This window comes from Pseudomonas sp. IT-P218, from assembly GCF_949767605.1.
GTDB lineage: Bacteria > Pseudomonadota > Gammaproteobacteria > Pseudomonadales > Pseudomonadaceae > Aquipseudomonas > Aquipseudomonas putida_AE.
This window is the reverse complement of record NZ_CATKQQ010000044.1, coordinates 285,613-342,315: the sequence shown is the minus strand read 5'-3', so window position 1 is coordinate 342,315 and position 56,703 is coordinate 285,613. Positions and strand designations below refer to the sequence as shown.

Annotated in this window: 51 protein-coding genes and 2 pseudogenes (2 of these 53 cut by a window edge); 27 read left to right on the top strand and 26 right to left on the bottom strand. The window is 60.5% G+C overall.

Annotated features, from left to right (window positions below):
- The 4 genes from ACM6I6_RS21925 to ACM6I6_RS21910 form a co-directional block, all read left to right on the top strand.
- Positions 1 to 166, top strand: partial view of a DUF2339 domain-containing protein gene (locus tag ACM6I6_RS21925; protein ID WP_414920703.1) — the final stretch only. Its footprint begins 2,996 nt before the window's first position; only the last 166 of its 3,162 coding nucleotides appear in the window; its start codon lies beyond the left edge, outside the window; its stop codon occupies positions 164 to 166.
- On the top strand, positions 163 to 1,524 hold the full coding sequence (locus ACM6I6_RS21920) for a DUF3999 domain-containing protein (RefSeq protein ID WP_406592341.1): 1,362 nt from the start codon (positions 163 to 165) through the stop codon (positions 1,522 to 1,524). Before ACM6I6_RS21925 ends, ACM6I6_RS21920 begins: the two co-directional genes overlap by 4 nt.
- A 307-nt stretch (positions 1,525 to 1,831) precedes the next feature.
- Positions 1,832 to 2,842 (top strand): class 1 fructose-bisphosphatase, encoded by a 1,011-nt coding sequence (locus tag ACM6I6_RS21915; protein WP_015093094.1) that lies wholly within the window; start codon positions 1,832 to 1,834, stop codon positions 2,840 to 2,842.
- 3 nt (positions 2,843 to 2,845) lie between these two features.
- On the top strand, positions 2,846 to 3,448 hold the full coding sequence (locus tag ACM6I6_RS21910) for a DUF924 family protein (protein ID WP_414920702.1): 603 nt from the start codon (positions 2,846 to 2,848) through the stop codon (positions 3,446 to 3,448).
- 7 nt (positions 3,449 to 3,455) lie between these two features.
- Here the strand turns inward: ACM6I6_RS21910 and ACM6I6_RS21905 are convergent.
- Both ACM6I6_RS21905 and ACM6I6_RS21900 read right to left on the bottom strand, forming a co-directional pair.
- Positions 3,456 to 3,632 (bottom strand): annotated as a pseudogene (locus tag ACM6I6_RS21905) (type II toxin-antitoxin system RelE/ParE family toxin); the annotation flags it as partial.
- Between the two features lie 100 nt (positions 3,633 to 3,732).
- Positions 3,733 to 5,625, bottom strand: coding sequence for a methyl-accepting chemotaxis protein (locus tag ACM6I6_RS21900; protein ID WP_414920701.1), 1,893 nt, complete (start codon positions 5,623 to 5,625; stop codon positions 3,733 to 3,735).
- 279 nt (positions 5,626 to 5,904) lie between these two features.
- Here ACM6I6_RS21900 and ACM6I6_RS21895 point away from each other — a divergent pair, with 279 nt between their 5' ends.
- Positions 5,905 to 6,159 (top strand): lipoprotein, encoded by a 255-nt coding sequence (locus ACM6I6_RS21895; RefSeq protein ID WP_046815262.1) that lies wholly within the window; start codon positions 5,905 to 5,907, stop codon positions 6,157 to 6,159.
- A gap of 31 nt (positions 6,160 to 6,190) precedes the next feature.
- A complete protein-coding gene (locus ACM6I6_RS21890; protein WP_274075170.1) occupies positions 6,191 to 6,760 on the top strand; it encodes a lipocalin family protein in 570 nt (189 codons plus the stop codon).
- Positions 6,761 to 6,841: 81 nt separating this feature from the next.
- Here ACM6I6_RS21890 and ACM6I6_RS21885 read toward each other — a convergent pair whose 3' ends face one another.
- Positions 6,842 to 8,206: a formimidoylglutamate deiminase gene (locus ACM6I6_RS21885; protein ID WP_274075171.1), complete on the bottom strand. Its 1,365-nt coding sequence runs from the start codon at positions 8,204 to 8,206 to the stop codon at positions 6,842 to 6,844.
- A gap of 146 nt (positions 8,207 to 8,352) precedes the next feature.
- Here ACM6I6_RS21885 and hutC point away from each other — a divergent pair, with 146 nt between their 5' ends.
- From hutC to mdoH, 15 genes are all read left to right on the top strand, one after another.
- Positions 8,353 to 9,063 carry a histidine utilization repressor gene (gene hutC, locus ACM6I6_RS21880; RefSeq protein ID WP_170948611.1) on the top strand — a complete coding sequence of 237 codons (711 nt, stop codon included), beginning with the start codon at positions 8,353 to 8,355 and terminating at the stop codon, positions 9,061 to 9,063.
- A complete protein-coding gene (locus ACM6I6_RS21875; RefSeq protein WP_414920700.1) occupies positions 9,060 to 9,629 on the top strand; it encodes a HutD family protein in 570 nt (189 codons plus the stop codon). The genes hutC and ACM6I6_RS21875 overlap by 4 nt, the downstream gene beginning before the upstream one ends.
- Before the next feature lie 495 nt (positions 9,630 to 10,124).
- Positions 10,125 to 11,792 (top strand): urocanate hydratase, encoded by a 1,668-nt coding sequence (hutU, locus tag ACM6I6_RS21870; protein WP_414920699.1) that lies wholly within the window; start codon positions 10,125 to 10,127, stop codon positions 11,790 to 11,792.
- A 145-nt stretch (positions 11,793 to 11,937) separates the two neighbouring features.
- On the top strand, positions 11,938 to 13,407 hold the full coding sequence (locus tag ACM6I6_RS21865) for a purine-cytosine permease family protein (protein ID WP_414920698.1): 1,470 nt from the start codon (positions 11,938 to 11,940) through the stop codon (positions 13,405 to 13,407).
- 69 nt (positions 13,408 to 13,476) lie between these two features.
- Positions 13,477 to 14,445, top strand: coding sequence for an ABC transporter substrate-binding protein (locus tag ACM6I6_RS21860; protein ID WP_274076129.1), 969 nt, complete (start codon positions 13,477 to 13,479; stop codon positions 14,443 to 14,445).
- Between the two features lie 70 nt (positions 14,446 to 14,515).
- Positions 14,516 to 15,367, top strand: a complete 852-nt coding sequence (locus ACM6I6_RS21855) for an ABC transporter permease (protein WP_007989253.1) — start codon at positions 14,516 to 14,518, stop codon at positions 15,365 to 15,367.
- On the top strand, positions 15,364 to 16,194 hold the full coding sequence (locus ACM6I6_RS21850; protein WP_052760638.1) for a quaternary amine ABC transporter ATP-binding protein: 831 nt from the start codon (positions 15,364 to 15,366) through the stop codon (positions 16,192 to 16,194). Before ACM6I6_RS21855 ends, ACM6I6_RS21850 begins: the two co-directional genes overlap by 4 nt.
- 132 nt (positions 16,195 to 16,326) lie before the next feature.
- Positions 16,327 to 17,850, top strand: coding sequence for a histidine ammonia-lyase (gene hutH, locus ACM6I6_RS21845; protein ID WP_323606500.1), 1,524 nt, complete (start codon positions 16,327 to 16,329; stop codon positions 17,848 to 17,850).
- A 111-nt stretch (positions 17,851 to 17,961) separates the two neighbouring features.
- Positions 17,962 to 19,500, top strand: coding sequence for a histidine ammonia-lyase (gene hutH, locus ACM6I6_RS21840; RefSeq protein WP_414920697.1), 1,539 nt, complete (start codon positions 17,962 to 17,964; stop codon positions 19,498 to 19,500).
- 88 nt (positions 19,501 to 19,588) lie between these two features.
- Positions 19,589 to 20,794 (top strand): imidazolonepropionase, encoded by a 1,206-nt coding sequence (gene hutI, locus ACM6I6_RS21835; protein ID WP_274076126.1) that lies wholly within the window; start codon positions 19,589 to 19,591, stop codon positions 20,792 to 20,794.
- Between the two features lie 10 nt (positions 20,795 to 20,804).
- Positions 20,805 to 21,608 (top strand): N-formylglutamate deformylase, encoded by an 804-nt coding sequence (hutG, locus tag ACM6I6_RS21830; RefSeq protein ID WP_274076125.1) that lies wholly within the window; start codon positions 20,805 to 20,807, stop codon positions 21,606 to 21,608.
- 197 nt (positions 21,609 to 21,805) lie between these two features.
- The gene (gene pip / locus ACM6I6_RS21825) at positions 21,806 to 22,777 is read left to right on the top strand and encodes a prolyl aminopeptidase (RefSeq protein WP_274076124.1); all 972 of its coding nucleotides are present in this window, start codon (positions 21,806 to 21,808) and stop codon (positions 22,775 to 22,777) included.
- Positions 22,774 to 23,211 carry a D-aminoacyl-tRNA deacylase gene (dtd, locus tag ACM6I6_RS21820; RefSeq protein WP_323606498.1) on the top strand — a complete coding sequence of 146 codons (438 nt, stop codon included), beginning with the start codon at positions 22,774 to 22,776 and terminating at the stop codon, positions 23,209 to 23,211. The genes pip and dtd overlap by 4 nt, the downstream gene beginning before the upstream one ends.
- A 320-nt stretch (positions 23,212 to 23,531) precedes the next feature.
- A complete protein-coding gene (locus tag ACM6I6_RS21815) occupies positions 23,532 to 25,346 on the top strand; it encodes a glucan biosynthesis protein G (RefSeq protein ID WP_274076123.1) in 1,815 nt (604 codons plus the stop codon).
- Positions 25,339 to 27,909: a glucans biosynthesis glucosyltransferase MdoH gene (gene mdoH, locus ACM6I6_RS21810; protein WP_414920696.1), complete on the top strand. Its 2,571-nt coding sequence runs from the start codon at positions 25,339 to 25,341 to the stop codon at positions 27,907 to 27,909. Before ACM6I6_RS21815 ends, mdoH begins: the two co-directional genes overlap by 8 nt.
- A 258-nt stretch (positions 27,910 to 28,167) precedes the next feature.
- Here the strand turns inward: mdoH and ACM6I6_RS21805 are convergent, their stop codons facing one another.
- On the bottom strand, positions 28,168 to 30,504 hold the full coding sequence (locus ACM6I6_RS21805; protein WP_414920695.1) for a phosphatidylinositol-specific phospholipase C domain-containing protein: 2,337 nt from the start codon (positions 30,502 to 30,504) through the stop codon (positions 28,168 to 28,170).
- A gap of 130 nt (positions 30,505 to 30,634) precedes the next feature.
- Here ACM6I6_RS21805 and ACM6I6_RS21800 point away from each other — a divergent pair, with 130 nt between their 5' ends.
- On the top strand, positions 30,635 to 30,784 hold the full coding sequence (locus tag ACM6I6_RS21800; RefSeq protein WP_406592835.1) for a hypothetical protein: 150 nt from the start codon (positions 30,635 to 30,637) through the stop codon (positions 30,782 to 30,784).
- Positions 30,785 to 30,907: 123 nt separating this feature from the next.
- Here ACM6I6_RS21800 and ACM6I6_RS21795 read toward each other — a convergent pair whose 3' ends face one another.
- From ACM6I6_RS21795 to ubiE, 11 genes and pseudogenes are all read right to left on the bottom strand, one after another.
- The gene (locus ACM6I6_RS21795) at positions 30,908 to 31,621 is read right to left on the bottom strand and encodes a methyl-accepting chemotaxis protein (RefSeq protein ID WP_414920731.1); all 714 of its coding nucleotides are present in this window, start codon (positions 31,619 to 31,621) and stop codon (positions 30,908 to 30,910) included.
- Positions 31,622 to 31,762: 141 nt separating this feature from the next.
- Positions 31,763 to 32,737, bottom strand: a pseudogene (locus ACM6I6_RS21790) (methyl-accepting chemotaxis protein); the annotation flags it as partial.
- A gap of 205 nt (positions 32,738 to 32,942) precedes the next feature.
- The gene (locus ACM6I6_RS21785) at positions 32,943 to 33,650 is read right to left on the bottom strand and encodes a 16S rRNA (uracil(1498)-N(3))-methyltransferase (protein WP_274076118.1); all 708 of its coding nucleotides are present in this window, start codon (positions 33,648 to 33,650) and stop codon (positions 32,943 to 32,945) included.
- Positions 33,647 to 34,441, bottom strand: a complete 795-nt coding sequence (gene tatC, locus ACM6I6_RS21780) for a twin-arginine translocase subunit TatC (RefSeq protein WP_274076117.1) — start codon at positions 34,439 to 34,441, stop codon at positions 33,647 to 33,649. Before tatC ends, ACM6I6_RS21785 begins: the two co-directional genes overlap by 4 nt.
- Positions 34,438 to 34,863 carry a Sec-independent protein translocase protein TatB gene (gene tatB / locus ACM6I6_RS21775; protein WP_274076116.1) on the bottom strand — a complete coding sequence of 142 codons (426 nt, stop codon included), beginning with the start codon at positions 34,861 to 34,863 and terminating at the stop codon, positions 34,438 to 34,440. The genes tatC and tatB overlap by 4 nt, the downstream gene beginning before the upstream one ends.
- Positions 34,864 to 34,873: 10 nt before the next feature.
- A complete protein-coding gene (locus ACM6I6_RS21770) occupies positions 34,874 to 35,146 on the bottom strand; it encodes a twin-arginine translocase TatA/TatE family subunit (protein ID WP_046816938.1) in 273 nt (90 codons plus the stop codon).
- A gap of 25 nt (positions 35,147 to 35,171) precedes the next feature.
- Positions 35,172 to 35,504 carry a phosphoribosyl-ATP diphosphatase gene (locus ACM6I6_RS21765; protein WP_007899279.1) on the bottom strand — a complete coding sequence of 111 codons (333 nt, stop codon included), beginning with the start codon at positions 35,502 to 35,504 and terminating at the stop codon, positions 35,172 to 35,174.
- The gene (gene hisI / locus ACM6I6_RS21760) at positions 35,497 to 35,898 is read right to left on the bottom strand and encodes a phosphoribosyl-AMP cyclohydrolase (protein ID WP_406592837.1); all 402 of its coding nucleotides are present in this window, start codon (positions 35,896 to 35,898) and stop codon (positions 35,497 to 35,499) included. The genes ACM6I6_RS21765 and hisI overlap by 8 nt, the downstream gene beginning before the upstream one ends.
- A gap of 167 nt (positions 35,899 to 36,065) precedes the next feature.
- A complete protein-coding gene (gene ubiB / locus ACM6I6_RS21755) occupies positions 36,066 to 37,670 on the bottom strand; it encodes a ubiquinone biosynthesis regulatory protein kinase UbiB (protein WP_414920694.1) in 1,605 nt (534 codons plus the stop codon).
- A complete protein-coding gene (locus ACM6I6_RS21750; protein WP_323606491.1) occupies positions 37,667 to 38,290 on the bottom strand; it encodes an SCP2 domain-containing protein in 624 nt (207 codons plus the stop codon). The genes ubiB and ACM6I6_RS21750 overlap by 4 nt, the downstream gene beginning before the upstream one ends.
- Positions 38,290 to 39,060 carry a bifunctional demethylmenaquinone methyltransferase/2-methoxy-6-polyprenyl-1,4-benzoquinol methylase UbiE gene (ubiE, locus tag ACM6I6_RS21745; protein WP_414920693.1) on the bottom strand — a complete coding sequence of 257 codons (771 nt, stop codon included), beginning with the start codon at positions 39,058 to 39,060 and terminating at the stop codon, positions 38,290 to 38,292. Before ubiE ends, ACM6I6_RS21750 begins: the two co-directional genes overlap by 1 nt.
- 155 nt (positions 39,061 to 39,215) lie before the next feature.
- Here ubiE and ACM6I6_RS21740 point away from each other — a divergent pair, with 155 nt between their 5' ends.
- From ACM6I6_RS21740 to ACM6I6_RS21730, 3 genes are all read left to right on the top strand, one after another.
- Complete coding sequence (locus ACM6I6_RS21740; protein WP_274076111.1) at positions 39,216 to 39,491, top strand: polyhydroxyalkanoic acid system family protein; 276 nt, start codon at positions 39,216 to 39,218, stop codon at positions 39,489 to 39,491.
- Positions 39,492 to 39,735: 244 nt separating this feature from the next.
- The gene (locus tag ACM6I6_RS21735) at positions 39,736 to 40,158 is read left to right on the top strand and encodes a phasin family protein (RefSeq protein ID WP_274076110.1); all 423 of its coding nucleotides are present in this window, start codon (positions 39,736 to 39,738) and stop codon (positions 40,156 to 40,158) included.
- Positions 40,159 to 40,168: 10 nt separating this feature from the next.
- Complete coding sequence (locus ACM6I6_RS21730) at positions 40,169 to 41,008, top strand: phasin family protein (protein ID WP_274076109.1); 840 nt, start codon at positions 40,169 to 40,171, stop codon at positions 41,006 to 41,008.
- An 87-nt stretch (positions 41,009 to 41,095) separates the two neighbouring features.
- Here ACM6I6_RS21730 and ACM6I6_RS21725 read toward each other — a convergent pair whose 3' ends face one another.
- The 10 genes from ACM6I6_RS21725 to ACM6I6_RS21680 all read right to left on the bottom strand — a co-directional run bounded on the left by ACM6I6_RS21725 (position 41,096) and on the right by ACM6I6_RS21680 (position 54,088).
- Positions 41,096 to 41,716 carry a TetR/AcrR family transcriptional regulator gene (locus ACM6I6_RS21725; RefSeq protein ID WP_274076108.1) on the bottom strand — a complete coding sequence of 207 codons (621 nt, stop codon included), beginning with the start codon at positions 41,714 to 41,716 and terminating at the stop codon, positions 41,096 to 41,098.
- Positions 41,717 to 41,773: 57 nt separating this feature from the next.
- On the bottom strand, positions 41,774 to 43,456 hold the full coding sequence (gene phaC / locus ACM6I6_RS21720; RefSeq protein ID WP_414920692.1) for a class II poly(R)-hydroxyalkanoic acid synthase: 1,683 nt from the start codon (positions 43,454 to 43,456) through the stop codon (positions 41,774 to 41,776).
- 129 nt (positions 43,457 to 43,585) lie between these two features.
- Entirely contained in the window at positions 43,586 to 44,437 is an 852-nt protein-coding gene (gene phaZ, locus ACM6I6_RS21715) for a poly(3-hydroxyalkanoate) depolymerase (protein ID WP_274076106.1), read from the bottom strand.
- Between the two features lie 141 nt (positions 44,438 to 44,578).
- Positions 44,579 to 46,258: a class II poly(R)-hydroxyalkanoic acid synthase gene (phaC, locus tag ACM6I6_RS21710; protein ID WP_274076105.1), complete on the bottom strand. Its 1,680-nt coding sequence runs from the start codon at positions 46,256 to 46,258 to the stop codon at positions 44,579 to 44,581.
- A gap of 256 nt (positions 46,259 to 46,514) precedes the next feature.
- Positions 46,515 to 46,892 carry a gamma-butyrobetaine hydroxylase-like domain-containing protein gene (locus ACM6I6_RS21705; RefSeq protein ID WP_046816950.1) on the bottom strand — a complete coding sequence of 126 codons (378 nt, stop codon included), beginning with the start codon at positions 46,890 to 46,892 and terminating at the stop codon, positions 46,515 to 46,517.
- A gap of 136 nt (positions 46,893 to 47,028) precedes the next feature.
- Complete coding sequence (gene hslU / locus ACM6I6_RS21700) at positions 47,029 to 48,366, bottom strand: HslU--HslV peptidase ATPase subunit (protein ID WP_274076104.1); 1,338 nt, start codon at positions 48,364 to 48,366, stop codon at positions 47,029 to 47,031.
- Between the two features lie 48 nt (positions 48,367 to 48,414).
- Positions 48,415 to 48,951, bottom strand: a complete 537-nt coding sequence (gene hslV / locus ACM6I6_RS21695) for an ATP-dependent protease subunit HslV (protein WP_274076103.1) — start codon at positions 48,949 to 48,951, stop codon at positions 48,415 to 48,417.
- A 233-nt stretch (positions 48,952 to 49,184) separates the two neighbouring features.
- A complete protein-coding gene (locus ACM6I6_RS21690; protein WP_046816952.1) occupies positions 49,185 to 49,892 on the bottom strand; it encodes an SPOR domain-containing protein in 708 nt (235 codons plus the stop codon).
- A gap of 1 nt (position 49,893) precedes the next feature.
- On the bottom strand, positions 49,894 to 51,630 hold the full coding sequence (gene argS, locus ACM6I6_RS21685; RefSeq protein WP_414920691.1) for an arginine--tRNA ligase: 1,737 nt from the start codon (positions 51,628 to 51,630) through the stop codon (positions 49,894 to 49,896).
- A gap of 238 nt (positions 51,631 to 51,868) precedes the next feature.
- Complete coding sequence (locus ACM6I6_RS21680; protein WP_414920690.1) at positions 51,869 to 54,088, bottom strand: primosomal protein N'; 2,220 nt, start codon at positions 54,086 to 54,088, stop codon at positions 51,869 to 51,871.
- A gap of 200 nt (positions 54,089 to 54,288) precedes the next feature.
- Here ACM6I6_RS21680 and rpmE point away from each other — a divergent pair, with 200 nt between their 5' ends.
- Together rpmE and ACM6I6_RS21670 are read left to right on the top strand one after the other, a co-directional pair.
- Complete coding sequence (rpmE, locus tag ACM6I6_RS21675; RefSeq protein WP_008047849.1) at positions 54,289 to 54,507, top strand: 50S ribosomal protein L31; 219 nt, start codon at positions 54,289 to 54,291, stop codon at positions 54,505 to 54,507.
- 286 nt (positions 54,508 to 54,793) lie between these two features.
- A complete protein-coding gene (locus tag ACM6I6_RS21670; RefSeq protein WP_323606487.1) occupies positions 54,794 to 56,062 on the top strand; it encodes a malic enzyme-like NAD(P)-binding protein in 1,269 nt (422 codons plus the stop codon).
- Positions 56,063 to 56,285: 223 nt separating this feature from the next.
- On the opposite strand, the gene ACM6I6_RS21665 is transcribed toward ACM6I6_RS21670, so the two are convergent.
- Positions 56,286 to 56,703: the end of a penicillin-binding protein 1A gene (locus ACM6I6_RS21665; RefSeq protein ID WP_406592755.1), read on the bottom strand. Its footprint extends 2,024 nt past the window's final position; 418 of the gene's 2,442 nt are visible here — the last part of the coding sequence; its start codon lies off the right edge, out of view — the gene reads right to left on this strand; its stop codon occupies positions 56,286 to 56,288.

Below are 56,703 nucleotides of genomic sequence, written 5' to 3'. Positions count from 1 at the left end.
TGTGGAATTGAGCAACCGTGGCGGGCTGGCGCGGATCGTGTCGTTTATCGGAGTTGGCGTGTTGCTGCTGGTGGTGGGCTATTTCGCCCCGTTGCCGCCCAGGCGCGTCGAAACCGTGGCGGACACCGAGAAACCGGCACCGCAAACCGAAGGAGTGTCGTCTTGAGTCAGAAGTTGAGCCTGGTCTGGTTGGGCGTCGTTGCAATGGGCGTGGTACTGACGGCTACTGCTCAGGAAACACCGGCGGACTTCGCCACGCAAGTGTCGTTGTCCGTGAGTGGTGAAGGTCCATGGTATCGCCTTGAGCTGCCCCTGGCCGTGCAACTGAGTGCTCGGCAGACCGACCTCAGTGATGTGCGCGTGTTCAACGCCGCTGGCGAACCGCAAGCCTATGCCCTGTCACGGGCAACCGCGCAAGCTGACGACGATCCCATGCTGACCGACGTCAAATGGTTCCCGCTGTACGACTCGGCGGACGCCACCGGGCATGCCCCGAGCGTTAAGGTGCAATCGAGCGCCAATGGCACTTTGGTCCAGGTGCAGCCCTCCACTGAGCTGGAGGTGGGCGAAGAAGCTTTGCGTGGCTGGCTTCTGGACGCCAGCGCCATCAAGGCCCCGTTGCAGCAGCTGATTCTCGACTGGACCAGTGAGCGTGATGGCTTCCAGCGGTTCAGCATCGAAGCCAGCGACGATTTGCAGCATTGGCAGTCGTGGGGCGAGGGGCAACTGGCGCGATTGACGTTTGCCGATGAGCGGGTCGAGCAGCATGAGGTCAGCCTCCCGGGGCAGTCGGCACGCTATCTGCGTTTGCTGTGGGATATGCCGCAATCGGCGCCGATACTGACATCGGCGCAACTGCAAAGTGTGCGCAACTTGCCGCTGCCGTTGGTCTGGTCATACGCGTTGGCCGGCAGCAGCGTGAAAGCGGGCGAATACACCTGGCAACTGCCGAGGGTGCTGAACGTCGAGCGTTTGCAGATCGAACTGAGCCAACCCAACAGCCTGGCGCCGGTCATCCTTTCCGGGCGTCGCGACAGCACCTTGCCGTGGCAACCGTTGAGCAGTGGCCTGCTTTATCGCCTGAACCAGAGTGGCGAGGACGTGGTGCAAAACGAATTGCAGTTGCCGGGGCAGGCCGTGCAGCTGTTGAAACTGACGGTGGACGAGCGCGGCGGTGGCCTCGGCGCGCAGGCGCCAACGGTGAAGTTCGCCGTGCGCGCGACGCAATTGGTGTTTCTGGCGCGCGGACCTGGGCCCTATACGCTGGTGCTGGGCAATGCGACGGTGAAGGCGGCGAGTCTGCCGTTGTCGACGTTGATCCCCGATTACAGCCCGGCAAAGCTGGCGACGTTGGGCCGGGCGTCGGTGGATGGCGGGGTGTCGGTTACCCCGGTGTCTACAGGGCCGGTATCGACGGGCTCCGACTGGAAGAAATTCGGCCTGTGGGCGGTGCTGCTGCTCAGTGTTTTGTTTCTGGCGACGATGGCCTTCAGTCTGCTGCGCAAGCCGCCCGCCAATCCCTGAGAATGGCTGGCGCTGCGCGCCAGTTCGCGAGCAAGCCCGCTCCCACACGGGATCTGCTTCATGACATAGATAATGAGTACGCTACAGATCAAATGTGGGAGCGGGCTTGCTCGCGAATGCGGTCTGCCAGCAGCCAAAAAATAGCGAAACCTGTGACCCATCAAAGGCTCACATTCATCCCATTTCCTACTACGCTGAACCCCGCGCATGAACTCTCTTCGGCCGATCACGTCTGATAGGAGGAAATGCGCCCCGACTCGCGTTAAACTGCGCGGGTTTTTAGTCCCCCATTCCACCGGAGCCTTCCATGTCCCGCGTTACCTTGAGTCGCTATTTGATTGAGCAGACCCGCAGCAACAACACTCCTGCCGATCTGCGCTTCCTGATCGAAGTGGTGGCGCGTGCCTGCAAGGAGATCAACCACGCCGTGTCCAAAGGCGCCCTGGGTGGCGTTCTGGGCAGCATGGGCACCGAAAACGTCCAGGGCGAAGTGCAGAAGAAGCTCGACGTGATCTCCAACGAGATCCTGCTCGAAGCCAACGAATGGGGCGGTCACCTGGCCGGCATGGCGTCCGAAGAAATGGACAATGCCTACCAGATCCCGGGCAAATACCCGAAAGGCGCCTACCTGCTGGTATTCGACCCGCTGGACGGTTCGTCGAACATCGACATCAACGCCCCGGTCGGCACCATCTTCTCGGTACTGCGTTGCCCGAACGAATACCTGAGCCAGAACGAGCCCTTGAATGAAAAGGCTTTCCTGCAGCCAGGCACCCAGCAAGTGGCCGCCGGTTACGCGATCTACGGTCCACAGACCATGTTGATCCTGACCCTGGGCGACGGCGTGAAAGGTTTCACCCTGGACCGTGAAATGGGCAGTTTCGTCCTGACCCACGAGAACATCACCATTCCTGAAGCCACCCAGGAATTCGCCATCAACGCCTCCAACCAGCGTCACTGGGAAGCCCCGGTTCAGCGCTATGTCGGCGAATTGCTGGCAGGCGATGAAGGCCCGCTGAAAAAGAACTACAACATGCGCTGGGTCGCCGCGATGGTGGCCGACGTGCACCGTATCCTGACCCGTGGCGGTCTGTTCATGTACCCACGCGACAGCCGCGAGCCCTCCAAGCCGGGCAAACTGCGCCTGATGTACGAGGCTAACCCGATGTCGTTCCTGGTGGAACAAGCGGGCGGCGCGTCCACCGACGGCCACCAGCGCATTCTCGACATCCAGCCTGAAGGCCTGCACCAGCGCGTAGCGGTGTTCCTCGGCTCGAAAGAAGAAGTCGCACGCGTGACGGCCTACCACAAGGAATAAACCATGGACGCGCCCTGGCAGCCGTTGCTCGATTGGTGGTTCGGTACAGCCGAAACAGCCAGGGCAATCGCGGCTGACAAGGGCAAGTTGTGGTTCGGCAAGCGTGACAGCCAGGACCTCGAGGCGCGTGAGCGTTTCGGGGCCCAGGTCGAGCAGGCACTGACCGGCGGATTGACCGAGTGGATGCAACGTCCCGAAGGTTGGCTGGCACTGGTGCTGTTGCTCGATCAACTCCCGCGCATGATCTTTCGCGACTCCCCCAAAGCCTTTTCCGGTGACCTGCAGGCCCAGAAACTGGTCGCCCAAGGCATTGCCGCGGATTTTGATCGGCAGTTAACACCCATTCAGCGAGTGTTCATCTACTTGGTGTTCGAGCACAGCGAGAACCTCGCGGTGCAGAACGAAGGCGTCTCGCGCTACATCGAACTGGTGGCGCAGCAGCCTGAGACTGATCGGGCCTTGTTTGCCGATTACCTGGATTTTGCCGAGCGGCATCAGAAGGTGATTGCGCAGTTTGGACGGTTTCCCCATCGCAATGCGGTGTTGGGGCGCGAGAGTTCGGCTGAGGAATTGGTGTTTCTTTCGAAACCCGGGTCGCGCTTCTAAACGCTGCCTACGGATTGTCTTGAAGCAGCCGCTTCATCAGTAATGCTGACAGACTTTTTCGCCTATCGGCAATGATATGGAAGAAGACTGTCTGTTCGCGAACCTCATAAATGACTCTTTTCATTCCTGAGAGGATCTGTCGATACTGGCTGAGATTCAGCTTCTCGATTTCTTCCGGTATCGACTGTTGCCTTCGCTGGCAAGCCAGCTCCTACAGGGATCTTTGTTGCACCGCCGATCACTGTAGGAGCTGGCTTGCCAGCGAAGGGGCCGGTGATAGTGACTTAGATCCTGAAACTACCCACCAACTGTTTAAGCCGCGCCGCCTGCTGCTCAAGATCGGCACACGCGCGCAAGGTCGACTGCAGGTTCTCCACGCCTTCCTGGTTCAGCGTATTGATCTCGGTAATGTCGACGTTGATCGACTCCACCACGGCCGTCTGCTCTTCCGTCGCCGTCGCCACGGATTGGTTCATGCCATCGATCTCGCCGATGCGCTGGGTCACGCTGCCCAGGCGCTCGCCAGCCTGGTTGGCGATGCCGACGCTGTTTTCGCTCTGGCGCTGGCTGTCGGTCATGATGATGACCGCTTCCCGGGCGCCGACTTGCAGTTCCTCGATCATCTTCTGCACTTGCTGTGCCGAGTCCTGGGTGCGGTGGGCGAGGTTGCGCACTTCGTCGGCAACCACCGCAAATCCACGTCCGGCCTCACCGGCACGAGCGGCTTCGATCGCCGCATTGAGCGCCAGCAGGTTGGTCTGCTGGGAGATGCTGGTGATTACTTCCAGAATCTGCCCGATGTTGACGGTGTTGCTGTTGAGCGTCTCGATGTTGCCGCACGAGTCGCTGATCTTGGCCGACAGCTGGTGCATGGCCGAAATGGTTTTATCCACAACCTGCTGACCCTCTTCGGCCAACGCGCGCGCATCGCTCGAATGCTGCGAGGCGAGGGCGGCGTTCTGGGCGATTTCCTGGGCGGCGGCACCGAGCTCGTTGATCGCCGCAGCCACACTACTGGTGCGCGAGGCTTGCTGGTCGGAGTTGAACATCGACGAGTTGGAGGCGGCGACAACGCGCAGGGCCACTTCGTTGACCTGGCCCGTGGCCGAAGACACTTCGCTGATCGAGGTGTGGATGCGTTCGACGAAACGGTTGAACGACAGCCCCAGTGCGCCGAATTCGTCATGGCCATGGATGGCCAGGCGTTTGGTCAGGTCGCCTTCGCCTTCGGCGATGTCGTGCATGGCACGGCCCATGGTCAGCAGCGGCTGCATCAGGAAGCTGATCAGCATGCCCAGCAAGGTGATGATGAACAGCACCGCAATCACCATGGCGATGATCGCCGAGGTGCGGAATTCGCTCAGCATCGAGAACGCGGTGTTTTGATCCAGCACCAGTGCCACGTACCAGTCTGCCGACGGCACACCGTTGACGTGGGTGAAGGAGATGAACTGGCTTTTGCCGTCGATCTCGACCTCTTTCATGCCCGGGCTGACTTTTGGCGCACCGTTGGGGTAAGCATCGCTCAGGTTCTTGAGCACCCATTTGCTGTCCGGGTGAATCAGGATCTTGCCGTCGGCGCCCACGATGAAGGCATGGCCGTGGCCGCCGAAGTTCAGCGAGTTGATGATTGCACTGACGCTGGACAGGTCGATGTCGGCGCCAGCAACGCCGATCATCTGGCCCTGGCGCTGGACCGGCGTTGCCACCGTGATCACCAGTTTGCCGGAGGAGGCGGCGATGTAGGGTTCAGTGACGATGGTCTGTTGCGCGGTGTTGGCCGCTTTGTACCAGCCGCGGGTGCGCGGGTCGTAGTCTGACGCGCGATTGCCCGCAGGGACGGAGAACATCACGCCGTCGGCGCCACCGAAGTAGCTCAGCTGGAAGTTGCCGGTGTAGGCGGGCAGGTCGATGACCCGTTTCAGGCTGGCGGGGGCATTGCCGTCGGCGCTGACCTGCTGGGCCATTGATTGCAGCAACTGCATGCGGCTTTCCAGCCAGGTCTGGATGTTGCTGGTGGTCAGGCTGCCCAGTTCCTGCATCGAAGCTTCGGTGCTGCTACGCAAGGTCTGGCGCTGGCGATAGTCGTTGAACAGGATGAAACAAGCGAATGCGACGGCCACCACGAGGGCGGCAGCCAACAGGATCTTGTGGCTGAATTTCATGTTTCTGGTCATGGGATGGGCTACCGCAGGAGATCGGGTCGACAAAAGGGGGGCAAAGGCCACGGACGTGGCTTTGCGTTGCTTGTATGTCGACTGAGCGGCGCCAAAGATTAGGCACTTTGAGCAAAAAACGACGAAATACCCGACAGCCATACGAAGCGGCTGATAATTCGTGCATAGGTAGACGAGTGGCCTGACAAATAGCCCGTCGGGCAGGGAACCAGACAGGGGTTTTCTCTTCTAAGGTTCAGCTTGGCAGTCATGCCAATCCCTTCGTCCGTGGAGTTTTACATGTCGCTGCGATCCATCGCCCTGCTGTCGTTTTGCGTGTTGCTGGCTGCGTGCAGCAAGGTCAACCAGGAAAACTACTCGAAGCTGTCGTCAGGAATGGCCAAGGCCGAGGTTGAGTCCCTGTTGGGCAAACCCGCCGATTGCTCAGGCGCGCTCGGCATGTCCAGTTGCACATGGGGCGACAAGAATAGCTTTATCAGCGTGCAGTTCGCCGGTGACAAAGTGTTGATGTTTTCCGGCCAAGGCCTGAAGTAAACCGGGGCCACGCGCCCACGGGAGAAAAACAATGAAGCGGTTATTGATCATGCTTTTTGCCGGCCTGGTGTTGGCCGGCTGTGCCAGTTCTGGCCAGGATCCGTTGGCGCCCAAGACCGTCAACAGTGTCAATCTCAAGCGCTACCAGGGTACCTGGTACGAGCTGGCGCGAATGCCGATGTACTTCCAGCGCGATTGCGCGCAATCCGAAGCCCATTACACGCTCAAGCCTGACGGTAACGTCGCGGTGTTGAATCGCTGCCTGACGGCGCAGTGGCAATGGGAAGAGGTCAAGGGCACGGCGTACCCGCAGGTACCAGGCAAGAGCGACAAGTTGTGGGTCGAGTTCGATACCTGGTTTTCCAGGCTGATTCCGGGCGTGGCGAAGGGTCAATACTGGGTGTTGTACGTCAGCGATGACTACAAGACCGCCATCGTCGGCGACCCGAGCCGTCGTTACCTGTGGCTGTTGTCGCGCACCCCGACCGTCAACGGCGTAGTGCGTGAAGAATTGCTGAGCAAGGCGCGTCAGCAGGGTTATGACACCACGCGGCTGATCTGGCGGGCGTCGGATACGCAGATGGCGAAGACCTCGAACTAAAAAGATCGCAGCCTGCGGCAGCTCCTACAGGGTAAACATCAAGCCCATGTAGGAGCTGCCGCAGGCTGCGATCTTTTGCTTTTAGCCGAGCAAATCGCGCAGGACCTGGGTGAAGGCGCGATTGCTTTCCTCTTCCCCGGCATGCCGCCCGTCACGCACGACCCACTGGCCATTGACCAGCACATCGCGCACCTGGCGATCGCCACCGGCAAACAACCAACGATTGAGAATCCCGTCGCCACTGGCGGTCGCCAGGTACGGATCGTTGCCGTCCAGCACCAGCCAATCGGCACGCTTGCCGACTTCCAGTGCGCCGATCGGTTGCCCGAGTGCCTGGGCGCCGCCGTCCAGCGCCGCATCAAACAGCGTGCGGCCGACCATCGGCTGGTCCGCGCCATACAGGCGGTTGCGCCGTTGATCACGCAGGCGCTGACCGTATTCCAGCCAGCGCAACTCTTCCACCACGCTCAATGACACATGGCTGTCGGAACCGATGCCCATGCGCCCGCCCTGGGCGAGAAAATCCACTGCCGGGAAAATTCCGTCGCCGAGGTTGGCTTCGGTGGTCAGGCACAGGCCGGCGATGGCGCGACTCTTGGCCATCGACGTGACCTCTTCCGGGTTGGCGTGGGTGGCGTGCACCAGGCACCAGCGCTGGTCGACTTCGACGTTTTCGTACAGCCATTGCAGCGGACGACGACCGCTCCAACTCAGGCAGTCGTCGACTTCTTTCTGCTGCTCGGCAATGTGGATGTGCACCGGGCATTGCTTGTCGCTGGCCGCCAGCACTTCGCTGATCTGTTGCGGCGTGACCGCGCGCAATGAGTGGAAACACAAACCCAGGGACTGAGCCGGTTGCTGCGCCAGCAACGGTTGCAGGCGCGATTGCAGTTTGAGGTAGTTTTCAGTGCTGTTGATAAAACGGCGCTGGCCGTCATTTGGCGTTTGACCGCCGAAACCGGCGTGGCTGTAGAGCACGGGAAGCAGGGTCAAACCGATACCCGCAGAACTGGCCGCCTGGCTGATCCGCAGGGCCAGTTCGGCTGGATCTGCGTAAGGCTGGCCATCGATGTCGTGATGCACATAGTGAAATTCCGCCACCGAGGTGTAACCGGCCTTGAGCATTTCGATGTACAGCTGGCGGGCAATGACGCCCAATTGCTCCGGGCTGATTTTTCCGACGAGGCGATACATCAAGTCGCGCCAGGTCCAGAAGCTGTCGTTCGGATTGCCTGCCACTTCCGCCAGCCCGGCCATGGCCCGCTGGAACGCATGGGAGTGCAGATTCGGCATGCCCGGCAGCAGCGGACCGCTCAACCGTTCGGCGTCATCTGCATGAGAATCGGCCTGGATATGGGTCAAGACGCCGTCGGCGCTGACCTCAAGACGTACATTGTTGGCCCATCCGTTAGGCAGCAGCGCGCGTTCGGCAAAGAAGGCGGACATGGTTCAGCACCCCATCGTGTGTTATTTGTATATACATATACAGACGTTTGCCTGCCCGGTAAACTCCGGCAAGCTAGCGACATCAACCAAACGACCAAGGATTAACCGTGCCGACTCCGCCTCCAGTCTCTCCGTTGGCCGCGAACATGGGCGACAGTCCGGCGCCCCTGTACGCTCGCGTCAAACAGATGATCACCCAGCAAATCGACAGCGGTAACTGGCCGCCGCACTACCGCGTTCCGTCGGAAAGCGAGCTGGTCAGCCAGCTGGGTTTCAGCCGCATGACCATCAACCGCGCCTTGCGTGAAATGACCGCCGACGGTCTGTTGGTGCGCATGCAGGGTGTCGGCACCTTCGTCGCCGAGCCGAAGAGCCAGTCCGCCCTGTTCGAAGTGCACAACATCGCCGACGAAATCGCCTCCCGTGGCCATCGCCACACCTGCAAGGTGATCACCCTTGAAGAAGAAGCTGCGGGCTCCGAACGCGCCCTGGCGCTGGACATGCGCGAAGGCCAGAAGGTTTTCCACTCGCTGATCGTGCATTTCGAAAACGACATTCCGGTGCAAATCGAAGATCGTTTCGTCAACGCGCTGGTGGCGCCTGAGTACCTCAAGCAGGATTTCACCCTGCAAACGCCCTACGCCTACCTGAACCAGGTCGCGCCGCTGACCGAAGGCGAGCACGTGGTCGAGGCGATCCTGGCCGAGCCGTCCGAATGCAAGTTGCTGCAGATTGAAAAAGGCGAGCCGTGCCTGCTGATCCGTCGCCGCACCTGGTCTGGTCGTCAGCCGGTGACCGCCGCTCGCTTGATCCACCCTGGTTCCCGTCATCGTCTGGAAGGTCGGTTCCACAAATGAATGATCTGAAAGTTTTACGCGCCAAAGATTACCCGCGCATGCCGTGGAAGAACGGCGGCGGCAGCACCGAAGAAATTACCCGCGATGCCGGTACCGGCCTGGATGGGTTCGGCTGGCGCTTGTCGATTGCCGATATCGGCGAGTCGGGCGGGTTTTCCACCTTTGCCGGTTACGAGCGGGTGATCACCGTTTTGCAGGGTGACGGCATGACCCTGACGGTGGATGGCCAGGATGCTCGGCCACTGTTACCGCTGGACCCGTTTGCCTTCAGTGGTGAAAGCAAGGTGTCCTGCACATTGCTGGGTGGGCCGATTCGCGATTTCAACCTCATTTATGCTCCGCAACGTTACGCGGCGCGGTTGCAGTGGTTGAGCGGTGAGCAGCGGTTTTTCAGCGAGGCTGGGACTGTGCTGGTGTTCAGTGTCAGTGATGCGCTGGAAGTGAAGACCGGTAACACCGTCTCGCAGCTTGGTCGGCATGATTGTCTGCAGCTCGACGGTAACGCCGGGCTGCTGGAAGTATCCAGCAATAGCGCCTGCTGCGTGATCGAACTGACAACGCGCTGATCCCCTTGCAGGAGCGAGCTTGCTCGCGAAAAACCCAAGGACGCCGCGGAGCATCTGGTTTTACGCGTTATCGTTCAAGACCATCGCGAGCAAGCTCGCTCCTACAGGGGGGAGAGCTTGCTCGCGATGTCGTTTCCCCTCTCGGATTACGTTTCCCACAGCGCACCACTTTGTTACCGAACGCCCCAGCGTGGCGCAAAACCTCGCCTAAGTAACAAAATCCTCTCGCCACAAAAATCCCCCCAGAAAAATTTCATCCACGCCAGAACCCTTATTCCAGGCGCTCTCCAGCCCTTTCAGAATTTTTCTTGAATGCTCATCCAACAAGTTGGCCGCTTGATTGCATATGCTTGTATGTACAAGTAAAGACGTATGCGTATGAGTCACGAGGACTCAACCATCGTCCACTGATTTGCCGGTGTGCACTGATGCCCATTGGCTTGCTCGCCCACTGCCTGGGTTGGTTTTTGGATTGATTGCTGAGGAGTTCTTTTCGTGACTAAATTTCGTGACGTTGAAATCCGCGCTGCCCGCGGTAACAAGCTGACCGCCAAGAGCTGGCTGACCGAAGCGCCGCTGCGCATGCTGATGAACAACCTCGACCCTGAAGTCGCCGAGAACCCTAAAGAACTGGTGGTTTACGGTGGTATCGGTCGTGCGGCACGTAACTGGGAGTGCTACGACAAGATCGTCGAAAGCCTGACCAACCTGAACGACGACGAAACCCTGCTGGTGCAATCCGGCAAGCCGGTCGGCGTGTTCAAGACCCACGCCAACGCCCCGCGCGTACTGATCGCCAACTCCAACCTGGTACCGCACTGGGCGAGCTGGGAGCACTTCAACGAACTCGACGCCAAGGGCCTGGCCATGTACGGCCAGATGACCGCCGGCAGCTGGATCTACATCGGCAGCCAGGGCATCGTCCAGGGCACCTACGAAACCTTCGTCGAAGCCGGTCGCCAGCACTACAACGATGACCTCAAGGGCAAGTGGGTACTGACCGCAGGCCTGGGTGGCATGGGCGGCGCGCAGCCTCTGGCAGCAACCCTGGCCGGTGCCTGCTCGCTGAACATCGAATGCCAGCAGGTCAGCATCGATTTCCGCCTGAAAAGCCGCTATGTCGACGAGCAAGCCAAAGACCTCGACGACGCGCTGGCCCGCATCGCCAAATACACCAAAGAAGGCAAGGCGATCTCTATCGCACTGCTGGGTAACGCCGCTGAAATCCTGCCGGAACTGGTCAAGCGCGGTGTGCGCCCGGACATGGTCACCGACCAGACCAGCGCCCACGACCCGCTCAACGGCTACCTGCCAGCCGGCTGGACCTGGGAGCAGTACCGCGCTCGCGCCCTGACCGAACCTGCTGCCGTGATCAAGGCCGCCAAGCAATCGATGGCCGTACACGTCAAGGCGATGTTGGACTTCCAGAAAATGGGCGTACCGACCTTCGACTACGGCAACAACATCCGCCAGATGGCGCAAGAAGAAGGCGTGGAAAACGCATTCGACTTCCCGGGCTTCGTACCGGCCTACATCCGCCCACTGTTCTGCCGTGGCATCGGCCCGTTCCGCTGGGCGGCACTGTCGGGTAACGCTGAAGACATCTACAAGACCGACGCCAAGGTCAAGGAACTGATCCCGGACGACGCCCACCTGCACAACTGGCTGGACATGGCCCGCGAGCGCATCAGCTTCCAGGGTCTGCCGGCACGTATCTGCTGGGTGGGCCTGGGCCTGCGCGCCAAGCTGGGCCTGGCGTTCAACGAAATGGTGCGCAGCGGTGAGCTCTCCGCGCCGATCGTGATCGGTCGCGACCATTTGGACTCAGGTTCCGTAGCGAGCCCGAACCGCGAAACCGAATCGATGCAGGACGGTTCCGATGCCGTGTCCGACTGGCCACTGCTCAACGCCCTGCTCAACACCGCGAGCGGCGCGACCTGGGTTTCCCTGCACCACGGCGGCGGCGTCGGCATGGGCTTCTCCCAGCACTCGGGCATGGTGATTGTCTGCGACGGTACCGATGAAGCGGCCGAGCGTATCGCTCGCGTGTTGCACAACGACCCGGCGACCGGCGTGATGCGTCATGCGGATGCCGGTTACCAGATCGCGATCGACTGCGCCAGGGAGCAGGGGCTGAACCTGCCGATGATTACCGGTCAATAAAACCGGCCTTGGCCGACGCAAACCTGTAGGAGCTGGCTTGCCAGCGAATGACGCACCCAGGTGTGTCAGGAAAGATGCCTTCGCGAGCAAGCTCGCTCCTACAGGGGATCACCAACCCAGAATAACAATCCACAGAGGTTGAATCATGGCTGTCAGCAGCGAACGTGCAGGCAACAAACCGTTGATCGAGAAGCGCTCGATCGACTACATCCCGGAGGCGGAAAGACACGGTCGTCTGTTTAGCCAGTTCACCCTGTGGATGGGTGCCAACCTGCAAATCACCGCGATTGTCACCGGGGCCCTGGCCGTGGTGCTCGGCGGTGATGTGTTCTGGTCGTTGATCGGTCTGTTGATCGGCCAACTGATCGGTGGCGGCGTCATGGCGCTGCATGCGGCGCAAGGGCCCAAGCTGGGCCTGCCGCAGATGATCTCCAGCCGTGTGCAGTTCGGCGTGTATGGCGCGGCGATCCCGATCGTGCTGGTGTGCCTGATGTACCTGGGCTTCACCGCAACGGGGACCGTGCTTTCCGGCCAGGCGCTGGGCCAGTTGTTTGGCGTCAGCGACACCGTCGGTATCCTTCTTTTCGCCAGTGTCATCGTGCTGGTCACGGTGCTCGGTTACCGGGTGATCCATTGGATCGGCCGTGTTGCCAGTGTCGTTGGCGTGATTGCCTTTGTGTATCTGTTCAGCCGTCTGATCAGCCAGGTTGATGTTGGCGCGCTGTTGCAGATCCGCCACTTCAGCTGGAGCAGTTTCCTGCTCGCGGTGTCGCTCGCGGCATCCTGGCAGATCGCCTTCGGCCCTTATGTGGCTGACTACTCTCGCTACCTGCCGAGCAAGGTTTCCTCGGTGAAAACCTTTTTCGCCGCAGGCGCAGGTTCGGTGATTGGTGCACAGGTGGCGATGGTCCTCGGCGTGTTCGCTGCCGCTTCGGCCAACGGCCAATTCGCCGGCCACGAAGTGGCCTACATCGTTGGCCTGGGTGGTACCGGTGCCACCGCTGCGCTGCTGTACTTCAGCATCGCGTTCGGCAAGGTCACCATTTCCACGCTGAACTCCTACGGCAGCTTCATGTGCATTGCGACCATCATCAGCGGCTTCCAGGGTGACCTGAAAGTATCGCGCTTGCAGCGCCTACTCTTCGTGCTGGTCATCGTCGGTGCTGCGACCCTGATGGCGTTGCTTGGCCAGCACTCGTTCCTCGGTGCGTTCAAGTCCTTCATCCTGTTCCTGCTGGCGTTCTTTACGCCATGGAGCGCGATCAACCTGGTGGATTACTACTGCATCACCCGCGAGCGCTATGACGTGCCAGCGCTGTCCGATCCGAACGGTCGCTATGGCCGTTGGAACGCCCTCGGTATCAGCGTCTATGTTTTCGGTGTGCTGGTGCAGCTGCCGTTCATCTCCACCAAGTTCTACACCGGTCCGCTGGTGGCGGCCCTGGGCGATGTGGATATTTCCTGGATCATCGGCCTGGTGGTTCCCGCAGCCCTGTATTACGTGTGTGCGAAAAAATGGCACGGCTCAGTGCCCGATCATTTGATCCTGCCGGTCGAGCAGGACGTGGTCACAGAACAAAAGCAGACTGTCGGTCGCGCTGCGGCGCAGGCCTGATTGGACGTGGACAGGGCTGGATGCCTCTTGACTGCCGTAAGCCAATTCATGATTAGGAGCGTCACTACAATGAAATCGAACAAGACCCTGCTGACCACATTGCTATCCATGGGCCTGCTGGCCAGCGCCGGCGCCTCTCAGGCAGCGGGCTGGTGCGAGTCTGGCAAACCGGTGAAATTCGCCGGCCTGAACTGGGAAAGCGCCATGTTGCTGACCGACGTGATGCAACTGGTTCTGGAAAAAGGCTACGACTGCAAGACCGACAGCCTGCCAGGCAACTCCATCACCATGGAAAACGCCCTGGGCAGCAACGACATCCAGGTGTTTGCCGAAGAGTGGGTGGGCCGCAGCGAGGTCTGGAACAAGGCCGAGAAGGCCGGCAAGGTCGTCGGTGTCGGTGCTCCGGTCGTCGGCGCGGTCGAAGGCTGGTACGTGCCGCGCTATGTGATCGAAGGCGATGCCAAGCGTAAGCTGGAAGCCAAGACCCCGGACCTGAAGAATATTGCCGACCTGGGCAAATACGCGGCGGTGTTCAAGGACGCCGAAGAACCCTCCAAAGGGCGTTTCTACAACTGCCCGGCCGGCTGGACCTGTGAGCTGGACAACAGCGAAATGCTGAAAAGCTACGGCCTGGAAAGCACCTACACCAACTTCCGCCCAGGAACCGGCCCGGCACTCGATGCCGCCGTGCTGTCGAGCTACAAGCGTGGCGAGCCGATCCTGTTCTACTACTGGTCGCCGACGCCGCTGATGGGCCAGGTCGACGTGGTGAAGCTGGAAGAGAAACCAGGCGTGAACAAGACCGTGACCATCAAGGTCGGCCTGTCCAAGACCTTCCACGACGAAGCGCCGGAACTGGTGGCCGTGCTGGAAAAGGTCAACGTGCCAATCGACCTGCTGAACCAGAACCTGGCCCGCATGACCAAAGAGCGGATCGAGTCGCCAAAACTGGCCAAGATCTTCTTGAAAGAACATCCTGAAGTCTGGCACGCATGGGTGAGCGAAGACGCAGCCAAGAAAATCGACGCGGCCTTGTAGGTTGGGCTTCTCCGGCTGCCGACGACGGCAGTCGGATGCTTGATCGCAACCCCTTGATTGAGAGTCTCTTATGTTTCCCGAAAGCTTTACCTTTTCCATCGCCGACTGGGTCAACGGTTGGGTCGATTCGCTGGTCACCAACTACGGCGACGTGTTCCGGCACATCTCCGACACCCTGTTGTGGGCCATCGTCAATCTCGAAAGCCTGCTGCGCGCAGCGCCCTGGTGGCTGATGCTGGCCATCGTGGCGGGCGTGGCCTGGCACGCGACCCGCAAGGTCGTGACCACCGCCGTGATCGTCGGCCTGCTGTTCCTGGTGGGCGCGGTCGGCCTCTGGGACAAGCTGATGCAGACCCTGGCGCTGATGATGGTGGCCACGGTCATCTCGGTGCTGATCGGCGTGCCGCTGGGCATTCTCTCGGCCCGCAGCAATCGCCTGCGTTCGGTGCTGATGCCGTTGCTGGACATCATGCAGACCATGCCGAGCTTCGTGTACCTGATCCCGGTACTGATGCTGTTCGGCCTGGGCAAGGTCCCGGCGATCTTCGCCACCGTGATCTACGCGGCGCCACCGCTGATCCGCCTGACCGACCTGGGGATTCGCCAGGTTGACGGCGAGGTGATGGAAGCGATCAACGCCTTCGGTGCCAACCGTTGGCAGCAACTGTTCGGCGTGCAATTGCCGCTGGCCCTGCCGAGCATCATGGCCGGGATCAACCAGACCACCATGATGGCCCTGTCGATGGTGGTGATCGCCTCGATGATCGGTGCCCGTGGCCTGGGCGAAGACGTGCTGGTGGGGATTCAGACCCTCAACGTCGGACGCGGCCTCGAAGCCGGTCTGGCGATCGTGATTCTGGCCGTCGTGATCGACCGCATTACACAGGCGTACGGTCGTGCACGGCATGAGGTGAGCAAATGAACAACGCAACCGTGAGCAAGATCGAAGTCAAGAACGTCTTCAAGATTTTCGGCAACCGTTCCAAGGAAGCGCTGGCGATGGTCGGCCAGGGCAAGACCAAGGATCAGGTGCTGGCCGAAACCGGCTGCGTGGTCGGCGTGAACGATCTGTCCCTGAGCATCGGCAGCGGCGAGATCTTCGTGATCATGGGCCTGTCGGGTTCCGGCAAATCCACTCTGGTGCGCCACTTCAACCGCCTGATCGACCCGACCAGCGGCGCGATCCTGGTGGACGGCGTGGACATCCTGCAATACGACATGGAAGCCCTGCGCGAATTTCGTCGTCGCAAGATCAGCATGGTGTTCCAGAGCTTCGGCCTGTTGCCGCACAAGAGCGTGCTGGACAACGTCGCCTACGGCTTGAAGATCCGCGGAGAGAGCAAGCAGATGTGCGCCGAGCGCGCGCTGCACTGGATCAACACCGTGGGCCTCAAGGGCTACGAAAACAAATACCCGCACCAGCTTTCCGGCGGCATGCGCCAGCGTGTGGGCCTGGCCCGTGCGTTGGCGGCGGACACCGACATCATCCTGATGGACGAAGCCTTCAGTGCCCTCGACCCGCTGATTCGCGCCGAGATGCAGGACCAGTTGCTGGAACTGCAAAAGACCCTGCACAAGACCATCGTCTTCATCACCCACGACCTCGACGAGGCCGTGCGCATCGGCAACCGCATCGCGATTCTCAAGGATGGCCGCCTGATCCAGGTCGGCACGCCGAAAGAGATCCTGCATTCGCCGGCGGATGAGTATGTCGACCGCTTTGTGCAGCGTCGGGCAGCGGTGGTTTAAAGATTTGCGGTGAATGTGCTGGCCTCTTCGCTGGCAAGCCAGCTCCTACAAGGTGTACGCAATCCCCTGTAGGAGCTGGCTTGCCAGCGAAGGCGGCGGTGAAGCTGCATCAATATTTGGATGAGGTTGAAGATGTCCCAGGCTGAAAAAATCGTTATCACCGAGAAGCAGGTCACCTGGCAGGACGTGGTCGCCGTCGCCCGTCATGGCGCGCAACTCGAGCTGTCGGCGCCGATCTGGGCGCGGATTGAAAACGCCCAGGCCATCGTCCAGCGCATCGTCAGCAGCGGCGAGCGCGCCTACGGCATCAACACCGGTTTGGGCGCACTGTGCAACGTTTCGTTGCAGGACGAGCAGCTCAGCCAGTTGTCGCGCAACACCTTGCTCAGCCACGCCTGTGGCGTCGGCGCGCCGCTGAGCAACGAGCAGACCCGCTCGATCATGTGCGCCGCCGTCGTCAACTACAGCCACGGCAAATCCGGCCTGCACCGCCAGGTAGTCGAGGCGCTGCTGGCGTTGCTCAACCGTGGCATCACCCCGCAAGTGCCCTCCCAGGGCTCCGTGGGCTACCTGACCCACATGGCCCACATTGGTATCGCTTTGCTGGGTGTCGGCAATGTCAGCTATCGCGGGCAGATCATTTGCGCGCAGCAGGCCCTGGCCGAAGAAGGGCTGCAACCGGTCAAGCTGGGTGCCAAGGATGGTCTGTGCCTGGTCAACGGTACGCCCTGCATGACCGGCCTGAGTTGCCTGGCCATTGCCGATGCCACGCACCTGCTGGAATGGGCCGATGTGATCGGTGCCATGAGCTTCGAGGCCCAGCGCGGGCAGATCGACGCGTTCGATGCCGAAATCATCGCGCTCAAGCCGCACCCGGGCATGCAGCAGGTCGGCATCAACCTGCGTGCGTTGCTCGACGGCAGCGAAGTGATTGCCCAGAGCAAGGGCATTCGCACGCAGGATGCCTTGAGCATTCGATCGATTCCGCAGGTGCACGGTGCTGCTCGCGACCAGTTGCTGCACGCGACCCGGCAGATCGAAACCGAACTCAACAGCGCCACCGACAACCCGCTGGTGCTGGGCACCGCGGACAACTACCGCGTCGTTTCCCAGGCTAACCCGCACGGCCAGTCCGTGGCGCTGGCGGCAGACCTGCTGGCCATCGCCATGGCCGAAATCGGCTCCATCGCCGAGCGTCGTCTCGACCGTTTGATCAACCCGCATGTCAGCGGTCTGCCGGCGTTTCTGGTGGCCAACCCGGGCGTGAACTCCGGGATGATGATCGTGCAATACGTCGCTGCCTCGCTGTGTGCGGAAAACCGCCAATTGGCGCAACCGGCGGTACTCGACAACTACGTCACCTCTGGCCTGCAGGAAGATCACCTGAGCCTGGGCACCAACGCCGCGCTGAAGCTGCATCGTGCCCTGGAAAACTGCACACAGATCCTCGCCATCGAGTACCTGCTGGCAGCCCAGGCGTTCGAGTTCCTGAAAGAACAACGTTTCGGTGCTGGCACCGATGCGGCGTGGCGTCTGCTGCGTCAGCGCGTCCCGGCTTACGATCAGGACCGTTGGCTGGCGCCGGACATCGCTGCCGCTGCTGGGGTTTTGAAAGAACCGAATTTGCTGCGCAAGGCTTTGCCGAACCTGAACTGATTTCTAAATAAGCCAGCGTGCCAAGGCGCCAGCCCCCCAAAAGGTGGGAAGCGACGGACAACGGACATCTCCGGAGCGTCTGGTTAGTTAATAAAAACTCTCAAAAGGAGAATGAATGTGACTGCGCTTAATTTGATCCCTGGCCAACTGACCCTCGCCCAACTGCGTGACGTGTACCAGCAACCGGTGAAACTGACCCTCGACAACAGCGCCGCGGCCCAGATCGAAGCCAGCGTTGCCTGCGTGGAACAGATTCTCGCCGAGAACCGCACTGCCTACGGCATCAACACCGGTTTCGGTCTGCTGGCCTCGACCCGCATCGCCAGCGAAGATCTGGAAAACCTGCAACGCTCGCTGGTGCTGTCCCACGCGGCCGGTGTCGGCCAGCCGATCAGCGACGACCTGGTGCGCCTGACCATGGTGCTCAAGGTCAACAGCCTGAGCCGTGGTTTCTCCGGTATCCGCCGGGTAGTGATCGATGCGCTGATCGCCCTGATCAACGCCGAGGTTTATCCGCACATTCCGCTGAAAGGTTCGGTCGGTGCCTCCGGTGACCTGGCGCCTCTGGCCCACATGTCGCTGGTGCTGCTGGGCGAAGGCAAGGCGCGTTACAAAGGCGAGTGGATGGAAGCCACCGAAGCGCTGAAAGTTGCTGGTCTGACCCCGCTGACCCTGGCGGCGAAAGAAGGCCTGGCGCTGCTCAACGGCACTCAGGTTTCCACCGCGTTTGCCCTGCGTGGCCTGTTCGAAGGCGAAGACCTGTTCGCCGGTGCCTTGGCACTGGGTGGCCTGACCGTTGAAGCGGTGTTGGGCTCGCGCTCGCCGTTCGACGCACGTATCCATGCTGCCCGTGGCCAGAAAGGCCAGATCGACGCCGCTGCCGCTTACCGCGACCTGCTGGGCGAGCGCAGTGAAGTCTCCGACTCTCATGAAAACTGCGAGAAGGTCCAGGACCCGTACTCACTGCGCTGCCAGCCGCAAGTCATGGGCGCGTGCCTGACCCAGTTCCGTCAGGCCGCCGAAGTGCTGGCCGTCGAAGCCAACGCCGTTTCCGACAACCCGCTGGTATTTGCCGCTGAAGGCGACGTGATCTCCGGCGGTAACTTCCACGCCGAACCGGTGGCCATGGCTGCTGACAACATGGCCCTGGCCATCGCTGAAATCGGCTCCCTGAGCGAGCGCCGTATCTCGCTGATGATGGACAAGCACATGTCGCAACTGCCGCCGTTCCTGGTGGCTAACGGTGGCGTGAACTCCGGCTTCATGATCGCCCAGGTGACCGCCGCGGCACTGGCCAGCGAAAACAAGGCGCTGTCCCATCCGCATTCGGTGGACAGCCTGCCGACTTCCGCCAACCAGGAAGACCACGTATCGATGGCTCCTGCGGCTGGCAAGCGTCTGTGGGAAATGGCCGAGAACACCCGTGGGATTCTCGCCGTTGAATGGCTGGCGGCAGTGCAGGGCCTGGACTTGCGCAACGGTCTGAAGAGCTCGCCGAAACTGGAAAAGGCCCGGGCGATTCTGCGTAACGAAGTGCCGTTCTATGAGAAGGACCGTTTCTTTGCGCCGGACATCAACGCTGCGAGCGAGTTGCTGGCTTCGCGTTGCTTGAACGAGCTGGTATCGGCGAAGCTTTTGCCTAGCCTGTGATGGACTCATCGCCAGCAGGCTGGCTCCCACCCAACCGTGGGAGCCAGCCTGCTGGCGATTCGATTTTGAATACTGTGGAGACTAAGGGATGAAAACCCTCTGGCAACACTGCCACGTCGCAACCATGGCGCAAGGCGTCTACTCGATCATCGAGGACGCGGCCATCGTGACGTCCGGTGCGCTCATCGAGTGGGTCGGCCCGCGCGCTGAACTGCCGGCGGGCGAATACCCGGCAGTCAATGATTTGAATGGGGCCTGGGTCACGCCAGGCCTGATCGACTGCCACACCCACACGGTGTTCGGCGGTAACCGCAGCGGTGAATTCGAGCAGCGCCTGCAAGGCGTCAGCTACGCGGAAATCGCCGCCAGCGGCGGCGGCATCGCCAGCACCGTGCGTGCCACTCGCGCGGCCAGCGAAGACGAGCTGTTCGCCAGCGCCGCCAAGCGTCTGAAAAGCCTGATGCGCGATGGCGTCACCAGCATCGAGATCAAATCCGGATACGGTCTCGACCTCGCCAACGAACGCAAGATGCTGCGGGTAGCGCGTCGCCTTGGCGCCGAACTGCCGGTCAGCGTGCGCAGCACCTGCCTGGCGGCTCACGCCTTGCCACCGGAATATGCCGATCGCGCCGACGATTACATCGATCACATCTGCAGCGACATGCTCCCGGCCCTGGCCGCCGAAGGGCTGGTGGACGCGGTGGATGCGTTCTGTGAATACCTGGCGTTTTCCCCTGCCCAGGTCGAGCGCGTATTCATCACCGCCCAGGAACTGGGCCTGCCGGTGAAGCTGCACGCCGAGCAACTTTCGTCCCTGCACGGTTCGAGCCTGGCGGCGCGTTACCACGCGCTGTCGGCCGATCATCTGGAATTCATGACCGAAGACGACGCCATCGCCATGGCCAAGTCCGGCACAGTGGCGGTGTTGCTGCCCGGCGCCTTCTACTTCCTGCGCGAGACCCAGTTGCCGCCGATGGAGGCCTTGCGCAAGCACGGCGTGAAAATCGCCATCGCCACCGACCTCAACCCCGGCACCTCGCCGGCGCTGTCGTTGCGCTTGATGCTGAACATGGCCTGCACCTGTTTCCGCATGACCCCGGAAGAGGCCCTGGCTGGCGCGACCCTCCATGCCGCGACCGCGTTGGGCATGGCTGACACCCACGGTTCGCTTGAGGCCGGCAAGGTTGCGGATTTCGTTGCCTGGCACATCGATCGCCCGGCCGACCTGTGCTACTGGCTGGGCGGAGACCTGGAAAAACGCGTCGTGCGCCACGGCGTCGAATCAAGTCTGTAGGAGATCTGTTGTGGATAAGGTTCTGAACTTCAAACAAGGCCGCGTACCGCTGCTGATCAGCATGCCCCACGCCGGCGTGCGCCTGACCCCGGCGGTCGAAGCGGGATTGATCCCCGACGCGAAAAGCCTGCCGGACACCGACTGGCATATCCCGAAGCTTTACGATTTCGCCGCCGAGCTGGGTGCCAGCACCCTGGCCGCCGAGTATTCGCGATTCGTCATCGACCTGAACCGGCCGTCCGACGACAAGCCTTTGTATGTGGGCGCCACCACCGGTCTGTACCCGGCGACACTGTTCGACGGCATCCCGTTGTTCCGCGAAGGCCTTGAGCCCTCTGCCGATGAACGTGCAACCTACCTGGAGCAGATCTGGACGCCGTACCACAGCACCTTGCAGAACGAGCTGGCGCGACTGAAAGCCGAGTTCGGCTACGCGCTGTTGTTCGATGCGCACTCGATCCGCTCGATCATCCCGCACCTGTTCGACGGCAAGCTGCCGGACTTCAACCTCGGTACCTTCAATGGCGCCAGTTGCGATCCGCAGCTGGCCTCGCAGCTGGAAGCCATCTGCGCCGGTCATCCGGATTACAGCCATGTGTTGAACGGACGCTTCAAAGGCGGCCACATCACCCGGCATTACGGTAATCCGGCAGAAAACATTCACGCCGTGCAACTGGAGCTGGGGCAGTGCACGTACATGGAAGAGTTCGAGCCGTTCCGTTATCGCCCGGACCTGGCGGAGCCGACGCGGGTGGTATTGAAAGAGTTGTTACAAGGTTTGCTCGCGTGGGGTAAGGAACGCTACAAACGCTGAATGCCAACGCAATTCCCCCGGTAGGAGCTGCCGCAGGCTGCGATCTTTTGATCTTGAAAAATCAGAATCAAAAGATCGCAGCCTGCGGCAGCTCCTACAGGGGGCATGCTCATTGACGTAATTCGGGTTTATGATGCCCAACGGCAGAATAATAGAAGTCCCCCCAGGGATGACCTCGACCCCTTACGGAGCGCGCAATGCAGACTTTGTACCCGCAGATCAAACCCCACGCCCGGCACGATCTGGCCGTCGACGAGACCCACACGCTGTATGTCGACGAAAGCGGTTCGCCGAAAGGTTTGCCGGTGGTGTTCATTCACGGCGGCCCCGGTGCCGGTTGCGATGCCGCGAGTCGGTGTTACTTCGATCCCAACCTGTACCGCATTGTCACCTTCGACCAGCGCGGTTGCGGTCGTTCCACCCCCCACGCGAGTCTGGAAAACAACACCACCTGGGACCTGGTCGCCGACCTCGAGCGGATCCGCCAGCACCTGGGCATCGACAAGTGGGTGCTGTTCGGCGGTTCCTGGGGGTCGACCCTGGCGCTGGCCTACGCGCAAACTCATCCGGAGCGCGTGCACGGGCTGATCCTGCGCGGGATTTTTCTCTGCCGCCCGCAGGAAATCGAATGGTTCTATCAAGCGGGCGCCAGTCGCCTGTTCCCGGATTACTGGCAGGACTACATTGCGCCGATCCCGGCGGACGAGCGCCATGACCTGCTCAACGCCTTCCACAAACGCCTGACCGGCAACGACCAGATCGCCCAGATGCACGCGGCCAAGGCCTGGTCCACCTGGGAAGGTCGCACCGCCACCCTGCGTCCGAACCCGATGGTCGTCGATCGTTTCTCCGAGCCGCAGCGTGCGTTGTCCATCGCCCGTATCGAATGCCACTATTTCACCAACAATGCCTTCCTTGAGCCGAACCAGCTGATTCGCGACATGGGCAAGATCGCTCATTTGCCAGGAGTGATCGTCCACGGTCGCTATGACGTGATCTGCCCGCTGGATAACGCCTGGGAACTGCACCAGGCCTGGCCCAATAGCGAACTGCAAATCATCCGTGACGCGGGCCATGCCGCTGCCGAACCGGGCATTACCGATGCATTGGTGCGTGCTGCCGATAAAATGGCGCGGCGCTTGCTCGACCTCGCCCCCGAAGAAGCATGAAAGGTCTGCTGCAACGCGTGCGCGGCGCGCGAGTCGAGGTGGCGGGGGAGGTGGTAGGCGCGGTCGACCAGGGTTTGCTGGTGCTGGTAGCCGTCGAGCCGGACGACACGCGGGCCAGCGCCGACAAACTTCTCAATAAGCTGCTTAACTATCGAGTGTTCAGCGACGCTGAGGGCAAGATGAACCTGTCCCTGGCGGATGTGGGTGGCGGGTTGCTGCTGGTCTCGCAGTTCACCCTGGCCGCCGACACCAAGAGCGGGCTGCGTCCGAGTTTTTCGACCGCGGCCCCTCCGGCCTTGGGCGAGGAGCTGTTCGACTATCTATTATGCAAAGCGAAACAGGTGCATGGCACTGTGGCATCAGGTAGATTCGGCGCGGATATGCAGGTGCACCTGGTCAATGACGGCCCGGTCACCTTCCTGTTACAGACCTGAAAGCGTTTGAAACATCTTTTTAAGCGCTTTTCGACTGAAAACAGGCGTTTTCCCCGATAAATACTTTGTTACCCCTGATGCGTTGTAACGCGGCCTACTAGATAATCGCGCGCTACGGGGATCAGCGTTCGTTGGTCCATTTTGACTTAGGTAGAGACTTGTCCGGATCCGATTGGGGAATCATTTTGCCCCAGCGGAGTCGGAACAATGCTCGCCAACTTGGCAAGAGTGGTCTGCAGGACCGGTTTTTTCCCACCGGATGCCTACAGGCCCTTTAACTGGCCGTTGGTTTTTTGATCTGTTTTCGGCGAGGGTTGCTCGTGATTGTTAGTCCCTGTAACGCACCAAAATTGACTGCCAAACGGTTTCGTAGCGCATTGGTAGCGGGCTCGGCACTCCTGTGCCTGCTCAGCGCCGGCCAGCTTTGGGCATTCAATCTGGATGATGTATCGGTTAAGGCAAAAGAGCTGGCCGGGCAAAAGTACGAAGCGCCGCGCAGCAACCTGCCGAACGAATTTCGCGAGATGAAATTCGCCGACTATCAGAAAATTCGCTTCCTGACTGAAAAAGCCGAATGGGCCGATCAGAAGACCCCGTTCAAGCTTTCGTTCTATCACCAGGGCATGCATTTCGATACGCCGGTGAAAATCAACGAAATCACGGCGAACAGCGTCGAAGAGATCAAGTACGACCCAAGTCGTTTCGATTTCGGCGACGTCAAGTTCGACCCAAAGGCCACCGAACAGCTCGGTTACGCCGGTTTCCGTGTCCTCTACCCGGTCAACAAGGCTGACAAGCAAGACGAAATCATGACCATGCTTGGCGCGAGCTACTTCCGCGTTGTCGGCAAGGGTCACGTCTATGGTTTGTCCGCTCGCGGCATGGCGATCGATACCGCCTTGCCGTCCGGCGAAGAGTTCCCGCGGTTTCGCGAGTTCTGGATTCAACAGCCAAAACCGGGCGACAAGCACCTGGTGATCTTCGCCCTGCTGGATTCGCCACGGGCCACTGGTGCCTATCGCCTGACCCTGCGTCCGGGCAGCGACACCATTGTCGACGTCAAGGCGCAGATGTTCCTGCGTGACAAGGTCGGCAAACTGGGCATCGCACCACTGACCAGCATGTTCCTGTTCGGCGCCAACCAGCCGTCGAAAGTGCTCAACTATCGCCGTGAATTGCACGATTCCAGCGGCCTCGCAATCCATGCCGGCAACGGCGAGTGGATCTGGCGTCCGCTGAACAACCCGAAACACCTGGCGGTGAGCAACTTCTCGGTCGAGAACCCGCGCGGCTTTGGCTTGCTGCAACGTGGCCGTGACTTCAGCCACTACGAAGACCTCGACGACCGCTACGACAAGCGCCCAAGCGCCTGGATCGAACCGAAGGGCGACTGGGGCAAGGGCTCCGTCGATCTGGTAGAGATTCCGACCGCCGACGAAACCAACGACAATATCGTGGCTTTCTGGAGCCCGGAGAAGATGCCGGAGCCAGGCCAGCCGCTGGACTTCGCCTATCGCATGCACTGGACCATGGACGAAGCGGCGCTGCACGCACCGGACAGTGCCTGGGTCAGCCAGACCCTGAAATCCACCGGTGACGTCAAGCAGTCGAACCTGATTCGTCAGCCGGACGGCAGCGTTGCCTATCTGGTGGACTTTGAAGGTCCTTCCCTGGCGGCACTGGCACCGGATACCGATGTGCGCAGCCAGGTCAGCGTCGGCGAAAACGCCGAACTGGTCGAGAACAGCGTGCGCTACAACCCTGAAACCAAGGGCTGGCGCCTGACCCTGCGGATGAAGATCAAGGACCCGAGCAAGTCCACCGAGATGCGTGCTGCACTGGTGCAGAACATCGTGCCAGCCGATCTGGCCAAGACTTCGCTTCCAGTGTCTAACTCTTCCGTTGCCAAGGCAGACAAGGTTGCTGCCAAGCAAGCGGAGAAAGCCGACAAGGAAGCGAAGGCCGCCGAAGCCAAGCAGGCCGAAGCCAAGCCAGTTGCAGATGCCAAGGATGCGGCGAACAACAAAGACGCCAAGCAGCCTGCTGCTGACGCGGCCCAAGCCACACCGGAATCGGCATCGACTGAAGAAGTCCTGACCGAGACCTGGAGCTATCAGTTGCCTGCCGATGAGTAATTCTCAAGTACAGCCAGAGACGCTTTCCGAGTATCTGGCACATCTGCCAATGACCGACCAGCAGCGCGCGGAACTCGCGGGCTGCCGGTCCTTCAGCGAATTGCACGAGCGTCTGTCGTCTTCCACATTCGACACTCCGGCCGAGGCCGCCCAGGCATCGGTCGGCAAGCGCCTGACCCTGAGCACCGCCGAAGAATTGCAGGACGCCGAAATGCTGGCGCTCGACGTCAGTGGTCGGGTCGTCCTCAAGGCGACCCCGCCAATTCGCCGGACCAAGGTCGTGCCGGAACCGTGGCGGACCAATATCCTGGTGCGAGGCTGGCGACGCCTGACCGGCCGCACCAACCCGCCGAAGCCGCCGAAGGATGAGAACGTATTGCCGGCAGCGCGCTGGCGCACGGTCGGTTCGATCCGTCGCTACATCCTGTTGGTACTGATGCTCGGCCAGACCATCGTCGCCGGCTGGTTCATGAAAGGCCTCATGCCGTACCAGGGCTGGTCGTTCGTCGACCTGGAAGAAGTCCTGCACCAACCGTTGCTGCAAACCGCCACGCAAGTGCTGCCGTATGCTTTGCAGACCAGCATCCTGATCCTGTTCGGGATTCTGTTCTGCTGGGTCTCGGCCGGGTTCTGGACCGCGCTGATGGGCTTCCTCGAGTTGCTCACCGGTCACGATAAATACCGCATCTCCGGTAAAAGCGCCGGCAACGAGCCGATTCCGAAGGACGCGCGCACCGCACTGGTGATGCCGATCTGCAATGAAGACGTGCCTCGGGTATTCGCTGGTCTGCGTGCAACGTTCGAGTCGGTAGCCGCCACGGGTGACCTGGATCGCTTTGACTTCTTTGTCCTCAGCGACAGTAACGACGCCGACATCTGCGTCGCCGAACAGCAGGCCTGGCTGGACGTCTGCCGCGAAGCCAAGGGCTTCGGCAAGATCTTCTATCGCCGTCGCCGTCGCCGTGTGAAGCGCAAGAGCGGCAACCTCGACGACTTCTGCCGTCGCTGGGGTGGTGACTACAAGTACATGGTCGTGCTCGACGCCGACTCGGTGATGAGCGGCGAGTGCCTGACCAGTCTGGTACGCCTGATGGAAGCCACGCCGGACGCCGGGATCATCCAGACCGCGCCACGTGCCTCGGGCATGGACACCCTGTATGCACGCATGCAGCAGTTCGCCACTCGTGTGTACGGTCCGCTGTTCACCGCCGGCCTGCACTTCTGGCAGTTGGGCGAATCCCACTACTGGGGTCACAACGCGATCATCCGCATGAAGCCGTTCATCGAGCACTGCGCCCTGGCGCCGTTGCCGGGTAAAGGCGCGTTCGCCGGTGCGATCCTGTCCCACGACTTCGTCGAAGCTGCGCTGATGCGCCGTGCCGGCTGGGGCGTGTGGATTGCCTATGACCTGCCGGGCAGCTACGAAGAACTGCCTCCGAACCTGCTGGACGAACTCAAGCGTGACCGTCGCTGGTGCCACGGCAACCTGATGAACTTCCGCCTGTTCCTGGTAAAGGGCATGCACCCGGTGCACCGTGCGGTGTTCCTGACGGGCGTGATGTCCTACCTGTCGGCGCCGTTGTGGTTCTTCTTCCTGGTGCTGTCCACCGCGCTGTTGGCAGTCAACACGCTGATGGAGCCGCAGTACTTCCTCGAACCTCGCCAGCTTTATCCGTTGTGGCCACAATGGCACCCGGACAAGGCGATTGCGCTGTTCTCGACCACTGTCGTGCTGCTGTTCCTGCCGAAACTGTTGAGCATCATCCTGATCTGGGCCAAGGGCGCAAAAGAGTTCGGCGGCAAGTTCAAGGTGACGCTGTCGATGTTCCTGGAAATGCTGTTCTCCATGCTGCTGGCGCCGGTGCGGATGATTTTCCACACCCGCTTCGTGCTCGCCGCGTTCCTCGGCTGGGCTGCGACCTGGAACTCGCCGCAACGTGACGACGACTCCACGCCGTGGAGCGAAGCGGTCAAGCGTCACGGGCCGCAGACCTTGCTGGGCTTCTTCTGGGCGTTGCTGGTGATCTGGTTGAACCCGAGCTTCCTGTGGTGGCTGGTGCCGATCGTCGGATCGTTGATGCTGTCGATCCCGGTGTCGGTGATTTCCAGCCGTGTCGGCCTGGGCCTCAAGTCCCGTGACGAGAACCTGTTCCTGATTCCTGAGGAATACAATCCACCGCAGGCACTGCTGGCCACCGACCAGTACACCCACGAAAACCGCTGGCATGCGTTGAACGACGGCTTTGTCCGTGCGGTGGTCGATCCACAGCAGAACGCCCTGGCGTGCTCGCTGGCGACCTCGCGTCACCGTGAGGCCGAGCCGATCGAATGGCTGCGGGTCGAGCGTGTCCGCCACGCCATTAAAGTCGGGCCTGAAGGCCTGACCAACGATGAGCGTGTGCAGCTGCTGAGCGACCCGGTGGCATTGGCTCGCTTGCATGAGCAGGTCTGGAGCGAGGGTCATCCGGAGTGGCTGGGCGCATGGCGCAAATCGGTCCAGGCCGATCCGCATGCACCGCTGTTGCCGCTGCAGCCTTTGAGTGTGCAGGCCCAGCTGGCATAACGAAAAAAACCGCTCCGTAAGGAGCGGTCGCTCAAGAAAAGATCGCAGTCTTCGGCAGTTCCTACGGATTTCCCCCGTAGAAGCTGCCAACGGCTGCGATCTTTTGCTTTAAGCTACTAAATCCCGCATAAACCCTTGAACATGCGAACCTGCATCAGCATCCGTGCCAGGACAATTTTGGTCGTCCGGATGACGCTCTGTACCTCCGAGCGCCTCCACTCCAGGACGGTAGAACTACTGGTTATCGCGCTGCTCTGGTCATGTGCCCGAACCAAAGGCGTCAAGTCGCAGGGGGTCGGAGTCACTGTAGTTTGAATTATTATCCAGCGCTCTTACTATATATGTACAAGGTCTGACACTGTCTTCGGTTACGAAGCCCTGCAAATCAAGATCTAAATGATCTGTCGAGCCTAATAGGCTGGCGTCTCGACGAATTTCATATTTTACGACCTTGACGTTGTCAGTTGAACTGTTCCACACCAGGTAATCTTTGCCCCCCATGGAGAGTACTTTAAGGTTGGTTGGCTTGCTGGGGGCTCCTCCGTCGAGTGTGCGTGTAAACAGGAATTCAGAGTTGGTAAAGTTTCCAGCGGCATCCAATGCGCGAATTTGCTGAGCGTATGTCGTAGATCCGTCGAGGCCTCTGTCGAAAAAAGAAGTGCTGGTAACTCTGTCGATCGGGTCGCCGTTGCGGAGAACGTCATAGCCAGTAACTTTAACGTTATCAGTAGAAGCCTCCCACTGCAGATTAATAGAGTTGGCCGTAACTGCAGTTGCTTTAAGGTTGTTCGGTTTGGAGGGAGCAATCCCTTCTGGCGTGGTGATATCGAGTGGATCGGAGTTGGTTTCGTTTCCTCCATAATCGAATGCCTGAACGATGTATCTGTAGTTCGTAAGTGGGGTAAGGGAACGGTCAACATATGAAGTTGCGGAGGTCGTGTCGATTGGTGTGGTGTTGCGGTAGATTTTATAGCCGGCTATGTCGCCGTTATCAGTTGACGGAGTCCAATTCAGGGTGGTGGAGCGGGCCAGGATTTCGGATGCTGTAAGGTTGCCAGGTTTGCTGGGGGGGGTAGTGTCTGTATTTCTGACTTTGATTTCGGAAGGGTTGCCGTCTCCAGAGTTAAAGTGAGCCACTACTTTATAATGGTATTCCCTGCCGGGCGTTAGCTCATGGAATGTATGTTCATTGTTTTCAATTTTGAAAGCATATCCATCGATAAATAAATTGTAGTATTCAACCTGCTCGCTATCCTCTGGGTTACTCCAGACTAACGTTGTCGAGGTATCTGTCACCTCGCGAGCCCGAAAATTCAAGGTGGTGCTTTTATGAGCGGCCAACGCCCTTGCTCGCGTGGCGCTGATGCATCGGTCGACTACGCCTGTTGATGCAAAAAAATCAATGTTGATCATGTTGCCTTTAGTTGGCGTTCTATAACGACCAGACCCAATGCTGCTAAAGAAATAGTCCCAATGTATTTCGTTCGGTGTAAAGCGGGTGGGTCCTCCTATTGGAGTGTAGCCAGCAGCAAGCATCGACCATAGCTGATTCTTTGGTGGGTCGGCCATGATTTCAATCATATGGTTTTTTAGTGTGGTCGGTGTATTAGTGTTTTGGCTGTTCCAGGTCTGATAAACTTTCCCCCAAAGATACAGTCTCGATGGTTGCCAATCATCCCAGGCAATAATAATATTCCTGCCAGGGTGTTGCTGCCGGATTTGCCCGATCGTCAAGCCGCGTGCGGCCCATGGAATACAACGATCACTGAGAGCTGCTTCTAGCATGTCTTTGACGCGGTTGACCGCGTCGGGGAGAACCTTTTCATGAAAATCCATTATCACGATTTCTAAAGGATTTTGTATTGCAAATTGACGAACTTCTTGAATGCAGTTTTGCAAATAGCGCCTGGCATGGTACCTCTCGTGTTGAAATCTAAACTCTTGAATAGTGCCCACGTGATCTATGTGTCTGTAAACTCTTAAGTCCAGAACTCGCATGCCGCCTTGTAGTTGATTGGTGAATGTTTTATCTTGACAGGCGCCCCATCGAACACCTGGAAATTCTGACCCTTCCTTGTCCACGCCAGCATTATGGGCCTCTGGCAGTATCAGTTCGTGTATTTTCAGAAGTTCTATGAGTGGGCCACTATCTGTCATCCATCGGCTGTAATTTGTCGAGGCTTCATTGTGTCGGAATTCCAAGTGGTGACGAACGACGTGGAGTGAGTGTTCATTTAGAGTGCCGTCGGTACTTATCATCAAGATCATTGTGATCTTGGTGTTGTCACCAAGCTTGGAAAGTTGCTCAAGCGGTAGTTCGCAGGTGAATGCTGTTTCGTCTGTCGAAACGCCAATGGATACTGCTTCGGCCAGGGTTAGAAAGCCAGGATATCCATTGGCGTAAGTGCATTCACAATGCAGCCATAGCTTTGTTTTGCTATTGAAGCCAGTCAGCGACTGGACGTTGATAGTTGGGCCCTTCACCAAGTGGTTGTAGATTAAAACATCGTTTGCTGTGTCAGATACGGTAAGACGGGGTAGAAAGTTATCTGAAAGGTCAACGTCGGAGGTTTGGCTCTGCTGCTGAATGGTCATATTGGTCACCGCTCAAATGTAGGCGGGAATAAGTGGAGCACAAGTAGCGTCGTTTGAGACCTATCAGTTCTGATAGGCGGTCAAAGTCCTGATAATGATTTAGTATCCAAAGTTTTTTAGGCGGATTTTAGTGTTATCGATTTCCCTGATCGCCAAGGTCGCGCGCAACAGCCTGCAAGTCGCCCGAGGCGATGACGTGCCCGAAATCAATGTGATTGGCGTCACCCGTCCTGGGGTCGCCGGCCGCCCTTTCGACCATTACATCGAGCGAACGAGGTAATGATGGGACTTCATGAGCGCTTTTGAGCAGTTCGGTAATCCCGCACATGACCGTACTGGAATACCTCTGCCTGGCTAAATTGCATCACCTCGGTCCGTAGTGAACCGAGGCAGGTGAATCACCTCAAACCTTGAACCGCCCCACCAGCATCTGCAAATGCGTCCCCAGGCGCGCCAGCTCAATGCTGGACGCCGCCGTCTCTTCACTTGCTGCGGACGTCTGATCCGACACATCACGCACGTTCAGCACGCTGCGGTTGATCTCTTCGGCCACAGCGCTCTGCTGTTCGGCGGCGGCGGCAATCTGCTGGTTCATTGCCTGGATCGCCGACACCGTGCGGGTGATGTTCTCCAGTGAGCCGCCGGCGCGACGGGTCAGTTCCACGCTGCTGTCGGTCAGGGCGCGACTGTTGTCCATGATGGTCGCCACTTGCTGGGTGCCGTTTTGCAGGCCGACGATCAGCTCTTCGATTTCTTCGGTGGATTTCTGCGTGCGTTGCGCCAGGCTGCGCACTTCATCGGCGACCACGGCAAAACCTCGCCCGGCCTCGCCGGCACGGGCCGCTTCGATGGCCGCGTTGAGCGCCAGCAGGTTGGTTTGCTGGGCGACGGACTTGATCACGTCGAGCACGCTGCCGATCTTGTCGCTTTCGCGCTTGAGTTCGCCCATGGCTTCGGTGGAGTGTCCCACTTCCTTGGCCAGGCGCTCGATCTGTGCGATGGCTTCACCCACCACCTTGTCGCCTTCGCGGGCCTGTTGATCGGCGGCGACGGCGGCCTCTGAGGCTTCCTCGGCGTTACGCGCGACTTCTTGCACCGTGGCGGTCATTTCATTCATGGCGGTGGCCACCTGGTCGGTCTCGACCTTCTGGCTGGTGACGCCGGCGCTGGTTTGCTCGGTGACGGCTGACAGCTCTTCGGCGGCGCTGGCAATTTGCGTAACGCCGTCGCTGATGCCGCCGATCAGTTCACGCAAGCCCTGGGTCATGCGCTGGATGGCCCGTTGCAGTTGGCCAAGTTCGTCCTGGCGCTGGGAGAGCAGGTTGTGAGTCAGGTCGCCGGCAGCGATGCGCTCGGCCGCCTTGAGGGTCTGGTTCAGCGGAATCACGATCTGCCGAGTGATGGCCCAGGCCGCAAACAAGCCAAAGACCAGCGCCAGGACGGTGGCCAGCAGCAGCATGTTCTTGGCGTGCGCTACGTCGGTATCGCGTACCAGGGTTTGCGAGACGGTGAGCTTGTTGCTGACCTCGAGCAGGATCTCGCCCTGGGCGGCCATGCGTTTGAAGGCGTCGGCGCTGGCGGTCTGGGAATCGCGGTACTGGCTGACCGCGGCGCGGTAGGCCTTGAGCGAGTCGGTCGCTTGCTGCAGGTTGCCGATGTGTTGTTCCGGCAGCTGCGACGGCAGGCTTTGCAGGTATTTCAGGGCGTTGTCGATGGCGTCCAGCGCCGGCTGCTCGGCCTCGGCCTTGCCGCTGTAGGTGTAGCCACGCACTTGGAAGCGCGCTTGCTGGATCAGTTTGCTCAGGTCGATCACGCTGTTGAACTGCGCCACGCTGTCGCCTTGCAGCATGGCTTTTTCCACTTCGGCCACTTTGGCCACGGCATTGTCGGCGGTGGAGCCCAGTTTGCTGCGGGCGTCTTCGCGGCTAACGCCGGCCTGGGTCATGGCGGCGAAGGCTTGTTTGTATTGGCTGACAGCGGCCAGTTGCTGGTCGATCATGGCCACGTCGGCGGGTTGCTCGATCATCTTGCGAGCCGCTTGCAGGCTGGTGTCGAGCTTGCCCAGCAAATCACTGACGGCGCCGGGGCCTTGTTCGCCGCGACGCATTTCGTAATCCAGGCGGGCGATGCGCAGGTCCTTGGTCATCCCGTTGATCTCGGAGATGAACCCCAGCCCATCACCGCGACGGGTGACGTCGCTCAGGCCGGTCCAGCCGGTGAAGGTGATCAGCATCGTAAGCAGCAGCACAAGACCGAAGCCGACGCCCAGCTTGCGGTTTACGCTCACGTTACCCAGTTTATCGGCCAGCCATTGGTACATGCTGCAACTCCCTTGGACCACACATTGGTTTCATGGGAGGTGTATCGGCAGAGGCGCTGGGTTCTGTAGGCGCTGCCCGATGGGCGGATAGATGATGAGCCTGTGGGAGCGTCTGGATTTAGAAGAGTCGTGCCAGCAGTGCCGTGACGGCAGTTTCCACGCGCAGGATGCGCTCGCCCAATTGCACCGGTTGCAGGCCGGATTTGCCCAGCAAGTCGATCTCGTAGGGGATCCAGCCACCTTCCGGGCCGATGGCCAGGGTCACCGGCTCGGTCAGGGCGCGGGGGCAGGGCGGGTATTGGCCCGGATGGCCAACCAGGCCGAGGGTGCCCTCGGTGATGGCGGGCAGGCGATCTTCGACGAACGGTTTGAAGCGCTTCTCGATCACCACTTGCGGCAAGACACTGTCCCTGGCCTGTTCGAGGCCAAGGATCAATTGCTCGCGAATGGCCTCAGGCTCCAGGAACGGCGTCTGCCAGAAGCTCTTCTCGACGCGGTAGCTGTTCACCAGCACGATTCGTGGAACACCCATGGCCGCAACGGTCTGGAACACCCTGCGGAGCATCTTGGGCCGTGGCAGGGCCAGGACCAGGGTCAGCGGTAGCTTGGCGGGCGGTGGCTGGTCGAGGGTGACGCGCAGTTCCGCCTCGCTGGCGTCCAGGCGCAGGACCTCGGCCGAGCCCATCAGGCCACCGATACGGCCGACACGCATGCTGTCACCGACTTCACAGCGGTGGACTTCCTGCATGTGGGTCAACCGGCGATCACGCAGCACGACCCGGTCGGCCGCAATGAAGTCGGCCTCTTCAAGGAGCAGCAGGTTCACGGTTGGGTCGCTGGCGGCTGGTCGTTGTGATCGTCGACAGGCTGGTCGTCCGGGTGTTCGCCACGCTTGCTGATCAGGCTGCCAAACAGGATGCCGATCTCGAACAGCAGCCACATCGGTACGGCCAGCAGGGTCTGCGAGAAAATGTCCGGCGGGGTCAGGATCATGCCGACCACGAAGCAGCCGATGATCACATACGGGCGGATTTTCTTCAGGTACTTGACGTCGACCACGCCGATCCACACCAGCAGCACCACGGCCACCGGGATCTCGAACGCCACGCCGAAGGCGAAGAACAGCGTCATGACGAAATCGAGGTAGCTGGTGATGTCGGTCATCATTTCCACGCCGGCCGGGGTGGCGGCGGCGAAGAACTTGAAGATCAGCGGGAACACCAGGAAATAGGCGAACGCCATGCCGGCGTAGAACAGCACGATGCTCGAGCACAGCAAGGGCACGGCGATGCGCTTCTCGTGCTTGTACAGGCCCGGTGCGATGAAACCCCAGATCTGGTGCAGGATCACCGGGATCGCCAGGAACAGCGACACCATCATGGTCAGCTTCAGTGGCGTCAGGAACGGCGACGACACATCGGTGGCAATCATCGTCGCGCCGGCGGGCAGGTACGCGCGCAGTGGTGTCGAGACGAAGGTGTAGATCTGCTGGGTGAATGCAAACAACCCGGCGAAGATGATGAAGATCGCCGCTACGCAGCGCAGCAGGCGGGTACGCAACTCGGTGAGGTGCGAAACCAGCGGCATGTGCTGGTCGTTTTCAGGAAGATCGCTCATGGGGCTCGCGGCGGCAGTGTTGGGTCATGAGGGGCCGGCGCAACGGGCGCAGCCGCGGGTGCAACGGGCGCGACCGGCGTCGCTGCGACAGGTGCAGCTTGCACAGGCGCAGATTCAACGGCAGGCGCATCAACCGTCTGCGTCGCCACAGGCTCGACGGGCGTCGGCTGCTGCTGGGTCGGCGAGAAGATCTTTCGGGCCTCCTGTTCAAGCGACAGGATGTGCTCGTTGTGCAGTTGCCGACGAATCTCGTCGGCACCGATTTCACGTTCAACTTCCTGTTTGATCGCATTGAAGCTGCGCTTGAGGCGCCCAACCCACAGGCCGGCGGTGCGCGCAGCGCCCGGCAGGCGCTCGGGACCCAGCACGAGCAGGGCGACGAGGCCGACGAGCAGCAGTTCAGAGAAGCTGATACCAAACATTAGTCAGTGCTCACACGTCTTTGCGGATCGGCTCTTCGACTTTCTGCGCCTGCACGTCGATGGTGTGCGGCTGGTTCACCGAAGCCTGAGGCTGTACCGGCGGCACCGGTTGGGCCGGGGTCACGGTGGGCTCGGCGGGTTTTTCGTCGTCGTTCATGGCTTTCTTGAAGCCCTTGATCGACTCGCCAACGTCGGTGCCGAGGTTTTTCAGTTTCTTGGTGCCGAACACCAGAACCACGACGACCAGGATGACGACCCAGTGTTTCCAGTCAAAAATGCCCATGCTGCTGCTCCTCTCTAATCGTTATTCAGGCGGACGGGCGCGAGGCTTTCTCGGCGTGTCCGGACAGACCGAAGCGACGGTCCAGTTCATCGAGTACAGCCTGGGGATGCTGCCCCAACTGGGCGAGCATGACCATACTGTGGAACCACAAATCGGCGGTTTCGTAGATGACATCGCTGCAGTCGCCGCTGATGGCGGCGTCCTTGGCGGCTATGATGGTCTCGACCGACTCTTCGCCGACTTTTTCCAGAATCTTGTTCAAGCCCTTGTGGTACAGGCTGGCGACGTACGAGCTGTCGGCGGCGGCGCCTTTGCGCTCTTCCAGCACCTGGGCCAGACGGGTCAACGTGTCACTCATGTTTGTGTCCTGCGCTATAGATGGCGTGCGGATCTTTCAGTACCGGGTCGACGGTTGTCCAGTCGCCGTTCTCATAGACGCGGTAGAAGCAGCTCTGGCGGCCGGTATGACAGGCGATGTCGCCGACCTGCTCGACCATCAGGATGATCACGTCGGCGTCGCAGTCCAGGCGCATCTCATGCAGGGTCTGCACGTGGCCGGACTCTTCGCCCTTGCGCCACAGCTTGCCACGCGAGCGCGACCAGTAGATGGCGCGGTTCTCGGCTGCTGTCAGCTGCAGTGCTTCGCGGTTCATCCAGGCCATCATCAGGACGCGCCCGGTCTTGTGGTCCTGGGCAATCGCCGGCACCAGGCCGTCGGCATCCCATTTGATCTCGTCCAGCCAGTTGTTCATCTTCAGTTCCTGAAGCAGCTTTAAGCTTAAAGCTTCAAGCTGCTAGTAAAAGCCAGTGCGCTTCGGTCTTTCGTAATGTGTAACACACGTATCTACAGGGTGAATCAAACGTGAGTGCTATGAACATCGCTTGAGGCTTGCAGCTTATAACTTGCAGCTCAATCCTGCTATCGACGAACGACCAGATACAAGCCGACGGCCATCATGATGCCCGCCGGCCAGTAGGCCAGATCGTTCAGCGGCCCACCCGCGGCGAGGATCGCGCCACCGGCCAAATGCGCTGTGCCGAGCAGGCGCAGGAACCAGTCGTCGCGGCGACGGTGCCAGGGTGGCGGCGGGTCGTAGGCGTGCGGCTGGGACATGCGTTCGAGCAGGTCGCGGGCCATGTTGGCCAGGTGCGGCAGTTGCTCGAACTGGCTCTGCACGTTGCCGAGCAGGGCTTTGGGGCTGACGCGTTCGCGCATCCAACGTTCGAGGAAGGGTTGCGCGGTGTTCCACAGGTCGAGGTCCGGGTACAGCTGACGGCCCAGGCCTTCGATGTTCAGCAGGGTTTTCTGCAGCAGGACAAGCTGCGGCTGCACTTCCATGTTGAAGCGGCGCGCCGTCTGGAACAGGCGCATCAGCACCTGGCCGAATGAAATATCTTTTAACGGTTTTTCGAAGATCGGTTCGCAAACTGTCCGGATTGCCGCTTCGAATTCGTTGAGTTTGGTTTCCGCCGGCACCCAGCCTGAATCAATGTGCAGCTGTGCCACACGCCGGTAATCACGCTTGAAGAAGGCGAACAGGTTGCGCGCCAGGTAATCCTGGTCTTCCGGGGTCAGGCTGCCGACGATGCCGCAGTCGATCGCAATGTACTGCGGGCTCCACGGATTGACGGTGCTGACGAAGATGTTGCCGGGGTGCATGTCGGCATGGAAAAAGCTGTCGCGGAACACCTGGGTGAAGAAGATCTCCACGCCGCGTTCGGCGAGCATTTTCATGTCGGTGCGCTGGTCGGCCAGGGTCGCGAGGTCAGTGACCTGGATGCCGTAGATGCGCTCCATCACCAGCACTTTCGGCCGGCACCAGTCCCAATAGACTTGTGGCACGTACAGCAGTGGCGAACCGTCGAAGTTGCGCTTCAGCTGGCTGGCGTTGGCTGCTTCGCGCAGCAGGTCGAGCTCATCGTAGATGGTTTTTTCGTAGTCCTGGACCACATCTACCGGGTGCAGCAGGCGCGCATCGGCCGAGAGTTTTTCGGCGGCGCGGGCGAGGATGAACAGCCACGCCAGGTCCTGGGCAATCACCGGCTTGAGGCCCGGGCGGATCACCTTGACCACCACTTCTTCGCCGGCTTTCAGCTGCGCGGCGTGCACCTGGGCCACCGACGCCGAGGCCAGCGGTTCGACGTCGAAGCGGCTGAACACTTCACTGATTTTCTTGCCCAGCTGTTCTTCGATCAGCTTGACCGACAGCTGCGAGTCGAACGGCGGCACGCGGTCCTGCAACATCATCAGCTCGTCGGCGATGTCTTCCGGCAGCAGGTCGCGGCGGGTGGACAGGATCTGCCCGAACTTGATGAAGATCGGTCCCAGGTCCTGCAACGCCAGGCGCAAGCGCGCGCCACGGCTCAGCTCCAGCGTCTTGCGCGGGAACCAGCGCCACGGCAGGGCATAACGCAGGGCCCGCAGAAACCAGGGCAGCGGCAGGGCGAACAGCAGGTCATCGAGGCGGTAGCGGATCACGACGCGCTGGATGCGCAACAAACGGCGGACGGCAAGCAGCTTCATGCGTTATCGCTTGGGTCGAGGGATCGGGAAAGGCGCTCGAAACGCGCCTCGAGACGTTCCAGATCGAGTTTGATCTGGTCCAGTTCACTGAAACGGGCTTCGGCTTCGCGCTGACCGACAAGGGTGCGCGACTCTTCGGCCAGGTATTCGCCCAGGTTCTGGCCCAGGCTGGCGAACCCTTGCTGATACCAGCGGGCACGACTGCGCAGGTGACCGCCGAGCAGTTGCGTGGCGACCGGCCCCAGCCAGCGCGAGAGTTCGTACTCCCAGTCCAGCTCCAGGTCCTGAAGGATCGCCGCCAGTTCCAGCAGCACGCCGCTGTCGCCGTCGAGTTCGACTTCAGGGCTGTGCAGGATCGCAGTCTTGTCCTTGCTCATGGCCAGTTTCAGCAGGCTCGAAGCCGGTGCACGCAGGGTGCAGTCGGCGCCGGTTTCCCACTGGGAGGCGAGCATCAGGCCTTCGTCGCTGGGCAGGATGAACACCTGCAACGCCGGGCTGCGGCAATCGACGGCAATCACCCTGCCGCTCAAATGCGCCAGCCGCGGCAGCGCCGTGCTGTCGAGACGCAGCACCCGGTTCAGGCCGAGTTCTACGCTGGCGAGCAGGCCGGCGAGCAGCATCAGGGCTTGATGCCGCGGTGCAGGGCGACGATGCCTGCGGTCATGTTGTGATAGGTCACGCGGTCGAAACCGGCCTCGACCATCATCGACTTCAGGGTTTCCTGGTTCGGGTGCATGCGGATCGATTCGGCCAGGTAGCGGTAGCTTTCCGAGTCGTTGGTGATCAGCTTGCCCATCAGCGGCATGAAGGCGAACGAGTAGGCGTCGTAGGCCTTGGACATCAGCGCATTGGTCGGCTTGGAGAATTCCAGCACCAGCAGGCGACCGCCTGGCTTGAGCACGCGCAGCATGGAGCGCAGGGCATCTTCCTTGTGCGTCACGTTGCGCAGGCCGAAGGCGATGGTCACGCAGTCGAAATGGTTGTCCGGGAACGGCAGTTTTTCCGCATCGGCCTGGACGAATTCGACGTTGCCGGCCACACCCAGGTCCAGCAGGCGATCACGACCGACCTTGAGCATGGATTCGTTGATGTCGGCCAGCACTACCTGGCCGGTCGGGCCCACGAGGTGCGAGAATTTGCGGGTCAGGTCGCCCGTGCCGCCGGCGATGTCCAGCACCCGGTTGCCGATGCGCACGCCCGACAGTTCGATCGCGAAACGCTTCCACAGACGGTGCATGCCGCCCGACAGGAGGTCGTTCATCAGGTCGTACTTGGCGGCTACCGAGTGGAAAACCTCAGCGACTTTTTCCGCTTTCTGGCTTTCCGGAACGTTTTTGAAGCCGAAGTGAGTGGTGGGTTCGGCGTCGTTGCCTTTGCGCTGATCAGTCATATCGCTGTCACCAAAAGAGAATGCGCGACATTCTAATCCCCAAGGCATGCTTTGTCTTGGCAAGGCTGAAGGTAAGATGGGCAACCATCGGGACGTTTTGACGCAGCAGAGGTCAAGATGCCTCGGGAAAGCATTCATAAAGCAGGAGTCATTCGATGGCCCATATTAGTGTTGAACGGGCCCACGGCCTGGGTAAGGAAGCGGCGCGCGAGAAGGCCGACAAGCTGGCGCAGAAACTTCACGATCAGTATGGCCTGGAGCCGCAGTGGTCGGGTGACACCCTGAATCTCAAGCGTTCGGGTGTGAAAGGTGCGGTGCATGTCACCGATGATTCGATCAAGGTCGATGTGGAACTGGGCCTGATGATGTCGGCCATGAGCGGCATGATCAAAGCGGAAATCGAGAAGGCGCTGGATAAAGCCCTCGTCTGATTCCCAAGTCGAACCACATCCCCTGTGGGAGCCAGCCTGCTGGCGATAGCGGCGCATCAGTCAACATTGATGTTGATGGATAAATCGCTATCGCCAGCAGGCTGGCTCCCACATTTGTTTTGAGGTGCGCCTGAGCTTTCATGTCAGTTGTTAGGGTGCCGTTTCTAATTTTTCTCCCTACTTTGTGCCTGAGCCCGACACTTTCGCGGGCAGTTCCTCAAACCTTCTGCGCGTGAGGTGCACCATGGCCAAAGTAATTTTGAAGAAAAAAATCGACGCATCGGCGACCGCTGTGCGTGACGTCAAATCCTATGCACGCCGGATTTGGCTGGCAGGCCTGGGTGCCTACACCAAGGTCGGCCAAGAAGGTAGCGAGTACTTTCAAGAGTTGATCAAGGCTGGGCAAGCAGTTGAAACCAAAGGCAAAAAAGTAGTTGCCGAGAAGCTTGAAGCGGCCAATGCCGAGATCGATGAAGCCAAGACTGAAGTCAGCACTTTCAAAGGCAAGGTCGAAGTTCAGCTCGACAAAGTCGAGAGAGTGTTTGACTCGCGTGTCGCAAGTACCTTGAATCGTATCGGCATTCCGTCTAAACATGACGTTGAGACACTCTCTGCCAAGCTCGATGAGCTGACGGCACTGCTCGAACGCGTCGCGCGTAAATCTTAAGGAGAACGGGATGGCTGGTAAAAAGAACACCGAAAAAGAAGGCAGCTCGTGGATCGGGAAAGTCGAAGACTACTCCCGCAAAATCTGGCTGGCTGGTTTAGGCGTGTACTCGAAGATCGACACTGACGGCAGCAAACTCTTCGACTCACTGGTTAAAGACGGCGAGAAAGCCGAGAAGCTGACCAAGAACGCTGTTGGCAAAACTGTCGACGCCGCCAAGGACTCCGCTTCTTCGGCCAAGTCGCGCATCAGCGGCGTGAAAGATCGCGCAATGGGCAAATGGGATGAGCTGGAAGGGGCTTTCGACAAGCGCCTGAACAGCGCCATTTCGCGTCTGGGCGTACCAAGCCGCAATGAAGTCAAGGCGCTGCACAGCAAGGTCGATACCCTGACCAAGCAAATCGAAAAACTCACCGGTGCCAAGGTTGCGCCTGTTGCGGCGAAAACCGCGGCAGCCAAGCCGGCCGCCAAAACCGCAGCCAAGCCATTGGCCAAGCCTGCGGCTAAAACCGCTGCCGCCAAACCTGCTGCAAAAACTGCCGCTGCCAAGCCAGCCGCCGCCAAACCAGCGGCCAAACCGGCAGCCGCTAAAACCGCCGCCAAGCCTGCAGCGAAAACCGCTGCCGCCAAACCGGCAGCCAAGCCAGCGGCAAAACCTGCTGCTGCGAAGAAACCAGCAGCGAAAAAACCGGCCGCTCCCAAAGCTGCCGCACCCAAACCAGCAGTGGCTGCCGCCAAACCGGCAACCCCGGTAACGCCGGCAAGCACCTCGAACTCCGCTACCGCGCCGACCCCTGCTGTGACCCCGACTGCCGCGCCAGCTCCATCGACGCCAACCAGTCAGTCCTGATTCCAGGGCTCAAAAAAACGCCCGGCCTGCCAAGGTCGGGCGTTTTTGTTTGTGCAGATTCCCTGAGCACCACAGGCCTCACATTTGTTAGTCGTGATCTTCCAGGTACTGCATCGCCATCTGCTCGGTCGCCGCCTTGATCGACGGCAACAAATGCGGCGCCACCAGCATCATGATCTGGTAGACCACCAATCGCACTTCGCCTTCGCGGCCGAGAATCCGCTGGTAGTCCAGTGAGAACAGCAGCGTCAGGGTGATTTGCTCCACCAGTTGCCCCAGCGCCTGGGTGTCGCTGACCAGCTGCCCCAAGGCCTTCAACCGGGCCAGCAATGACGCCAGGGTGCGCTTGAGTGCATTGAGCAGGTTGCGAATGCCCTTGGCCAGTTTCGGCAGGCGCCCGGCCAGGTTCGACAGGTCCTGGAACAGAAAGCGATAGTGGGACAGGCGTTCGACGATCAGGTGCAGGAACAGCCAGTAATCCTCGGGGGCCAGTTCGACGTCGGCCGGTGGGTCGAGCAACGGCGACAGTTCGGCCTGGAAACGTTCGAACAGGCCGAGAATCAGTGGTTCCTTGCCGTGGAAGTGGTAGTACAGGTTGCCCGGGCTGATGCCCATTTCGTTGGCGACTTCCATGGTGGAAACATTCGGTTCGCCCTTCTCGTTGAACAATTGCAGGGCACATTCGAGGATCCGGTCGCGGGTTTTCATCCAGTCTTCTTATGATCGGGTCATGCCACGGCCGGCAGGGGCCGTGGTCGTTGAACATCAGCGCACGCGCACGTAGGTTCCGGGCGCCGCTTCCATCGGTGGATAATTCTGGTTGCCGAGGGCCATGTGGGTTTCTTTCTGCGCGCCCGAGCGCTCCTGAATCCAGCTCAGCCATTGCGTCCACCAGCTACCGGCGACGGGCTTGGCGTCGTAGTACCAGGCCCTGGGGTCGCTGCTCAGTTTTGTGCCTTCGACGTAGTTGGCTTTCGGATTGTTCGGCGGGTTGAGAATGCTCTGTATATGACCGCTGTTGGACAGGACGAAGCGGCGCTCTCCACCGAGCAGCAGGGTCGAGCGATACACGGCGTCCCACGGTGTGATGTGGTCGTTGATGCCGGCCACGCTGAAACTGTCGACATTGACCTTCTGCAAATCGATCGGGGTGCCGCACACTTCCAGGCCACCGGGATGGCTCAGCGGGTTGTGCTTGAAGAAGTCCAGCAAGTCACCATGCAGGGCGGCCGGCAGGCGTGTGTTGTCGTTGTTCCAGTAGAGAATGTCGAACGCCGGCGGCTCCTTGCCCATCAGGTAGTTGTTGACGAAGTAGCTCCAGATCAAATCGTTGGGACGCATCCAGGCGAACACCTTGGCCATGTCGCGGCCGTCCAGGACGCCTTTCTGGTAGGAGCGGCGCTTGGCGGCTTCCAGGGTCTGTTCGTCGGCGAAGAGCGTGGCCGGGCTGTCCAGTTGACTGTCGAGCAGACTCACCAGGTAGGTCGCGCTGGAAACGCGGCGCAGCTGGCGCTTGGCTTGCAAGTGACCCTGCAAAGCGGCAATGGTCAGCCCGCCAGCGCAGGCGCCCATCAGGTTGACTTCGCGCGCGCCGGTGATCGCCCGGCACACGTTCATGGCGTCTTCCACTGCTTCAACGTAAGTCGACAGGCCCCATTCGCGGTGCCGCACATCCGGATTGCGCCAGCTGATCACGAAGGTCTGCAGGCCGTTCTTGAGCGCGTACTGGACGAAGCTGTTGTGCGGGCTGAGGTCGAAAATGTAGTACTTGTTGATCTGTGGCGGCACCACCAGCAGCGGTTTCGAATACTGCTTTTCGCTCATCGGCTTGTATTGGATCAGCTCCAGCAGTTCGTTGCGAAACACCACGGCGCCGGTGGTGGAGGCGACGGTCTTGCCGACCTCGAATGCGTGCTTGGTGACCTGCCGGGGCAACCCGTCGTTGTGCAGGAGGTCATCGACCAGATGGCCGATCCCGCGCACCAGGCTGTTGCCGCCGGAGTTGAAAATTTCCTTGATCGCCAGGGGATTGAGCAGGCTGTTGGACGGCGACACGGCATCGTTGAGCAGGGCGAACGCGAAGTGCGCGCGGGCGCGATCGTCCGGGTTCATGTTGCTGTCGTCGATCCAGCTTTTGACCTGCTTCTGCCAGCTCAGGTAGGCCTGCAGGCTGCGACGGTAAAAGGGGTTGAGGCTCCACGCCGGATCGTCGAAACGACGGTCTTGCGGGTTGGTCGGGTGCAGGGTGTCGCCCAGCAGCACGCGGCCCAGTTGACCGCCCAGTTTCAAGGCGTGTCGAGCGGTGTGCACGGGGTTGCGCAGGCCATGGGCGGCCACACTGCGCAAAGTCGAAACCAGATCGCGGCCGCGCAGGCCGGTAATCGCACTTTGTGCGTTGATGAACGCGGCGGGAGTGGGTAGTGACTCCCTCGCAGTTTTATCGCGCATGACTCAACACTCCTTCGTCTTCCAGGCCAAATACAAAACACCGAACCAGAACACCATAGACGCTGTAACGGGTTGTTGCGCGGTGCGATGTGCCGCCGCCCCCTCTTTCCTATACAAAAAATGGGCCGATCAGCTCAGTGGCGCCGGATGCGGGTGCATCACTGCACGCAGGCGCTCCTCCTCGAGGAACTTCATGATGATGGGTGCCACCGCTTCGGCCCGGGTAATCAGGAACAGATGGCCGTCATCGATAATGTGCAACTGGGCATTGGGAATCCGCCAGGCGAGCAAGCGCATGTTGATCAGCGGGATCAGCGGATCGTCGTCGCCGGCCAGGACCAGGGTCGGCTGATTGATCTTGTGCAGCCAGTGGATGCTGGTCCAGCCGAAGCCGGCGAATAGTTGCCAGTAGTAACCGAGCTTGCCTGCCGAACGGACCTTCGCTGCATGGCTCGCGGCCAGCGTCGGGTCGCGACGGAACGCGCCGCCGTAGATCATCGGCGCAATGCGGATCACATGGGAGGGCTGGATGTAGCGCCGTGGGCTGGCCATCATCCACAAGACTTTCGGCTTGCCCGGCACCATCACCGCGCCCGCTGCCGTCGCTGCCAGGACAAGCTTCTTGCAACGCTCCGGATAGTCAAAGGCGAACTGTTGCGCAAGCGCACCACCCCAGGACACGCCGATCACATTGACTTGCCCGTAATCGAGGTAGTCGAGCATGCGTGCCGTGAGTTTCGCCAGGCTTGGAAAGCGATAGGGAAGATTCGGCGTCGACGAACCGCCGACACCGGGTACGTCGAAGGCGATGACTTCCAGGTCCGGGTCCAGCGCTGCGACGAATGGAAACACCAGCTCCAGGTTGGCGCCGATGCCGTTGAAAATCAGCAAGGGCGTCAAGTGAGGCTTGCCGGGGCGCACCGCCGTGCGGAGGGTCTGGCCATCCAGGTCGACGGTGCGGAATATGAACGGTTGCGGCATGCTTCTGGCCCTGTGGGTGGATCTTGGTTCCTGACACACATCCTGTAGGAGCCGGCTTGCTGGCGATGCGATCACCGCGGTTTGCCAGTCTCACCGTGGTGATGCAATCGCCAGCAAGCCGGCTCCTACAGGTTTGTGGGTTTAACGCTCGTGTACGTAAGTGCCTGGCGCCGCCTCGCCTGCCGGGTAAGCCTTGCTGCCCAGCTTTACCGGGGACTTTTTCAGCTCGCCCGAGCGCTGGGCCTGCCAGGCCTGCCAGTGCAGCCACCAGGAATCGGTGTGCTTGGTGGCATTCTGTTGCCATTCATCGGCACTGCTCGCCGGTTCGGTGCTGGTCATGTAGCGGGATTTCGGATTACCCGGCGGATTCAGGATGCTCTGGATATGTCCGCTGCTCGACAGCACGAATTCAACATTGCCGCCGAACAGTTGCGACGACTTGTAGCAGGACCGCCACGGGGTGATGTGGTCGTTGGTGCCGGCCAGGGAAAAGATGTCGGCCGTCACTTGCTTGAGGTCGATGGCGGTACCGCACACTTCCAGTGCATTCGGGCGAATCAGTGGGTTGTTTTTGAACAGCTCGATCAGGTCGCCGTGGAACGCGGCGGGCAACCGGGTGGTGTCGTTGTTCCAGAACAGGATGTCGAACACCGGCGGTTCGTTGCCCAGCAGGTAATTGTTGACCCAGTAGTTCCAGATCAGGTCGTTGGGACGCATCCAGGCGAAGACTTTCGCCATGTCGCGGCCTTCCAGTACGCCGGCCTGGTACGAGTGGCGCTTGGCGGCTTCGAGGGTCTGCTCATTGACGAACAGGGCAACGTCGCTGTCCAGGGTGGTGTCCAGCACGCTCACCAGCAAGGTCAGGGCATTGACCTTGTTCTCGCCGATCGCCGCGTAGTGGCCCAGCAGCGCGGTGCAGGTGATGCCGCCGGAGCAGGCCCCGAGCATGTTCACGTCTTTGCTGCCGGTGATCGCAGTGACGACGTCAACCGCTTCCTTGAGGGCTTCGATGTAGGTCGACAGGCCCCACTCGCGCTGTTCCTTGGTCGGGTTGCGCCAGCTGACGATGAAGGTCTGCATGTTGTTGCGCAGGCAGAACCGCGCCAGGCTCTTGTCCGGGCTCAGGTCGAACACGTAGAACTTGTTGATCTGCGGCGGCACCACCAGCAATGGTCGCTCGTGTACCTGCTCGGTGATCGGCTTGTACTGGATCAGTTCCAGTACATCGTTGCGGAATACTACCGCGCCTTCGGTCACGCCCAGGCTCTTGCCGACTTCGAACGCACCCATGTTGACCTGGCTCGGCATGCCGCCGTTGTGCACCAGATCCTTGGCCAGGTGCGAGAGACCATCGAGCAGGCTCTTGCCGCCGGTTTCGAAAAAGCGTTTGACTGCCGCCGGGTTGGCCGCGGTGTTGGTCGGCGCCATGGCTTCGGTCATGAGGTTGATCACGAAGTGCCCGCGCGCCACATCGCTGGGGCTGAGGGTGCTCTCGTCGATCCAGGCGTGGAGCTCCTTGCGCCACGCCAGGTAGGTTTGCAAATAACGTTTGTAGAGCGGGTTCTGACTCCAGGCCGGATCGGCGAAGCGACGGTCATCGCTGGTCGGTTGCAGCCCGGATTTGCCAAACAGCACGTTCTTGAGTTCAAGACCAAAATGCGCGACATGCTTGACGCTGTGCACCGGTTGCCTGATGGCCTGCCTGAGCACCATTCGAGCAGAAGCCAGTAGATCCTTTCCACGCAGCCCAACGACAGGATTGAGCCCCAAGGTGTTCTCCGAGGCTTGATACTTCAACTCATCGTTACTCTTGTCACTCATCTACGACGCTCCATTGCCCTGAGACGAGTACCTTGGTCCTGCTGTGTAGTCACACAGCAACGGCCAGGTACTACTGCTCGGGTGACGTTAATTCTGCATCACTGCTTTTTAGTTCAGAGAGCACTGCAGGGAACTTGCCAATCCATTGGTTACCCGAGTTTAATTTTTTTCGCAAGCGGGCCAAGCGTCGGCCCTGAAGCCGAGCATTCAAACAGATGAAATTAGAAAATGCCCTCTAAAGAGCAAGAGGCTCGGGCTAGAGCATCAGCTTGACGACGGATTCGTTCGGGTCGCGGGTTTTTCCTGCGGCTTTGAGCTCGGCAAGATAATCCTCCCAGAGCGCGTCATGACGTCGCCCCAGTTCGTAGAGGTATTCCCAGGTGAACAGGCCGCTGTCGTGGCCATCGTCGAAGGTCAGTTTCAGTGCGTACTGACCGGCCGGTTCTATCTTGCTCAGTCCTACGTTGATCTTGCCAAATTGCAGGATGGGTTTGCCGTGGCCCTGGACCTCGGCGGAAGGGGAGTGCACGCGCAGGAATTCGGCGGGCAGGGTGTATTCCTCGCCGGACGCGTATTTGAGCGTGAGGGTTTTCGAGGCTTTGTGCAGCTTGATGTCGGTGGGGAGTTGGGTCATGAGCGCCGTTCCGTTTTGGATGGAACCCTGTAGGAGCAAGCTTGCTCGCGATGGACGTTAACGATAACGCGTTTTCTCTGAAGAAACGCGTCGCTCTCAAGTTCATCGCGAGCAAGCTCGCTCCTACAAGTATGACTTACAGGATATAACGGGACAGGTCTTCGTTCTGTGCCAATTCGCCCAGGTGGCTGTTGACGTAGTCGGCGTCGATCTGGATCACCTTGTCGTCATGCACGCTGGCCAGGTCGCCGGCACTGAAAGACACTTCTTCCAGCAGGCGTTCAAGCAAGGTGTGCAGGCGACGGGCACCGATGTTTTCGGTTTTCTCGTTGACCTGCCAGGCGATCTCGGCGATGCGCTTGATGCCGCTCGGCAGGAACTCGATACCCAGGCCTTCGGTTTTCAGCAGCGCGCAATATTGTTCGGTGAGCGAGGCATGCGGTTCGCTGAGGATGCGCTCGAAATCTTCAGGGCTCAGGGCCTTGAGTTCGACGCGGATCGGCAGTCGGCCTTGCAGCTCGGGCACCAGGTCGCTCGGCTTGCTCAGATGGAACGCACCGGAGGCGATGAACAGGATGTGGTCGGTCTTGACCATGCCCAGCTTGGTGTTGACGGTGCAGCCTTCGATCAGCGGCAGCAGGTCGCGCTGCACGCCTTCACGGGACACATCGACGCCGCCGGAATTACCACGCTTGGCGACCTTGTCGATTTCGTCGATGAACACGATGCCGTGCTGCTCGACCGCTTCCAGGGCCTTGGCCTTCAACTCTTCATCGTTGACCAGGCGGCCGGCTTCTTCGTCGCGCACCAGCTTGAGCGCTTCCTTGACCTTGAGCTTGCGGGCTTTTTTCTTGCCCTTGCCCATGTTGGCAAACAGGCTTTGCAGCTGGTTGGTCATTTCTTCCATGCCCGGTGGCGCGGAAATATCGACGCCGGCCATTTCGGCGACTTCGATCTCGATCTCCTTGTCATCCAGCTGGCCTTCACGCAGGCGCTTGCGGAACAGCTGGCGGGTGTTGGAATCGGCAGACGGGGTATCGTCGTTGCTGAAGCCCATGCGTGCCGGTGGCAGCAGGGCATCAAGGATGCGCTCTTCGGCGGCGTCTTCGGCGCGGTGGCGAACCTTGACGATTTCCTGCTCGCGCAGCAGCTTGATCGCGGCATCGGCCAGGTCACGAATGATCGATTCGACGTCGCGGCCGACATAGCCGACTTCGGTAAACTTGGTCGCTTCGACCTTGATGAACGGCGCGTTGGCCAGTTTGGCCAGGCGACGGGCGATCTCGGTTTTACCGACACCGGTCGGGCCGATCATCAGGATGTTCTTTGGCGTTACTTCAACGCGCAGCTCTTCTGGCAGCTGCATGCGGCGCCAGCGGTTGCGCAGGGCAATGGCGACGGCGCGCTTGGCATCGTCCTGGCCGATGATGTGGCGATTGAGTTCGTGGACGATTTCACGGGGAGTCATGGACATAATATTCAAAGGACCTCAAGCAAGAATGAGCCGTGGCACGGGGCCGAATCAGGCTTGCTCGGCGCAGTCCTGCTCCTCAATGGTCTGGGTGTGGTTGGTGAATACACAGATGTCGCCGGCAATGCCGAGGGCGGTTTCGACGATTTCCCGGGCCGACAGGTCGGTTTTTTTCAGCAGTGCGCTGGCGGCCGCCTGGGCGTAGGCGCCACCGGAACCCATGGCGATCAGGCCGTTTTCAGGCTCGACCACGTCGCCGTTGCCGGTGATGATCAGGGAGGCGTCTTTGTTGGCGACCGCGAGCATGGCTTCCAGGCGGCTCAGGGTGCGGTCGGTGCGCCATTCCTTGGCGAGCTCGACAGCGGCGCGTACCAGGTGACCCTGGTGCTTTTCAAGCTGGCCCTCGAAGCGTTCGAAGAGGGTAAAGGCGTCAGCGGTGGCGCCGGCAAAACCGGCAATGACCTGGCCGTGGTACAGGCGACGAACTTTTTTCGCGTTGCCTTTCATCACGGTATTGCCAAGGGAAACCTGGCCGTCGCCGCCCATGACGACTTTGCCGTGGCGGCGAACTGAAACGATGGTGGTCAAGGGAAGAGTCTCCACGCTGCGGGGCGAAAATGCCTTATGCCCATTCATATGGGGGTGGTGGAGTGGATTTCAACTGTGGGGCGCGGGAGGGGACGGGCGGTGTTTGTCAAACGGGGACATGTGGTGTTGTACATGATGCCATCGCCAGCAGGCTGGCTCCCACAGAGGGCTGCGCCAACCCTGTGGGAGCCAGCCTGCTGGCGATGAACGATGATGCGGTGTTTCTGACGGAATCAGCGACTCTGGCGTTGTTGTAACAACAAATTGCTGAAGCCTGCGCCCGCCAATTGTTTCTGCGCAGTGGTCAGTTGCTCTCGATTGCTGAACGGTCCAACCAGCACCCGATACCAGGTCTCGTCCTTCACCGTGCCGGATTCAACCGCCACAGCCTGCCCCAGCAGAATGATCTGCGCGCGAACCTTGTCCGCATCAGTCTCTTTGCGGAAGGAGCCCGCCTGCAGGAAAAACTTCGTCACCGGCGCAGCCTTGACCGGTGGCGCAGGTGGCGGAGTAATTCCGGACAAAGCAGCCTGGGCGCGCGCCGTATCGATCTTCGCCGCTTCCGCCGGTGTAACCGGTGTCGTCGGAATCGCAGGCACTTGCGGCGTCGGCAGGGTTTTCTCCGGTACGGCGTCCGGCGGCACGATGACTTCCGATTCCGGCAGCAAAGTGTAGAAGTCGTATTTCGGCTTCACCGGTTGCGTCGGGCTCGGCGGGGTCTTGTTGGCCTCGGCGATCTTGGTGGCTTTCTGTTGCTGTTCCACCTTCTCGCGCTTGACCGTGTCGCTGCCCTTGCCCGGCTCCAGTTTCATCAGGAACACGATGAATGCACCGACCGTCAGGCCGATGGCCATCCACAGCCAACCCGGGATCGGTTGCTTCGCTGGAGCTTGGTAACGGCTGGCGCCACGCTTGGGTGCAGGTTTTTTCTTGGCAGCCAACTTACATACGCTCCAGAGTTTCCAGGCCCAAGAGTTCCAGGCCTTGCTTGAGAGTGCGACCGGTCAGCGCGGCGAGGCGCAGGCGGCTCTGCATTTGCGCCGGGGTGTCGGCGGCGAGGATCGGGCAGTTCTCGTAGAAGCTGGAGAACAGGCCGGCGACGTCATACAGGTAGGTGCAGAGGATGTGCGGCGTGCCTTTCTCGGCCACATTGTTCAGCACTTCGCCAAACTGCGCGAGTTTTGCCGCCAGTTCGTGTTCGTGCGCTGCTTCGAGCACGATCTGGCCTTCGACTTCGCTGAAGTCCTTGCCGAGTTTGCGGAACACGCCAGCCACGCGGGTGTAGGCGTACAGCAGGTAGGGCGCGGTATTGCCTTCGAAGTTCAGCATCAGGTCGAAGTTGAAGCTGTAGTCGCTGGTGCGGTGCTTGGACAGGTCGGCGTATTTCACCGCCCCTATGCCCACAACCCTGGCGATGTTGCGCAGCTCTGCTTCAGCCAGTTGAGGGTTCTTGTCCTTGACCAGGGTGTAGGCGCGTTCCTGGGCTTCGGTCAGCAGGTCGATCAGCTTCACGGTGCCGCCATCACGGGTCTTGAACGGACGGCCGTCAGCGCCGTTCATGGTGCCGAAGCCCATGTGTTCCATTTCCATCGGATGGGTCACGAAACCGGCCTTGCGGGCCACGGCGAACACCTGCTGGAAGTGCAGGGCCTGACGCTGGTCGACGAAGTACAGCGCGCGGTCGGCCTTGAGCTTGCCGCTGCGGTAGCGCACGGCAGCCAGGTCGGTGGTGGCATAGAGGTAGCCGCCGTCGGCCTTGACGATGATCACCGGCAGCGGGTCGCCATCGGCGTTCTTGAACTCGTCGAGGAACACGCACAGGGCGCCGTTGCTCTCGACCAGCATGCCGGCGGCCTTGAGGTCGTTGACCACGTTGATCAGGTCGTCGTTGTAGGCGCTTTCGCCCATCACGTCGGCCATGGTCAGCTTGACGTTCAGCAGTTCGTAGATCTTCTGGCAGTGGGACAGCGAGATGTCCTTGAACTTGGTCCACAGTGCCAGGCAATCGGCATCGCCGGCCTGCAACTTGACCACCAGGCCACGGGCGCGGTCGGCGAATTCTTCGGATTCATCGAAGCGTTGCTTGGCGGCGCGGTAGAAGTTTTCCAGGTCCGACAGCTCGTCGCTGGTGATCGGGTTTTCCTGCAGGTACGCCATCAGCATGCCGAACTGGGTGCCCCAGTCGCCGACGTGGTTCTGTCGGATCACTTCGTCGCCGAGGAATTCGAGCACGCGGGCCACGCCGTCGCCAATGATGGTCGAGCGCAAGTGGCCGACGTGCATTTCTTTGGCCAGGTTAGGGGCCGACAGGTCGACCACGGTGCGCTGGACCGGGCCGGCCTTGCGCACGCCGATGTTGGCGTCGGCCAGGGCGGCGTCCAGGCGCGAAGCCAGGGCGTCGGTGTTCTGGAAGAAGTTCAGGAAGCCTGGACCTGCGATTTCGGCCTTGGAGACGTTTTCGTCAGCTGGCAGCGCGGCAATGATTTTTTCCGCCAGGTCGCGCGGCTTCATGCCGGCCGGTTTGGCCAGCATCATGGCGATGTTGCTGGCGAAGTCGCCGTTCTTCTTGTCGCGGGAGTTCTCCACCTGGATCGCCGGCGACAGGCCTTCAGGCAACACACCTTCGTTGACGAGTTGGGTGATGGCTTGTTGGATCAGCTGGCGAATGGTGTCTTTCATGGTCTTCTCTTTCGACCGCTGGCGCGGCGGCGCATCGTGCGCTGGTGGAAAAACTGGGCATTATCCGTTGCCGGGGCGGGCTTGCCAACCTTAGCAGGCAGGTTGTGGATATGTGGTAACAATTAGGCCCCCTTCGCGAGCAAGCCCGCTCCCACAATGAATCTGCGGTGTTCATACCTTATGTGTCAGGCACAAAACCCATGTGGGAGCGGGCTTGCTCGCGAATGCGATCTCAAAATCAATACAAATCGACGGGATCCACATCGAGCGACCAACGCACCGCCCGCCCACTCGGCATTTGCTCCAAAACCAGCAACCAACTGGCAAGCAACCGATGCAGCGGCGCCCTTGCCGTAGCCTGCAACAACAACTGCGCACGATAACGTCCGGCTCGACGCTCCATCGGCGCCGGCACCGGCCCCAGCAGTTCGATGCCGGTCAGATTCTGTTCGGCCAGCAGGCGTTCGGCCTCGCTGCACGCTTCATCCAGAAAGCCTTCGGCCTGGCCCGGCTTGTGCGCCTCGGCCCGCAGCAGCGCCAGATGCGCAAACGGCGGCAATCCCGCCGCTCGCCGCTCGCTCAAGGCCTGCTCGGCAAAGGCGAAGTAACCCTGTTCGGTCAATTGCACCAGCAGCGGATGGTCGGCCAGGTGTGTCTGGATGATCACCTTGCCCGGCTCTTCCGCCCGGCCTGCTCGACCGGCGACCTGGACAATCAGTTGCGCCATGCGCTCGCTGGCGCGGAAGTCGCCGGAGAACAGCCCGCCATCGGCATCCAGGATCGAGACCAGGGTTACCCGTGGAAAGTGGTGGCCCTTGGCGAGCATCTGCGTGCCGACCAAAATGCAGGGCTGGCCTTTCTGGATGGTCGCGAACAACTGGTTCATCGCGTCCTTGCGCGAAGTGCTGTCGCGGTCGACCCGCAGCACCGGATAGTCCGGGAACAGGATCCCCAGGCGTTCCTCGGCCCGTTCGGTACCGGCCCCCACGGGGCGCAAGTCGACCTTGTTGCACTTGGGGCACTGGCGCGGCACGCGTTCGACATAGCCGCAGTGGTGGCAGCGCAGCTCGCCGTAGCGCTGGTGGACGGTCATGCGTGCATCGCAGCGTTGGCACTCGGACATCCAGCCGCAGTCGTGACACAGCAGGGTCGGCGCAAATCCGCGGCGGTTGAGGAATACCAGCACCTGCTGGCCGGCAGCGAGTGTCTGGCCGATGGCTTGTTGCATGGGCCCGGAGATGCCGCTGTCCAGTGGACGGCTTTTCACATCCAGGCGCAGGAAGCGTGGTTGCTTGGCGCCGCCCGCGCGTTCGTTCAGCCGCAGCAGGCCATAGCGGCCGGTGTAGGCGTTGTGCAGGCTTTCCAGGGAGGGCGTGGCGGAGCCCAGGACAATCGGGATGCTTTCCTGGCGAGCCCGTACCAGCGCCAGGTCGCGTGCGTGGTAACGCAAGCCTTCCTGCTGTTTATAGGAGCCGTCGTGCTCTTCGTCGATGATGATCAGCCCCGGGTTTTTCATCGGCGTGAACAGCGCCGAGCGGGTGCCGATTATGATATCGGCTTCGCCGTCGCGGGCGGCGAGCCAGGCTTCGAGGCGTTCGCGATCATTGACCGCCGAGTGAATCAGCGCGATGCGCGCGTTGAAACGCTGCTCGAAGCGCGCCAGGGTCTGCGGGCCGAGGTTGATTTCCGGGATCAGCACCAGCGCCTGCTTGCCGGCCTCCAGGGTTTCGCGGATCAGTTGCAGATAGACTTCGGTCTTGCCGCTGCCGGTGACGCCGGCGAGGAGGAACGCGTGGTAACTGTCGAACCCGGCGCGAATGGCTTCATAGGCTGCCCGCTGTTCCGGATTGAGTGGCAGTTCGGGTTGGGCCAGCCAGTGTTCGTGGCGGGCGCCAGGGGCGTGCCTGCGGATTTCGACCTGGACCAGTTCCTTGGCCAGCAACAGATCGAGGCTGTCCTTGCTTAGCATCAGCTTGCTCAGCAACTGATGGGCGACGCCGTGGGGGTGCTGGGCCAGCGTTGCCAGGGCTTCGCGCTGGCGTGGGGCACGGGCGATTCGCGGATCGTCGAGGCTGGCGCCTGGTGCGGCGGACCAGAAGCGCTCCTGGCGCGCCTCGGCCAGTTCGCCCTGGCGCAGCAATACCGGCAGCGCCCAACTCAACGTGTCGCCGAGGCTGTGCTGGTAGTACTGCGAGGTCCACAGGCACAGCTTGAACAGCGCGGGCGGCAACGGCGGCGTGGCATCGAGCAGTGCGAGGGCGGGCTTGAGTTTTTCCGCCGGCACTTCGCTGGTGTCGGTGACTTCCACCAGGATCCCGATCATCTCCCGCCGGCCAAACGGCACCCGCAAGCGCATGCCGGGGTGCAATTGCGCACGCAGCACGCCGGCCGGCGCCCGGTAGTCGAACAGGCGGCGCAGGGGCGAAGGCAAGGCGAGGCGCAGAATGGCGTCGGGCACGCGGGGGAGTCTCGATTAACAGGCAATGAAGGGTTTGACACATAACCACAAGGATCGCGCTTTGGGTCGGGAGCCTAGCAGACGACCGGTTTGAGGGACAGCTTGCGTGATTGGCATTGTCTGGTAGAATCCGCGGCCTAATTACGTGCGGTATTCAACAATAGTGTTGGGTGGCGGCACGCTAGCCTGAGGAAAACACCATGAAAGCTGATATCCATCCAGAATACCCAGCAGTTGCTGTTACCTGCAGCTGCGGCAACAAGTTCGAAACCCGTTCGACCTTCGGCAAAGCCCTGGCGATCGACGTTTGCAACGAATGCCACCCGTTCTACACCGGTAAGCAGAAGACTCTGGACACTGGCGGCCGCGTTCAGCGCTTCGCAGACCGTTTCGGTGCTTTCGGTGCGAAAAAGGCCTAAGGCCGATCAACCTGGGAAAACGTCACTGTTTTGCCATGCTGATGAAAAAGGCGTCCCCCGGGACGCCTTTTTTGTGTCTGTGATTTGGCTGCACGGGCCAATCTCAAAATATTGTAGACATTTTTTAAGGGGATTGTGAACAGTCTATCCCTTGTGTTCCGTGGCTCTTGGCCCAAAGTCGTAGGGGCGGGCGCTTGACAGGGGTGACCGGTCAGTCTTGTGGGGATTTTGCCAGGCGCGTATCCTCGCTGACCAGTCTGTCCAACAGTAAAAGCGGAATGCCAAAATGTCTGATCTGAAAACTGCCGCTCTCGAATATCACGCCAATCCTCGTCCAGGGAAGCTGAGTGTCGAGCTCACCAAGGCCACCGCTACCGCCCGCGACCTGTCGCTGGCCTACAGCCCCGGCGTAGCTGAACCAGTACGCGAGATCGCCCGCGATCCTGAGCTGGCCTACAAGTACACCGGTAAAGGCAACCTGGTTGCAGTCATTTCCGATGGCACCGCGATTCTGGGCCTGGGTAACCTCGGCCCATTGGCTTCCAAGCCAGTGATGGAAGGTAAGGGCGTGCTGTTCAAGCGCTTCGCCGGCATCGACGTTTTCGACATCGAAGTCGACTCCGAAAGCCCGCAAGCCTTCATCGACACCGTCAAGCGCATCTCCATCACCTTCGGTGGCATTAACCTGGAAGACATCAAGGCACCTGAGTGCTTTGAGATCGAACGTGCCCTGATCGAGCAGTGCGACATCCCGGTATTCCACGACGACCAGCACGGCACCGCCATCGTGACCGCGGCCGGCATGATCAACGCCCTGGAAATCGCCGGCAAAACCCTGGCTGACGCCAAGATCGTCTGCCTGGGTGCCGGTGCGGCCGCCATCTCCTGCATGAAATTGCTGGTGAGCATGGGCGCCAACATCGAAAACATCTACATGGTCGACCGTACCGGCGTGATTCACTCCGGCCGTGACGACCTGAACCAGTACAAGGCCGTCTTCGCTCACGCGACCGACAAGCGCACCCTGGCAGACGCCCTGCAAGGCGCAGACGTGTTCGTCGGCCTGTCTGGCCCGAACCTGCTGAGCCCGGAAGGCCTGAAGTCCATGGCAGCCAACCCGATCGTGTTCGCTTGCTCGAACCCGGATCCGGAAATCTCCCCGGAGCTGGCGCACGCCACCCGTGACGACGTGATCATGGCCACCGGCCGTTCGGACTACCCGAACCAGGTCAACAACGTCCTGGGCTTCCCGTTCATCTTCCGTGGCGCCCTGGACGTTCGCGCCAAGCGCATCAACGAAGAGATGAAAGTGGCTGCGGCCAACGCCCTGCGCGAACTGGCCAAGCTGCCAGTGCCTCAGGAAGTGTGCGACGCGTACGGCGGCATCGCGCTGGAATTCGGTCGTGAGTACATCATTCCGAAACCAATGGACGCTCGCCTGATCACCGTGATCTCCGATGCCGTGGCCAAGGCTGCAATCGAGACCGGCGTTGCAACCCTGCCGTATCCGAAGAACTACCCGCTGAAAAGCGTGGATGACGTGTTCAACGGCTAAGTCGTTGTAGCGCTTCAACCAAAAGCCCCGGCTTGTGAAAGTCGGGGCTTTTTTATGCCTGATGGTTTTGTATTGTCTGTCAGGCCATCGCCAGCAGGCTAGCTCCCACATTGGAATGCGTTCCCTGTGGGAGCCAGCCTGCTGGCGATGGTCTGGCAGGAAGCCCGGGTAAAAAGAAGCCCCGCTTTCTGAAGAAGAGCGGGGCTTTCTGTTGGTCCTGCGATCAGAACAAATCGATCGGTGCCGCTTCATCCGCCGGCAGCGGGCTGCCTGGCGCATTGCCGTTGCCCAGCTCATTGCCCGTCGGCGGCGTATCTTCGACCTTGAACAGTTCGAAGTAGGCCCCTGGCGTGCCTGGAGTGGCTGCACGGCCACTGACAGGGTCTACCCGCAGGCTGAGGATGCCTTCCGGCTCTGGCTGGGTGTGTGGCGGCATGTCTTTGAGCGCAGCCCCCATGTAGTTCATCCAGATCGGCAGGGCGACGGTACCGCCAAACTCCTTGCGACCCAGGCTTTCGGGCTGGTCGAAGCCGGTCCAGACGGTGGTGACGTAATCGGCGTTGTAGCCGGAGAACCAGGCGTCCTTGGACTCGTTGGTGGTGCCGGTCTTGCCGGCGATGTCGCCACGACCCAGGGCCAGC

Excerpts from the sequence above, each read along its gene's own strand:
- ACM6I6_RS21915 (WP_015093094.1), top strand. The coding sequence starts at position 1,832 with ATGTCCCGCGTTACCTTGAGTCGCTATTTGATTGAGCAGACCCGCAGC.
- ACM6I6_RS21910 (WP_414920702.1), top strand. The coding sequence starts at position 2,846 with ATGGACGCGCCCTGGCAGCCGTTGCTCGATTGGTGGTTCGGTACAGCC.
- ACM6I6_RS21900 (WP_414920701.1), bottom strand. The coding sequence starts at position 5,625 with ATGACCAGAAACATGAAATTCAGCCACAAGATCCTGTTGGCTGCCGCC.
- ACM6I6_RS21895 (WP_046815262.1), top strand. The coding sequence starts at position 5,905 with ATGTCGCTGCGATCCATCGCCCTGCTGTCGTTTTGCGTGTTGCTGGCT.
- ACM6I6_RS21890 (WP_274075170.1), top strand. The coding sequence starts at position 6,191 with ATGAAGCGGTTATTGATCATGCTTTTTGCCGGCCTGGTGTTGGCCGGC.
- ACM6I6_RS21885 (WP_274075171.1), bottom strand. The coding sequence starts at position 8,206 with ATGTCCGCCTTCTTTGCCGAACGCGCGCTGCTGCCTAACGGATGGGCC.
- hutC (WP_170948611.1), top strand. The coding sequence starts at position 8,353 with ATGGGCGACAGTCCGGCGCCCCTGTACGCTCGCGTCAAACAGATGATC.
- ACM6I6_RS21875 (WP_414920700.1), top strand. The coding sequence starts at position 9,060 with ATGAATGATCTGAAAGTTTTACGCGCCAAAGATTACCCGCGCATGCCG.
- ACM6I6_RS21865 (WP_414920698.1), top strand. The coding sequence starts at position 11,938 with ATGGCTGTCAGCAGCGAACGTGCAGGCAACAAACCGTTGATCGAGAAG.
- ACM6I6_RS21860 (WP_274076129.1), top strand. The coding sequence starts at position 13,477 with ATGAAATCGAACAAGACCCTGCTGACCACATTGCTATCCATGGGCCTG.
- ACM6I6_RS21855 (WP_007989253.1), top strand. The coding sequence starts at position 14,516 with ATGTTTCCCGAAAGCTTTACCTTTTCCATCGCCGACTGGGTCAACGGT.
- ACM6I6_RS21850 (WP_052760638.1), top strand. The coding sequence starts at position 15,364 with ATGAACAACGCAACCGTGAGCAAGATCGAAGTCAAGAACGTCTTCAAG.
- hutH (WP_323606500.1), top strand. The coding sequence starts at position 16,327 with ATGTCCCAGGCTGAAAAAATCGTTATCACCGAGAAGCAGGTCACCTGG.
- hutH (WP_414920697.1), top strand. The coding sequence starts at position 17,962 with ATGAATGTGACTGCGCTTAATTTGATCCCTGGCCAACTGACCCTCGCC.
- hutI (WP_274076126.1), top strand. The coding sequence starts at position 19,589 with ATGAAAACCCTCTGGCAACACTGCCACGTCGCAACCATGGCGCAAGGC.
- pip (WP_274076124.1), top strand. The coding sequence starts at position 21,806 with ATGCAGACTTTGTACCCGCAGATCAAACCCCACGCCCGGCACGATCTG.
- dtd (WP_323606498.1), top strand. The coding sequence starts at position 22,774 with ATGAAAGGTCTGCTGCAACGCGTGCGCGGCGCGCGAGTCGAGGTGGCG.
- mdoH (WP_414920696.1), top strand. The coding sequence starts at position 25,339 with ATGAGTAATTCTCAAGTACAGCCAGAGACGCTTTCCGAGTATCTGGCA.
- ACM6I6_RS21805 (WP_414920695.1), bottom strand. The coding sequence starts at position 30,504 with ATGACCATTCAGCAGCAGAGCCAAACCTCCGACGTTGACCTTTCAGAT.
- ACM6I6_RS21795 (WP_414920731.1), bottom strand. The coding sequence starts at position 31,621 with ATGAATGAAATGACCGCCACGGTGCAAGAAGTCGCGCGTAACGCCGAG.
- tatC (WP_274076117.1), bottom strand. The coding sequence starts at position 34,441 with ATGAGCGATCTTCCTGAAAACGACCAGCACATGCCGCTGGTTTCGCAC.
- tatB (WP_274076116.1), bottom strand. The coding sequence starts at position 34,863 with ATGTTTGGTATCAGCTTCTCTGAACTGCTGCTCGTCGGCCTCGTCGCC.
- ACM6I6_RS21770 (WP_046816938.1), bottom strand. The coding sequence starts at position 35,146 with ATGGGCATTTTTGACTGGAAACACTGGGTCGTCATCCTGGTCGTCGTG.
- ACM6I6_RS21765 (WP_007899279.1), bottom strand. The coding sequence starts at position 35,504 with ATGAGTGACACGTTGACCCGTCTGGCCCAGGTGCTGGAAGAGCGCAAA.
- hisI (WP_406592837.1), bottom strand. The coding sequence starts at position 35,898 with ATGAACAACTGGCTGGACGAGATCAAATGGGATGCCGACGGCCTGGTG.
- ubiB (WP_414920694.1), bottom strand. The coding sequence starts at position 37,670 with ATGAAGCTGCTTGCCGTCCGCCGTTTGTTGCGCATCCAGCGCGTCGTG.
- ACM6I6_RS21750 (WP_323606491.1), bottom strand. The coding sequence starts at position 38,290 with ATGCTGCTCGCCGGCCTGCTCGCCAGCGTAGAACTCGGCCTGAACCGG.
- ubiE (WP_414920693.1), bottom strand. The coding sequence starts at position 39,060 with ATGACTGATCAGCGCAAAGGCAACGACGCCGAACCCACCACTCACTTC.
- ACM6I6_RS21740 (WP_274076111.1), top strand. The coding sequence starts at position 39,216 with ATGGCCCATATTAGTGTTGAACGGGCCCACGGCCTGGGTAAGGAAGCG.
- ACM6I6_RS21735 (WP_274076110.1), top strand. The coding sequence starts at position 39,736 with ATGGCCAAAGTAATTTTGAAGAAAAAAATCGACGCATCGGCGACCGCT.
- ACM6I6_RS21730 (WP_274076109.1), top strand. The coding sequence starts at position 40,169 with ATGGCTGGTAAAAAGAACACCGAAAAAGAAGGCAGCTCGTGGATCGGG.
- ACM6I6_RS21725 (WP_274076108.1), bottom strand. The coding sequence starts at position 41,716 with ATGAAAACCCGCGACCGGATCCTCGAATGTGCCCTGCAATTGTTCAAC.
- phaC (WP_414920692.1), bottom strand. The coding sequence starts at position 43,456 with ATGCGCGATAAAACTGCGAGGGAGTCACTACCCACTCCCGCCGCGTTC.
- phaZ (WP_274076106.1), bottom strand. The coding sequence starts at position 44,437 with ATGCCGCAACCGTTCATATTCCGCACCGTCGACCTGGATGGCCAGACC.
- phaC (WP_274076105.1), bottom strand. The coding sequence starts at position 46,258 with ATGAGTGACAAGAGTAACGATGAGTTGAAGTATCAAGCCTCGGAGAAC.
- ACM6I6_RS21705 (WP_046816950.1), bottom strand. The coding sequence starts at position 46,892 with ATGACCCAACTCCCCACCGACATCAAGCTGCACAAAGCCTCGAAAACC.
- hslU (WP_274076104.1), bottom strand. The coding sequence starts at position 48,366 with ATGTCCATGACTCCCCGTGAAATCGTCCACGAACTCAATCGCCACATC.
- argS (WP_414920691.1), bottom strand. The coding sequence starts at position 51,630 with ATGAAAGACACCATTCGCCAGCTGATCCAACAAGCCATCACCCAACTC.
- rpmE (WP_008047849.1), top strand. The coding sequence starts at position 54,289 with ATGAAAGCTGATATCCATCCAGAATACCCAGCAGTTGCTGTTACCTGC.
- ACM6I6_RS21670 (WP_323606487.1), top strand. The coding sequence starts at position 54,794 with ATGTCTGATCTGAAAACTGCCGCTCTCGAATATCACGCCAATCCTCGT.